The organism is Saccharibacillus sp. O23 (assembly GCF_002205895.1).
Lineage (GTDB): Bacteria > Bacillota > Bacilli > Paenibacillales > Paenibacillaceae > Saccharibacillus.
Map to the genome: position 1 here is coordinate 287,909 of NZ_NJDE01000008.1, position 42,566 is coordinate 330,474.

Genomic DNA, 42,566 nt, shown 5'->3' on the forward strand with positions numbered 1-42,566 from the left:
ACGTGCCGGGGAAAATCTTGTTTTTGTCCAAGCCTTCTTTGTGCACCGGCCAGACCATGATATAACCGGCTTCCGGGTCCGCGGCGCTGAGCTGGGAGTTGCCGATCGCTCCGTATTCGGTCGGGCTGGACGCGACGTAGACGGCGATTTTGCCCGTGACGACTTTCTGTTCGACCTGTTCGAGCGGTTGGGTAAACGCGTCTTGGCTGATCAGCTTATCGCGGTACAGTTGATTGGTATACACCAACGTTTCCCGGAAAGCTTCGTCGGTAAACGTGGAAGTCAATTTATCGCCCGACGGAACCGCCATCATGCTGCGCGAACTGTACTGATACGGCCGGTTTTCCGCAAACGCCGAAGTCAGGATATCCACGCCGTTCGCTTTCTGTCCGACTTCGAGCGGCACGACGTCCGGATACTTCTCTTTGACCTGCTTCAGATAAGCGTACAGATCGTCGGTCGTCTCCAATTTCGGCGCGCCGAGTTCGTTGTAGATCTTCTTGTTGACGAGATACCCCGCGTTGCCGTTCGGCTGCGTCGTATACCAGTTGGGGAATTGGTACAGCTTGCCGTCTTCGGAACGCAGCATGTCGATCGTCTCCTGCCCGGCCCATTTCTTGAGATTCGGATATTTGTCCAGATAATCGTCGAAAGGAACCAAAGCTCCGGCTTTGCGCAGCGATTCCACGTCGGCTCCGCGCTCCGTCCAGATCACGTCCGGCAGCTCGCCCGACACGATCATGGTGCTCAGCTTCTGCTTGGCGTTGCCGCCCGAGCTGATCGGCACGACGTTGACTTTCTTGTTGGCTTTGATCCATTCGGACGCTTTGTCTTCGCCCCAATTCGGCATCGTGTACCAATCGTAATGTCCGTAGAACGAAAACTCGAGCGGCTGCTCGCCCAATACGTACGCGGCTCCCGACGCTTCCGCCGTTTTGCCTTTTTCTTCCGAAGCGGCCGTCGAGCCTCCTCCGCCTGTGCACCCCGACAGCGCCAACGCGCCGGCTACGACCGCAGACCAGATTCCGATTGTTTTTTTGTCCATTTTCATCGTCAATCCCCCTTATCGTCTTCTCTATTCCTTAAGCGAACCGACCAGTACGCCTTTGACGAAATATTTCTGCAAGAACGGGTATACGCATAGAATCGGAATCGTCGCGACCATCATCGTGGCCATCGACAGCGACTTGGTGGTCACGGCTTTCATCTGTCCCATTCGGCCTTGAGCCGCCGAGTCCAATTGGGCCATCTGCTCGCTCATGATATTCGAATTCAGAATCTGCTGAAGCTTCGTCTGAATCGGGAGCAGATCGGTATTGCTGATGTAGATGCTCGGAGTGAACCAGTCGTTCCAGTGATACACGGCGGTAAACAGGGACAACGTGGCGATCACGGGACCGGACAGCGGAAGGATGATCCGAAACAGCACGCCCCAGTTGGAGCAGCCGTCGATCCGGGCCGATTCTTCGAGTCCCGCCGGGATGCTTTTGAAAAAAGTCCGAAAAATGATCATGTTCCATACGCTGATGATGCCCGGAATGACCATGACCCAGAACGTGTTGAACATGTCGAGCGAACGGATCAGCAGGAACGTCGGAATCAATCCGCCGCTGAAATACATGGTCACGATGCAGAGCACCATATACGTTTTGCGTCCGATCAATTCGGTCTTGCTCATGCCGTAGGCGAAGATCGCGGTCGCGCCGATCGACAGCAGCGTGCCGACCACCGTCCGCAGCACCGAGATCACGAATCCGTTGACCAGCCGGCTGTCTTCGAACACGACCTTGTAATTTTCCAGCGTAAACGAACGAGGCCAGAACGTAATGCCGCCGCGCAGCGTGTCGCTCCCGTTGTTGAACGAGATGACCGCGGCGTTCCAGAACGGATAAAACGAAACGAATGCCATCAACGCGAGCAGTACGTAGATCACGGACAGCAGCATCCGATCGCCGGACGAATCTTTCATAAGAGCGCACCTCCCCGCTTTTTCGATTCACTGCCGCCTTTTACCATAAGCTGTTGCCCGATCTGCGTGCTGCGTAGTTCGCGCCGATCAGCAGCAGGACGCCGAGCAGGGCTTTGAACAATCCGGCGGCGGTCGCGTAGGAGTACCGGTTGTTCTGGATGCCGACCCGGTATACGTATGTATCGAGCACGTCGCCCACGTCTCGCAGGACGGGGTTCGAGCCGAGCAGCAGGATGTCTTCGAATCCCGCGTTGAGCAGGTTGCCGATCGCTAAGATCAGGAACACGATGACCACGGGCATGATCGAAGGCAGCGTGACGGAGAAAATCTGTCTCAGCTTGCCCGCCCCGTCCATCGCCGCCGCTTCGTGCAGATGCGGATCGACGCCCGCGATGGCCGCGAGGTAGACGATCGAAGCGAACCCGATCTCTTTCCACACGCCCGTCGTGACCAGAATCGTCCAGAAATACTGCGGCAGCGACAAGAAGTTGATCGGTTCCTTGATCAGATTCAGGTTCTGAAGCAGCATGTTAACGCTCCCGTTCTCCGTGGACAGCATCGACATGACGAAGCCCGATACGATGACCCACGAGAGAAAATGCGGCAGATAGCTGATCGTCTGCACCGCGCGTTTGAAGATGCGCCCGCGCACTTCGTTCAGCATCAAGGCGAGGATGATCGGAGCGGGAAACCCGATCAACAGCTTCAGCAAACTGATCACGACCGTATTGCGGATGACCGTCCAGAATTCCGGCGCTTGGAAGAACATCTCGAAATGCTTGAACCCGACCCACGGACTTCCTCGGAATCCTTCGAACAAGCTGTAATCCTGAAACGCCATCAGCACGCCGTACATCGGAATGTAGCTGAACACGAAGATGAACAGCAAAGCGGGAATGACCATCAGTTGAAGATCCCACTGTTTGCCGAACCTTCTGAGCCGAGACACTTTCGCTTTCGGCTTCTCGACGGACAACTGCGTGGTATTCTGCATAGACTCTCCTTTCTCCAGCGAGTGTAAGTAGGCATCACCCTTGAAGTGACTTTTCCTGACTCAATCTTACTCAGAGCCGTGGCCTTCTACTCCGCCAAAACGCTCATAAACCGACACTATCTTACTGCCGCAGACGTTCGCTTTGCCGCGGATATGCCGAGGTTCGCTTCCGATATGGCGTTTGAACAGCCGATTGAAGTTCGATAACGTGCGGAATCCGCATTCCATGGCGATGTCCACGATCTTAAGATCCGACGTCTCCAGCAGATTGTAGGCATGTTCGAGCCGAATCTGAATCAGGTACGTCAGCGGCGACACGCCGACCGTACGACGGAAGATGTCGCTGAAACGAGAAGGGCTGAGATACGCCAGCGAAGCCAATTCTTCCAGCGTCCAAGCATGGGCATAACGTTCTTCCATCGCGCGTATGACCAGACGAATCTTGTCGAGCTGCGCCAACGAGACGGGATGGGCCGCCGGCTGCACGTTCTCCTGCCGGAAATGCCGACGGATCTGTACGAAAAATTGCAGCATATAAGCGTAAACGACAGACATATAAGAAGGCCTCGCCGCTTCTTGTTCTTCCTGCATCGCCAGCAGCAGCTCGCGCAGCGCCGGCAGATGCGGGCTGCTCCGGTCGAGGATATGCGTGAAGTACACGCCCATCTCTTTGAACGGGCTGAGGATCTCCGGATCGGATCGCTGATTGCCCATAAACCAACCCGCGTCGAACGTCATGACCTGCATCAGCAAATTTTCCCGTTCGTAGGCGCAGTGCAGCGCTCCCGAATGGATCAAGATGATGTCGCCGGCTTGGAATTCGTGGATCACGCCATCGATGATGTAATAGCCGGTTCCCGCTTTGATCATGTTGATCTCCAGCGCGTCATGCGCATGCAATCTCTGATACTGCGTCGTCACGCCGACCGTGTCCGACAGATGGATCGGATACTCTCTGGCAAACACCACTTTTTCTTTCATCTGCTCGTCGATTCCGTTCATGTTTTCCTTGCCCCCTCGGTTCCATGAAGTTGCAGTTCGTTCCAGAATATTCACGAAAATCGCTGTATCTTACTGATTTTCTCTGAAAAAACCTCTTTCGCTCGTTTACACCCCATATATTAGGTTTAGGTCAGGCTGGCGTCAATATAGATTACATAGAAGAGCATTAAGAGCTGAGAAATTGGAAAAAGGTCGAGCGAGCGCAGAAGAAATTCGGATTCGCGTTCAGCAAGCTTCGAAGACGGCCCGAAAATACAAGTCCGGATCGCCGAGGAAGATTAGATTTATGTGCTGCATAGCGGCGGCGAGGCTTTTCCTCGTACGGGAAAAGTCCGATTCGAGCAAAACGAACGGGGCGAGGGTGAATCGCGAAGATGCAGAATGCCGGCTTGCCTATAGTTCCGACGAATCTTCGCCCCGCTGCGGTATCAGCCGTTTAGCGTTGGCGAAAACTGCGGCGGCGAAGGTTAGGAGTAGGTAGGCAAACATTCGGTGGTTATGCATCCACTACATTGACGAAAAAGCAACGTAGAGCTTCTACAAGGCGCTTTTATGGCATTACGTTGCCTTTTCGTCAACGTAGGAGCCAAAATGAGGTCCGATCCGGCGGTTTGGCGCTTCTACGTTGCTGAAAAAGCAACGTAAGGCAGCCGATTGGCGGAAAAGTACTCTCTACGTTGCTTTTTCGGCAACGTAAGCTCCCTCGCTGACGAGGAAGATTACGTTGCGCATAACAAAAAGGCCTTCCGCAAACGGAAGACCTCCGATGAATCGCATTCGAAAAGCGACTAAATCAATTGGGGAGGCAGCTTTGCTTATCGAGGCAACTGGCAAACTGGCGTCGCAAGCATCCTCGAAAATTCGGCTGTTCGCCCCCTAGCTCTCAGGACGCAGCCCCGAATCGCGGGGCGTCCGTCCTCCCGCTCCCTCCGCCGCAGGCGCCCGGCCGGCGAGGCACGCGCCGGCCTGCTCTCCCCTTCTCTCCTCCCAATCAGGAGGAGAAGCCGCTTCCTCGGCGCGCAGCGGCAAGCGGAGGGCGGCGAGAGCCGGAGACCGTGGAGCGGAAGCGGAACATCGCCTTTGAAGCCCGGCTTCCTATCTAATCATAGGAAGCCGGGCTGAGACAGCTACACGCAAGACGTAGTCTTGCGACTTCGTAAGCATATGCTATACGTAGGCCTCGCCGCCCGTAAGCGGCCACTAGCAAGCGCAGCGCCCTTAAGCTTTTTCGCACTTACGCCTTAAGGCCTATCCTCCGGCCGCCCCCCGCCTAAGATTCCTGCATCTCCGACGGCAGCTCCATCTTCCGCGCCAGCATATCTTCGCGCAGCGTCGCCCACTGCTCGCGCGACGCCCGGATCATGCCGGCGTCCATGATCCGCTGATCGTGAATGACGCGCGAGAACCAGCGCACCGCTTCGTTGAATTCGCCCAGTCGGCGGCACAGCTCGCCGATCAGATACATCAATCGGGCATCGCTCGGCCCGGCCGCTTCCGTCTCGTACACGCGAATGTACGAATCGCGCGCGAATCCCACGAAGCGGCGTTCCTGCTCTTCGTTCTCCGCATAGCGGTACAGCCAAGCGATATGATGCAGCAAGCTGGCGATGATGCGCTCTTTGTCTTGAACGACCTGCGCGCAGATCAAGGCCAGCTTGTACGTTTCCATCGCTTCGTCGAGCGTGCGCTTTCCGCCGTACTCTTTTTTCTTGGACGAAGCTCCGACTTTCTCTTCGTAACGCTTGCGCTGTTCGGCGCTCAGCTTGGACGCCGAATTTTCCGTAAAAGCAAAGCCGCACTTCGGACAGACCCGAACGACGTAGAAGTCGGGATTTTCGTTCTTATAATAAGCGCAGAAATCCGTGTCGCGGCGCGTGGTTTGTTTGAAACTCGGCCGTACGCGGCTGGTCTGGAACGTATTTTCGCAGCATACGCAAACGGCATTCACCTGAAATAGCGGATCGATTTCCATAATAGCAAGCCCTCTTTCTTCTCTCTTATGCTTCAGGGGGAATAGGCCGGGTGACAAATGAACAGGCAGGCGGTTAACGCCGGCCGTTACGGGGTATTGACGAAATGATAAGCCGGGCCGCGAAGCCTTGCGATGACGAATTCGCGCAGTTCGTCTTCGACGCCGCTTTCTTGCAGCGCGGCATTCATGCAGGCCAACCAGGCGTCCGCGCGTTCGTTCGTTACGGGAAAACGCATATGACGTGCCCGCATCATCGGATGTCCGTGCAGATCCGAATACAACGTCGGACCGCCGAAGAACTGCGTCAGAAATTGATGCTGGCGCTCGATGACCGGCTGAATATCTTCGGGAAACAACGGCGCGAGCAGCGGTTCCTGCACGACCTTTCCGTAAAAAGTCTCGATGATGCTGCGCAGGCCGGCCGACTCGCCGAGCTGCTCGTAAATCGTTTGTCCGGGGTTCATGTCTACTTCCCTGCTTTCCGCATCCGCGATCTTTGGCGCAACCCGACCGCGCTCCCGACGGGAGCTTCCGGCAAGCTGCACTCTTGTATTATAGCAAAATCTCGGCATCGAAAACCGCGGCTTTCGACCGTTTATGCAAAAACAAAAAAGCGTCGGGCTATGCCCGCCGCTCGAAAAAATGCGCGTATCCGTCCCCCGGAACCCGCGCCGCCCGAAATCGGGCGATGCCTCTTAATATCCGCTCCATTCCTCTTCGCCCGGCTGATCGAGAGAAACGCGGATGACGTAGACAAAAGCGCATACCATGATCGCCGTAATAATACTCATTGTGACCACTCCGTCCGTCTCAAATTAAAGGACAACCTGCCGACATTCGGTAAATGTAATCCGCCAAAAGGCCGGAATAGAGTTTGGTTTTTTTATTCTATCACAGTTTTTCAAAAAATAAAGCCATTTTGCAACCGCTTTCCCCTAATGATTCAGGATGATTGACCCGTAAAAAAGTTTTATGCGCCGTCCGGGTGTGCGACCTGCCCCGACATGTTAAAATGGACGGGAACAGTCCCGGCAGGATCGCCGGCCGCACAGCCAAACTCCGAGCAAAGGAGCGTTCGACCATTGAAATATTACGTATTGGACCGCGGCGACCAGCTGTCGATCGACTTAAGCCAGCAATTTCATAAACTCGCCGCCGAAAAAGGCTTCGAAATGGACTCCGAAACGCCCGAGATCGTCATCTCGATCGGCGGAGACGGCACCATGCTGCATGCGTTTCACTCGTTTATCGACCGGATTCCGGATATCGCTTTCGTCGGCGTGCATACGGGCCATTTGGGCTTCTACGCCGATTGGAAAGCCGATGACCTGTCCGCGCTGATCGACTTCATGTCGGGCGCGGGCGACAGCGGCCTCGGGCCGAAGATCGTCAAATACCCGCTGCTCGAACTCGAACTCGAGCGGCGGTCCGGCACTTCGATCCATACCGTGCTGAACGAATTCGCGATCAAAGGCGCCGAAGCGACGATGGTCGTGCAGATCGATATCAACGACGAGATTTTCGAGATGTTCCGCGGCGACGGCATCTGCGTATCGACGCCGTCCGGCAGCACCGCTTATAATCGCGGTCTCGGCGGCGCGATCATGCATCCGACGCTCGAAGCGCTCCAGATCGCGGAGATCGCCTCGATCAACAACCGCGTATTCCGGACGCTCGGCTCGCCGCTCGTGCTGCCCAAGCACCATCACTGCGACATCTATTCGCGCAAAGAGCAGCGGCTGCTGCTGACGATGGACCATCGCGTGCTGAGCATCGACGATCTGGTTTCCGTACGCTGCCGCGTCTCGAGCCAGAAGATCAGTTTCGCCCGCTATCGCCCGTTCCCGTTCTGGAATCGGGTACGCGAAGCGTTTTTGGGTTAGTCGTTACGGGCCGCTGAGCGCAGCCTATTTCCTTGCAAGCACGCAAAAAAGCGGCTGCTCCGGGAAACAAGGTCATCCGTTTAACACGCGATGATCTTGCTCCGAAGCGAGCCGCTTTTTGTCGCATTCGTTTAACGATCCGATTGATCGACCTGATGGCGATTACTTCGCCGTTTCCTGATCCGGACGCTGGCCGCCCGAATTCGAAGCGTTCGGCGTCGACGCGTTCTCGCGCCGTTCGTTCCCGCCTTCGCGGCGCTGGGCCTGACGGTTCTCGCCGCCGCGATCTTCGCGTTTGCGGTTGCGATGGTGGTGATGATTGTTGGATTCGCCGCCGGACGCTTTCGCTTTGTCCTTGTCGCGTTCGCGGCCCGTATTTCCCGAGTTCGAATGTTCGCGGTTCGGTCGTTCGCCGCGATTCGCGTGCTTTTTGCCCGATTGGCCCTGCGTCTGATTCTTGTCGCGCGGTTCGCGTTCGTTATTGTCCTGCGAGCGTTCGCCGCGCGCGTTCTTCGTTTCCCGATCGCCGCGCCCGCGCTGCTCTTTGCGTTCTTTCGCCGCCGGATGTTCGCGCTGATCTTTGGCCGCTTCCTGCGGCTTGGACGACGTGCGGTATTCCCGAGGTTCGTTGACGATCCCGAGATCCGGATACGACGCCGCTTCTTCCGGGTCTTTGACGTCGCGCAGATCTTTCACCTTGCGAAGCACGAAGTACGCGCAGCCGAAGTTGCAGTGCTCCGTGATATAGTCCGTCGTAAACGAAAATTGGGATTCTTTCGCGGTCTTGGGCTGTCCGTCGCGGTACATGCCTTTGAGCCGAAGTTGATTGTAACCCCAATCCCCGACGATGTAATCGTAACGTTCCAAGATCTCGCTGTATCGGCTCCGAAACACTTCCGGATTCCAGCCGTTCTTGTGGTTGATCATGACTTCATAGACTTTGCCGCCGATTTGAAACAACTAATTCCCCTCCCCTGCCGAAACGATCGCTGTCGAAAAACTGTATATGGTCTTGTCTCTAACCTGAAAATGGCAAAACGATAATCGAATAAAACGATTTTGAAACTATCCCCATTATAACGAGACCCGTGCAAAAAACCAATGATATTAAGGATAAGTTTCCTTCGGCACCCCGCGTCACGGCCCGATTCGGCTGCGATATTCTCTCGGAGACACCCCGGTAATCCGTTTGAAGACGCGCGAAAAATAAAACATGTCTTTATACCCTAACCGTTCGCCGATCTCTTTGACGCTCATATCCGTGTTCAGCAAAATGTTGCCCGCTTCCGCCGTTCGCAGCCGATGCACGAATTCGTTGAACGGATAGCCGGTATACTCCTGCACGATCCGGCGGAGCGTCGAGACCGAGACATGATGGCGGGCCGCCATATCCCCCACGGTCGGCGGCAGATGGAGCAGGCTCTGAAGATCTTCGACGACCGCCTGCGCCAGACGTTCTCTCGGCTGCTGACCGCGTCCGTCGTTGCCGGACACCAGTTCGTAGAGAAAACTTTCCAGCTGCAGCGCTACCCGATCCAGATTGTCCGGCGTCCCGCTCTCGATCAGCCGCAGCATATTTTCCATCCGTTGAAGCAGCAGCTCGTCGGTCCGCACCCGATGGACCTGACCGTTCGGAAAAAACCAATCTCTCAGCCACTCGCCGACCCGATCTCCTTTGACCGTAAAATAATATTCGTCCCAATGCGCTTCCGGGTCCGGACCGTAAGCGAATTCGGCGCCGGGATAGAGACAGAACCACGATCCCGCGCGTACGCGCTGCACGTCGCCTCCGTCCACCCGATACGTCCCTTGTCCGCCCGTGATCACCACGATCGCCCAATGCTGAAACGTCGCTTTCTCACGCCGCGGCGTTCGCCCCGGCAGATGGCCCGCGTTGACCAACGTGAGCGAAGTAATGCGCAGCCGGGCCGGATCGACCGAAGGCGTCAGAACGCGAATCGGGCTTCGGCTGATCGTATAGTCCATATACTGAGACATTCTGCACATTCTCTCCTTCTATTCGCTGTGCTAAATTAGACGTATCCTTTGCATCCTGTTTGAACAAATATAACATATCCGTTACCAGAGAGGATGAATTTCAGTATGGAAAAAGTACGAGTCGGCCTGATCGGCTGCGGTTCCATCTCTGACGCCCACCTTCAGGCTTATGCGGCCAATCCGCAGGTCAAGTTGGTCGCGGTCTGCGATCTGAACGCGGAACGCGCGCGCGCCGCGGCGTCCAAATACGAAATCGCCGGCGTCTACGGCGACTACGACGAGCTGCTTGCCGACCCCGGCATCGACGCGGTCAGCGTATGTACTTGGAACAATTCCCACGCCGAGATCAGCATCGCGGCGCTGCGCGCGGGCAAACACGTGCTCTGCGAGAAGCCGCTGTGCAAAACGGTCGACGAAGCGCTGGCGATCGAGCAGGCCGTCCGGGAAACGGGCAAAATCCTTCAAGTCGGTTACGTTCGCCGTCATGCTTCCAATATCGACGTGCTCAAACGTTTTATCGACGCGGGCGATCTGGGCGGCATCTATTATGCCAAAGCCAGCTTGATCCGCAGACTGGGCAACCCGGGCGGCTGGTTCGCGGATCTCGAACGTTCCGGCGGCGGACCGCTGATCGATATCGGCGTTCACGTCATCGACCTGTGCTGGTATCTGATGGGCAAACCCAAAGCGGTGTCCGTCAGCGGCAATACGTATCGCAAACTCGGCAACCGTTCCCATATCGAAAATTATTCGTATTATCAGGCGGCGGATTTCGATCCGTCGGTAAATACGGTCGAAGATATGGCGAACGCGCTGATCCGGTTCGAGAACGGTGCTTCGCTCATGGTCGACGTCAGTTTCTCGCTGCATGCCCGCAAAGATTCGGCGCAGATCTCGATCTTCGGCGAAAAAGGCGGAGCCGAGATCGAACCTGCCCTCGCGATCACGGCCGAGCGGCATAATACGATCCTGAACGTCGATCCGCAGCTGACGACGCCGGGCTTCGACTTTATGGACGCGTTCGGCAGAGAAATCTCCCATTTCGCGAAGCTCTGCCGGGGCGAAGCCGAGAACTTATGTCCGGTGGAAGACGGCGTAGAGATGATTCGCCTGTTGAACGCGGTGTACCGTTCGGCGGAAGAAGGTCGCGAGATTCGTTTGGACGGCGCGGATCGCTAAGCGGAACGATCGACGTACATCCCTTATCCAAGTCCTAATTTAAGGAGGAATACTTATGGCTTCGAAACTCGGATTGACCAACAAGATCGGCGTGATCGTCGACAGTTTCGGCATCGGCGTTACGGAAGGCCTCAAGAAAGCCCGGGAAGTCGGCGCGGACGGCGTGCAGATCTATGCCGTCGACGGCGAGATGGACCCGGCGGTGCTGATCGGAAGCAAACGCGGCGAGCTGCGCAAGGTCATCGACGGTCTCGGTCTGGAGATCTCGGCGCTGTGCGGCGATCTGGCCGGCCACGGCTTCCAAGACGCCTCGGTCAACGCGGAGAAGATCGAGAAGTCCAAACGCATCTTGGATCTGGCGCTCGATCTCGGCACCAACATCGTGACCACGCATATCGGCATCGTGCCGGAAGACCGCAGCGGCCCGATCTACGACGCGATGCAGCGGGCGTGCCGGGAACTGAGCGAATACGCGAGCAGCCTGAACGCCTTTTTCGCGATCGAGACCGGTCCCGAACCGGCCGCCCATCTCAAAAGCTTCCTCGACACGCTCGGCAGCCGCGGCGTCTCCGTCAACTTCGATCCGGCCAACATGGTCATGGTCACGGGCGACGATCCGGTACAGGGCGTCTATACGCTCAAAGACTACATCGTGCATACGCACGTCAAAGACGGCCGCAGACTGCGAATCGTCGATCCTAAGCAGGTCTACGGTTATCTGGGCTACGATAAGATGGATCACGCCGCGATCGCCGATATGGCGGGCGGAGGCGCGGAAGCCGACTTTATCGAACTGCCGCCGGGCGAAGGCGACGTCGATTTCGACGCTTATTTCAAAGCGCTTCAGGATATCGGCTATGCGGGTTATCTGACGATCGAACGCGAAGTCGGCGACGATCCAGCTTCGGATATCGCGGGAGCCGTCCGGTTCATCGAGCAGTATCGCGGGGGACTGTCTCTATGAAACTCGGTATCAGTTCGTACAGCTTGTATCAGGCCATGCAGCAGGGGCGTTTGACGTTGGAAGAAGGTCTGGCGTGGGCGGCCGGAATCGGAGCCGAACATGTCGAGATCGTGCCGGGACTGGGCTTCGACTTTATCGAAGATCCCGGCTTGGAAGAACGGATCGTCGCCCGCGCCGCGGAATTGTCGCTGGAACTCTCGAATTACGCGATCGGCGCGAACTTCGTCACGGACAACGAAGAATTGTACGAAGCGGAGATCGAGCGGGTGCTCTCGGAAGTCGACCGCGCCGCGAGGCTGGGCATCAAGCTGATGCGCCACGACGTCGCTTCCCGCGAAGACACCTCCGTTCTTCGTTTCAACGAAGACTTGGACAAACTCGCCGCCGCCTGCCGCCGCATCGCCGACCACGCGGCCGGACGCGGCATCACGACCAGCGTCGAAAATCACGGCTATTACGTTCAGGCCAGCGACCGCGTGCAGACGCTCGTCCACGCCGTCGACCGTGCGAATTTCCGGACGACGCTGGACGTCGGCAACTTCGTCTGCGTCGACGAGAATCCGCTGACCGCCGTCCGCAATAATCTGCCGATCGCTTCGATGGTGCATATCAAAGACTTCTATATCCGTCCTTCCCGCCGCAACCCCGGCGAAGGCTGGTTCCGCAGCGCGGGCGGCAATTACCTGCGCGGCGCGATCGCCGGTCAAGGCGATCTCGATCTGTACGAGATCCTGTCCGCCGTGAAATCCTCCGGCTACGACGGATTCTTGTCGATCGAATACGAAGGGATGGAAGATTGCCTGCTGGGCACGAAGATCGCGTTCGATAACGTGCGGCGGATTTGGGACGAAGCGTAAACCGAGATACACAGATTGCGATCTTTCCCGAGGATACGGGAAAGATCGTTTTTTTGTTTATTGGCATGAGCATTTCACCATACACTCGCCACATCACTTCATTAAAATTTCATTTAAACAGAATTGACAAGAAATTTTAATAAAGATATCATAGACAACTGTAATCTATAATAAAAAGAAGGAGCTGACGAGAGGTTCCAGAGTTAACGAGCTCATTTTTCACGCCGGATTCCTTTACGGATCATGCTAATAAAATTTTTCGTCTAATCAAAGATAAAAAGAATCCTTAAAGTCCTTGATACAACTCGAACATGTTCAGACAGAACGGAGATGCAGAAATGTCAGACCATACAGAAAACAAGCAGACTTATCAAATGATTCCCATCATGGCGGCCCTGCTGCTGAGCGGGTTCGTCGGGATGTTTAACGAAACGGCGCTCAATATCGCGTTGGCCGACCTTATTGACCTATTTCAGATTTCCAATGCGGCCGGCCAGTGGTTGACTACAGGATACTTATTAACGCTGGGCATACTGCTTCCTATAACGGGTCTGCTGCTTCAACGGTTTACGATGCGGCAGCTTTTTACCGTTTCGCTCGCCTTTTCGATTACGGGCACGTTGATCGCCATTTTCTCTCCCGGCTTCGGCATGCTGCTGGTTGCGCGCGTTGTTCAAGCCGCAGGCGTTGCCGTCATGCTGCCTCTGATGTACAGTACGGTACTCATGATCATTCCTCCGGCAAAAAGAGGCGGCGCATACGGCTTGATCGGATTGGTTCTGGTCGTCGCCCCGGCCGTCGGACCCACGATCTCGGGACTGCTGCTCGAACGATTGGGCTGGCATTGGATTTTCATCATCACCCTTCCCGTTCTGTTGGTCTCTTTGCTGATCGGACTTCGGTATCTGCAAAATTTCTCGACGGTTACCAAACCCAAGTTGGATCTGCTCTCCCTGTGCTTCTCTACGCTCGGATTCGGCGGAATCGTGTTCGCGTTCAGCAGCGCGGGAGAACACGAAGGCGGATTGATCGCGCCTACGGTTCTCGTTCCTCTTATCGTTGGCGTTTTCGCGCTGTTCGTTTTTATTCGACGGCAGCTGCGCTTGCAGCAGCCTTTGATGGATCTAAGAGCATTTACATACAAAATGTTCGCTATAGGAGCCATCATGATTTTTTTGAATTTGATCATCATGCTCAGCGCCACGATCATGCTGCCTATGTTTTTGATCCGAAGTCTCGGACTGAATGCTTTCGAAGCGGGTCTGGTTATGCTGCCCGGAGGAATCGTGAATGCCGTCATGCTGCCGATCATGGGAAAAGTATTCGATAAATACGGTCCCAAATGGGTCGTTCCGATCGGGATGTCGATGATCGTGGCCGTATTGTGGCTTCTTTCCGGACTTACCGTAGACTCTACTCTGCTTCAAGTCGTGATTCTGCATACCTTTTTGATGATCGGAATCGCCATGGTATGGATGCCTTCGCAGGCCAACGGGCTCAACCAACTGCCTCCGCAGCTCTACTCGCACGGAAGTGCCATCATGAATACGATTCAGCAGTTGGCCGGAGCCATCGGTACGGCGGTCGCGGTCAGCATCATGACGCTGGGCATGAGCGACTATATCAACCGATTTGCCGGTCAATCGAATATCGAGGCTTCGGCTGCCGCAACCGGAATCTCGGCAGTATTTACGGTTGCAATCTTTATTGCCGCGGCAGGCCTGATCTGCTCGTTTTTTATCAAGCGGGTCCATGTATCGAACGTTTAAAGAATCAGGGCTTTCCCACTTGACCTTTACTTTAGGAGGAAAAATCAATGAACCCGACCTTTAACCCTTTATTTCAACCGTTTACGTTCCCTAGCGGACTTCAGATTCCCAATCGAATCGTCATGGCTCCCATGACGAACTGGTCTTCTGATCCCGATGGTTCCGTCTCGGAGGAAGAGCTGCGTTATTACGAGCGCCGCTCCGGCCAAGTCGGTACGGTGATCACGGCCTGCGCGTATGTCACGCCCAACGGGAAAGGATTTCACGGCGAATTCGCGGCCGATCGCGACGAGATGATTCCCAGCCTGCGGCGATTGGCGTCCGCCATACAAAGCCAAGGCTCAAAAGCGATTTTGCAGCTGTATCACGGAGGACGGGAATGTCCTGCGGAACTCGTGCCCGGAGGCGACGTGGTCAGTGCGGGAAACGTGCCGAACGCTCAAAACCCATCCGTTATCCCGAGGCCTTTGACTTCCGCCGAGATCGTTTCGATTATTCGGGACTTCGGGGAAGCGACGCGAAGAGCGATCGAAGCGGGCTATGACGGAGTCGAGATTCACGGAGCAAACGGCTATTTGTTCCAACAATTCTTTTCGCCGCATACCAACAACCGCGATGACGAGTGGGGCGGCAGCTTGACGAAGCGCATGGCCTTTCCGCTGGCCGTCGTCGACGAAGTGACGCGCACGGTCGCCGAGCATGCCCGAGAAGCTTTTGCGGTCGGTTACCGGTTCTCTCCCGAAGAAGCCGAGTCGCCGGGCATCACGATGCCGGATACCCTTGAATTGATCGAGGCTTTGGCAAAACGAAACCTCGATTATCTTCATATTTCGCTGATGGATTACTCGTCGCGGCCGCGCAGCGGAGAAGACCTGAATCGTTCCAGAATGGCGATCATCCTTGATAAGATCGACGGAAGAGTCCCTCTGATGGGCGTCGGTTCGATCCGTACGGCGGAAGACGCACTGCATGCTTACGAGATCGGGGTTCCGTTGGTCGCGTTAGGCAGACAGCTCGTCGTCGATCCCGATTGGACGCAAAAAATACAAGAAGGCAAAGAATCGGATATCGTCCTGACCTTGTCGGCGGACGACCAAGAATCACTGGTCATTCCGGACCCGATGTGGAAAACGATCATGAACAGTCCTCCGGGCTGGTTCCCTCTTGTCTGAGTAAAAAGCGAATGGTCGGTACGTGTAAGAGAACTGCCGCTCAGCGGGAGTGAATGCGCGTTTGTACAATCAACAAAAAGGATTCGCACCTGCTTACGGTCCGAATCCTTTTAGATTTTATCGTTTAGTCGCTCGCTATACGAGGCGTCGAAGTTCCGGTCGGAGCCTCAGATCAACGCGCCGATTTCTTTACCCGTATTTTCATCGGAATATACATGAGCATATAGACAGGAATAGGCAGCAAGCAGTATAAGATCTTCTCTACATAATCTTGTTTTTCTACCCCTTTGATCAAGAAAAAGATAACGAATAACGCCAAGCTGGTTATGACTCCGATCGCCGGAAAGTAACGGATATAGCGATAATAATTTTCTTTAGCTTTTTTCGCATTTTCGTCATCTAATGTGACGGGATTAAAAAAAAAATTCTGCTTTTTCTGCTTCTTTAACTTCATTATTTAATAAATCATCCAATTTAACGTTATATAACTGAGATACTTTTATTAAATTTTCGATGTCGGGATAACAAGTATTATTTTCCCATTTGTAGACAGCTTGTTTGGTCACGTCCAATCTTTCAGCAATTTCTTCTTGAGTCAAATGATTTAATTTACGCAATCTTTTTAAATTCTCTCCCAAGTTTACGATAAACAATCATCCTCCTTCAATTTTGATAAGACTCTCTTCGTAATAGACCTTTGAGACATCAAGATCTTGCTCGATTCACCACAGGTCTTAAAAAGAGTTTTAACAAAAAAATTGGTAACATCAATTAAAATTATACATTAAACAACCAAAAAAGTCCATTTTAACATTAAATATTAAGAAGTAAACCAATGGTTTATTTAAATATTCCTCTAAAACCTATATAATTCCTTTTGTAAATAAAAATCAATCTTGGAGGGATAATAATCACAATGAAGAAAAATTTTATTTTCAGTCTGATACTGGTTCTAATTTTCACCGTCTTAGGCCATACTTCCACAGTCAAAGCCGAGTCCACAATATTAGATAAGCAGCAACAATTAACAAACGAGAAAAACCAACCAATCAATATTGACGTTTTAACTTCTGAAGAGTTGATAAAAGTGGTCGGATTAGAAAACGAAAACCAAGAAATACAGAACATCAATCAACAAATACATCAACAAAAATTTGAAGAAATCCAGTTAAGCAATCACAATTCGAAACTGAAGTACAGTTTGAAAGGCGATGCCGCTATATACACATATATGGTAACAAGAGCATACAATAATATTGAAAAAAACGAAATCATAGTGACTCAAACCATTGTAAATGGAACGGATAATAAAATCGAAAAATTTGTAGCTGAAAAAACAAATGCTTCCGATCCCGATTCCAAGCATTTACTAGCAAACTATCAAAATACGGATACGCAAAATCAACAAAAAGACAGCTTATCCGCCAAAGCTGCCGGAGGAATGTTTTTATGGAACGGAAAATCTTTCACGTGTAGTGTAGTGGGACTTTACGCATGCGCCCAATATTGCGGAGTCTGGGCCCTTGTCAATCCGATAGCAGGCGGTGGCTGCTCGGTAGTATGCGGAGTGGCATTTGCTGCGGCTTGTTCCTTCTGACTGAACTAAATGATTAAACCTAAAAAGACGGGAAGAGGGATCGCTTATTTACGCGATGCCTCTTCCCGTCTTTGAGTTTTTTAAAAATCTGCTCACACCAACCGCTGCCGCACCGCTTCGAACAGCAGCACCGAAGCCGCCATCGCCACGTTCAGCGATTCGGCTTGGCCCGGCATCGGGATGATGACCTTCTCGTCCACGAAAGCCTCGACCTGCGGCGAGACGCCGCTGCCTTCGCTGCCGAAAACGAACCAAGCCGCGCCCCGATAGTCCGCTTCGTAACAGTTGTGCTTCGCCTGCAAGCTGGTGCTGACGATCTTGGCGGAAGCCTGCCGCGCCTGCGGCAGCAGCTCCGTCAGCTCTCCCTCCACGATCGGGAGATGGAACAGCGACCCCATCGTCGAGCGTACCGTCTTGGGGTTGTAGATGTCGGCCGAGCCCCGGCCGACCACGACGCCGGCCGCGCCGGCGGCATCGGCGGCACGGATGATCGTGCCGACGTTGCCCGGATCCTGTACGCCGTCGAGTACCGCGACGAGCGCGTTCTCCGTGCGCAGAATGTCCGCCAGCTTCGCGGCGGACTTGCGCACCACGGCGAACACCGGCTGCGGTGTCCGCGCTTCCGTGCACTTGGCGACGATCGCCGCCGAGACGGCGATCCATTCCGCCTGTCCGGAGCGCGCTTCCTGCGTCAGTTCCGCAGGCACCCCGAGCGCCGCGTCATACGCGACGCATTCCACGTCCGCTTCCGAGCGCAGCGCCTCCTGCACCAGATGAATCCCTTCGACGATATATTTCCCCTGCCGATCCCGATGCTTTTTCTCGAGCAGGCTCGCCCATTCCTTGACCCGCCCGTTGGCCGTTGATTCGATCTGCGTATGCGGCATCCCAGATCCCTCCGCTTCTTAATATCCGTTGCCCTCTATTAAAAAACCGAAAGGTATCGCGGCAGCGATACCTTTTATCTTTATGTTTTTTATCCTAACCCATCTCACGGTTAGAATATTCTGTCCTTGCGAGAAGCGCCAAGCGGAGGGAGAAATTCAGTGCAGGAACGAAGTGTTCGCCTTTGAAATCGGGAAGCCTCCTTGTTACATCCAATTCAGCTTCCCGATTGAGACAGCGACCGAAACGAATTTCTCCCGGAGCGTCCCCCGCTTCTCCCCCCCGAACAGAATCTTCTACCCGTGCCTCTCGAACGCGATCTCCAGCCGCACCAGATCGTCCCGCTCCCCGACGATCACCAGCACGTCCCCTTCCCAGAGACGGCCGTGCGGGTCCGGCGAGATGTTCATCTTGCTGCCGCGGCGCACCGCGATCACGTTGCAGCCGTATTTCTGACGCAGGTTCAGTTCGATCAGATTGCGTCCGACCATCTTCGCCGGGACCAGCATCTCGAATATGCTGTAATCGCCAGACAATTCGATGTAATCGAGGATGTTCGGAGAAGTCAGATTGTGCGCGACCCGCGTACCCATATCCCGCTCCGGGAAAATGACTTTATCCGCGCCGATCTTGCTGAGCACTTTGCCGTGCAGCGCGTTCTGCGCTTTGGCGATGATCAGCGGCAGATTCATCTCTTTGAGGATCAGCGTGGTCAAGATGCTCGCTTGAATATCCTGTCCGATCGCCACGACCACGACGTCGAAATTGCGAATGCCCAGCGCCTTGAGCGCTTCTTCGTCCGTCGAGTCCGCCGATACGGCGTGCGTCACCACGTTGGAGATCTCCTGAGTCCGTTCTTCGCTCGCGTCGATCGCCAGTACGTCGAAGCCCATCTCGCTGAGGGTCTTGGCAACGCTGGAACCGAAACGCCCCATGCCGATGACCGCATACTGCTTCTTGCCTTTCCCCATCCCCGATCAGGCCTCCTTGAACTTACGGCGCCATCTCCAAGAATTGGGCGTCCGGATTTTTGTCGATGGCGGTACGCATCGCGTATTCGTTCTCGAACAGCGCCACGTAGTTGCCTTTTTTGTCTTTGACCAGCGTCGAGTTGATCCGGAACTTGGACGGATCGATCTCTTTCGCCACGATCCAGCGCGCGAATTGGAACGACTGACGCTGAAGCTGCACGTCGACGCCGTATTCGTTTTTCATCCGGTATTCGAACACTTCGAATTGGAGTTGGCCGACGACGCCGAGAATCGTATCGTCGAAGCTGACCGTGCGGAAGACTTGAATGGTACCTTCTTCCGTCAACTGGTCGATGCCTTTTTGATACTGTTTGTGCTTGAGCGCGTTTTTGGCCGTGACTTTGGCGAAAATCTCCGGGGAGAACGTCGGCAGCTCTTCGAATTCGAAATTCTGACCTTCCACCAACGAATCGCCGATCCGGAAAATGCCCGGGTCGAACAGACCGATGATATCGCCCGCGTAAGCCGTTTCGACGATATCGCGGTCTTGGGCCAAGAACTGCTGCGGCTGCGCCAGTTTGATGTCTTTGCCGACGCGGACATGCTTGACGCTCATGCCGCGCTCGAACTTGCCGGACACGATGCGCAGGAACGCGATCCGGTCGCGGTGCGCCGGGTTCATGTTCGCTTGAATCTTGAACACGTAGCCGCTGAACTTCTCGCGCACCGGCTCGATTTCGCCTTCCGTGCTGCGGCGCGGCGCCGGCTTCGGCGCGAGTTCCAAAAAGTTCTCGAGGAACGTCTGAAGACCGAAGTTATTGATCGCGCTGCCGAAGAAGACCGGAGTCAGCTCGCCGCGTTTGACTTTTTCGTAGTCGAATTGATCGCCCGCCACGTCCAGCAGTTCGAGTTCTTCGGCCAGCTGGTTCGCGTGGTATTCGCCCGCCATCTGCGCGATGATCGGATCATGATAATCTTCGACCTTCTGCACTTTGATCTGCGAATGGTCGTCGCCTTGGAACAGCTCGACCTGATTCTTCATTCGGTCGTAGACGCCGCTGAGTTCCCGTCCCATGCCGATCGGCCAGTTCATCGGAACCGAACGGATCCCGAGCACCTGCTCCAATTCTTCCATCAGGTCGAACGGGCTGCGGCCTTCGCGGTCGAGTTTGTTGATGAAGGTAAAGATCGGAATGCCGCGCTTCGCGCAGACTTGGAACAGCTTGATCGTCTGGGCTTCGACGCCTTTGGCGACGTCGATCAGCATGACCGCGCTGTCGGCCGCCGTCAGCGTCCGGTACGTGTCTTCGCTGAAGTCTTGGTGACCGGGCGTATCCAGAATGTTGATGCGGTGGCCGTTATAATCGAACTGCATGACGGAAGACGTTACCGAGATCCCCCGCTGTTTCTCGATTTCCATCCAGTCGCTTGTGGCGTGTTTGCTGGCTTTGCGCGCTTTTACCGTTCCGGCCAGACGAATAGCGCCGCCGAAGAGCAGCAGCTTCTCCGTCAGCGTCGTTTTCCCGGCATCCGGGTGAGATATAATGGCAAAAGTTCTGCGTTTTTCGACTTCTTCGCGCAAAACTTTGTCTTGGGTTTGGCTCATGTTCACGTTCCCTTCTGTATCGTGCGTATTCATCCCTATATTGTACCATAATTCCCGCGCAGGCAAGGGAGAATCTGTATCGAAAAAAAGGGCTGGCGCGATTTTATTTACTTCTCCGGATCGCGGCGGAACGTTTGCAGATACCCGCGTACGTCTTCGTCGTCATATTCGTTCAACAGCCGATGCAGATGGAATTTGACTTCGGCCAGATGGGCTTCCTGCCGTTCGATATCTTGAATCTGCCGCCGCACCAGCTCTCGCAATCCTTCGACGTCCATCTCCCGGCCGTCGCTCAATTTGCGCAGCGTGTCGCCGATCCGAGACAGCGGATAGCCGAGCGCTTTGGTATCCTGTATGAACTGAATCAGCGTCAGATATTCTTCGCCGTACAGCCGGTACCCGCTCTCGCTGCGCTCGGGCTGCGGAAGCACGCCGCTGTCTTCGTAGAAACGAATGGCCGCGGGGGTCAGTCCCGTTTTTTTCGCCAACTGCCCCCGGGTCATTTTCTTCATTGCGTTTCCTCCTTGGACGTTCGGTTATTCGGCGCGTTCCAGCCATTCGTTCTGCGATCCGATGCGCGTGTAAGCTTCGTTGTAGCGAACTTCCGGGAATTCCGGCGTATCGCGTCCCAGAATCGACTGCTCGATCCCTTTGAGGTAGCGGTCGAAAAAGGCCACGGCGTAAGCTCGATTCAACTCGATATTGCGCTCAGGCGTAAACGATCTGGCGAACAGCCGCGGCGAGATCAACGCGATATCCGTGAAGCTCTGATGGAAAAACGGTTCGACGACCGCAAACAGCACATCGCTTAAGCTCGACGTCATCACCCGCTGGAGATCTTCTTCGAATTCGTCGAAAAAGATCTTTTCCTTTTTCGGATTGTCCGGGTCCAGACTGCGCGCCGTTCCGCCGGTGAACAGATACATGAAAGGCCGTTCCAGCGGTTTGCGCGACACTTCTCCCCAGAAGCCGCCTTCCAGACTGAGCGCGGCGGCAAAACGCGAATCTGTCGACAAAGCTTCCGCCGCCGTCGCGCCTCCGTAAGAGTGCCCCACGATGCCCGTACGCGACAGATCGAGACGGCCGGACAGCAGATGTCCCGAATCGGCTTGATTCCACCGTTCCAACGTATCGAGAACGAAACGGGCATCCGCCGCTCGGACGGCGATCTCTTTGACATTATAATCATACAACTCGCGCGATTTCGCAAACTTCGGCTCGTCCCGATACATCGCTTCGCTGCCGTCTGCCAAAGTCACCTGTGCCGAAGTGTACGGATGGTCCATCCCGATCACGATATAACCGCGGCTGACCAACTCTTCGATCATCGTCAAGCTTTGATGGCGGGTCGAACGGATGCCCGGCGAGAACAGCAGCACCGGATAAGACGAACGGTCCGAAACCGGCGGCAAATGCTTGAACGCGTGCGTTTTCACTTTCGACAGATGCCGGAACAGACCTTCGGGCAATCCGAATACCAGCGTCAGGCATCTGCCGAGCGAAGCCGGATAACGTTCGGGTTCGAGCGCTTTCGCCGATCCCGAACGGGCAGACGCCGTTTGAAGCGCGGCCGGATCGGCCGGATACCAGACCGTCGTCGCGATCTCGCGCGGCCCGGTTCCCTGCGGAACGCTTCCCCGTCTCGTCTCCTGCCGGCTCTCGTCGATCAGATAGGCCTCGAACGTGCCGATCGCATAGGTGCCGGTCGGCTCCGGCATCGTAAAGATCGGGAACAGACGCCGCAGCGGATTTAAGCTCCGGCCTTCTTTGCGGCTTCGATAAGCATACAGCGCGGCCGCGAGGCCCGCTGCTCCTCCGATCGCCGCCCATTTCGCCTTCTTCTTCATGTTTTCCTCGCTCCCTTCTATGCATCCAGCATAAACCTTGCAGGTTACTTCAAGGTCAAGCCCGGCTTTCGCAGGAACGCGAAAAAGCCGCCAAGCTCCCGAAATCTTCGGTCGGCTTGACGGCTTTCTTGTATAAAAGGCTATGATGCTCCGTGCGGATCTCCGGAGTCGAGCCGCGTTTAGCTGCTCGAAGCGGCTACCCAGATCACGTTGTCTTCTTCTTGTCCGTTTACCGGCCACCAATGGAAGCCGTCGCGGGCGAGCAGTTCATGCGACGCGTCCGGTCCCCAGCTTCCTGCCGGATACGAATCGACGTCGGCCGGATTTTCTTTCCAAGCCGCGTCGATCTTGTCGATGAACGACCACGCCGAAGCGACTTCGTCCCAACGCGTGAAGTACGTGGAATCTCCTTTGGCCGCGTCGTGGATCAAGCGCTCGTACGCTTCCGGCGAGTTGATGCCCACCAGGCAGCTCTGACAGAACTCCATCGCCACTTGAGCGATTTCCGATTCGGAACCCGGTTTCTTGGCATTGATCTTGAAGTAGATGCCTTCCATCGGGTTGACGCGGATGACCAGCAGGTTCGGCTGGAGATCGTGCTTTTGTCCGAGGTAGATATTGCCCGGCATCTTCTTGAATTCGATCACGACTTCGGTCGTTTTGACCGGCAGGCGTTTGCCTGTACGGATATAGAACGGAACGCCCGCCCAGCGGAAGTTGTCGACGAAGACGCGAGCCGCGAAGAACGTCTCGGTATTCGAATTCGGATCGACTTTGTCTTCCTCGCGGTAACCCGGCAGGTCTTTGCCTTTGCTTTGTCCGGCGGTGTATTGTCCGCGCACGACGTTGGCTTTGACTTCTTCCGAGCTCTCGAAGTGGTGCAGCGAACGCAGCACTTTCACTTTCTCGTCGCGGATGTCTTCGGCCAGCAGACGGCTAGGCGGTTCCATCGCGATCATGGTGAGCAGCTGAAGAATATGGTTCTGGCCCATATCGCGCAGCGCGCCCGCATGGTCGTAATAGCCGCCGCGTTCTTCGACGCCGACCGTCTCGCCGAGCGTGATCTGCACGTTGGCGATATATTTGTTGTTCCAGAGCGATTCGAAGAACATGTTCGAGAACCGGATGGTCTCGATGTTCTGCACCATCTCTTTGCCGAGATAGTGGTCGATCCGGTAGATCTCGTCTTCTTGGAAGACGTGACCCAGTTCTTCGTTCAGCTTCTCGGCCGACTTGAGATCGTAACCGAACGGCTTCTCGATCACCAGACGATGCCAGCCTTCGCTGTCGAGCATGCCGCCTTCGCGCAGGTTGAGCGAGACGCTGCCGAACAGTTCCGGCGCCAGCGCCAGATAGAACAGGCGGTTGCCCGGAATCGAGAACTTCGATTCGATCGCTTCCGTCTGGGCTTTCAGTTCTTGGAACCCTGCCACGTTGTTGATGTCGAGGGATTTATATTCGAAGTGTTCCGCGAATTGCGTCCACTTCTCCTGGTCGGAAGATTTGTACCGTCCGAACTCCTGGATCGAACGGAATACGTCATCGCGGAATTCTTCATTCGTGCGAGGGCGCCGCGCTACTCCGACTACGGCAAAGTCCTCTGCCAGTTTACCTTCCCGGTACAAGCTGAAAATGGCCGGGAACAACTTACGGCGGGCCAAATCTCCGGTAGCTCCGAAGATAAAGAAGACCGCGCCGGGTGCTTTCAATGCTTCAAGATTTTGATTGTCCGCCATAGCTCCCCATTCTTCCTGTAGTTAGTATAGTGTGTCGTGCCTGACTATCCTTCTTCGCTTCAGCGCGAAGAACAAAGATGTGATGTCATTTTAACATATCTCTCAAATTGATGCTATCGTATTGATTATCAATTCTGCTGATCTAAGATGAAGGTTTCATTAATATTAAATACACCAAAAGGACCGGCTAAATCAAGCCGATCCCGGGAAAAGAAGAAGATACCGCTTTCAATATCGAATCTTAATTGTCGAGCGTCACCTCGCCGTAGACCCTCGTATCGGCCCAATACGGCAGATTCTTGTCTACCCAGCTCAAGTAGGTATTCCGGCGTCCGTCGCCGTCGGAATCGTCGTTGGCGCTGGCGTTGAAGCCGATCGTGTCGCCGGCCTGCGGAGAGAGCGCGGTATAAGGCACGGCGAATTCGGCCGTATAGCCGCCGTCGCGAGGCACCACCGCGCGCGTTACGCGGGACAGATCGAATCCGCGCACGGCGGAAGAGAGCGCGCCGTCGTACCCGACCCGAAGCTGATAATCGCCGACCGTGCGCGTGCCGTTCTTGGCGTTCAGCTCGTCCACCCAGACTTCGACGGAATCGTTATGTTCTTCCGAAGCTTTCGCGTTCGGCGTGGCGTCTTTCATTTCGAACAAATAATACAGAGCCGTCTCGTCCCAGGCGATCCGTACCGTTCCGGTCGTCCCGTTGGCGTCGACGTTGAGCGGAAGCGGCGTCGAATTGCTCCAGACGTCGTCGATCGCGCCGTCGATGCGCGGCGTGCCGCGCGCCGCGAGCGCTCCTTCTTCTTCGCCCCCGCCCGGAAGCGCGGAATTCGGCAGATCGCTGCTCACCTGCGCCTGCGATTGATTATAGAACGGATATCCGCCTTCGCCCTGCACCCGGTTGCCCGCGAAGTTGAAGGTCCCGGTCACCGTTTTCAGCAGATGAATGCCGTGATTGGCCGGATCGAGAATCTGATTGCGCACGATCAGCGCTTGAATGCTCGCCGAACCGAGAATCAGTATGCCGCTGTCCGCGGAATCGACGATCGTGTTCTGTTCGATGATCGCGTTCGAGATGCTCGGTTCTTTGTACGTCGCTTGAAGCCGGATACCGCCTTTCTCCGGAATCGAAGCGTTGCGGCTGTCGCGCGTAATCGTATTCCGGGCGATCTTGAGATTGCGCACCTCGTACGTCTGATAACTGCCTTCCGAAGCGACGAACACGCCGGCTCCGCCGGTATCGGCGATCCGGTTGTCTTCGATCGATACGTCGCTGCCGCCGGAGACCGTGATGCCGCGCGCATGGCCGCCCGAGACGTCGTTATTCGCGATCTTGACGTTTTTTACCCAAGTGCCGTTCTTCTCGTAAGATACCACCGCGATCATATCGTCGCCGGTATTGCGGGCGGTATTCTGTTCGACCCGGATATTCATGGAGCCGCCCGTAATATGAATGCCGTCGGCCAGCGTATCGCGCACCGTATTGTTCGTAATGGCTCCGTTCATGCCGTAGACGATGATGCCCGCGGAAGAACCGCCTTCGATCACGGTCTCTTTGACGGTAAAGTTCGCCGCTTCCGGCAGCACATGCACGCGCGCGGACACGGAGCTGGACAGACGGTTCGAGACCGGAACGGTCGTCAGCTTGACTTTGCTCAGATCGCTGTTGGAACCGGCCAGTTGAACCGCCTGACGCTGCGGATTGGTGCTGCGAAGGATCGAAGATTCGCCTTCTCCGAACAGATCGACCCCGTCGAGCACGATCACGTCGTTGTACAAAAAAGTTCCCGGCGGAACATAAACGCTTTTGCCCGAAGCTTTGGCGGCCAAGACCGCTTGACGGATCGCGGCGAGATCGTCGAGACCGTCGTCGGGAATCGCGCCGTACTCTTCGATGGATACGGCGTTCGCGGCTGCTGCGGACGAAGCGGAAACGAACGGACCGACTGCAGGCAGGGCAAGGACGGAAGCGGTCAGCAGACAAGCGGCTTTTTTCAAGATGGACATGAGAGCGACCTCCTTTTTAGTTAAGCGCTTTCAAAGTATAATCGACGATGTTTGCCGACCTGTCGAAATCGCATAATGTGTTAGGCGCTCAAAATTCGAGAGGTTTTCTCTGCGGTCCGTTCGGTAAAAAAGCGCAAAAAAAGACCGGCCGACATTTCATGAGGCATCGGCATCCTCCGTAAACCGGAAGCCCGATCCCGCACGACCGTCATTCGGCCAGTCCGTTTTTGTAAGCGTAAATGGCGGCCTGCGTCCGATCCTCCACGTCCAGCTTGGAGAGCAGGTTGGTCACATGGAACTTGACCGTCTTGATCCCGATGATCAGTTCGTCGGCGATCTCCTGATTGGACTTGCCCTGCGCGAGCAGCCGAAGCACTTCCATCTCGCGATCGGTCAGATCTTCATGCAGCGCCCGGGCGGCGGCCGGAGTGCGGAAACGGTTCATCATCTTCGCCGCGACCTGGGATTCCAGCACGGACTGTCCGCGCACCGCCGCGCGGATCGCGTCCGCGACTTCGTTCGCTCTCGACGTCTTGAGCAGATAACTGAACGCGCCCGCTTCGATCACCGGATACATCTTCTCGTCGTCCAGATAGCTGGTCAGCACGATGACTTTGGACTCCGGGCAGATCTTCAGCACCTCGCGCGTCGCTTCGATCCCGTCCATCCCGTCCATGACCAGATCCATCAGCACCACGTCGGGTTTGTACTGCTGCGCGAGACGCACGCCTTCTTGCCCGCTGCTGGCTTCGCCGATCACTTCGATATCGTCTTCGGTATCGAGCACGGCGGCAAGCCCGATCCGGACCATCTCGTGGTCGTCGACGAGCAGCACGGTAATGAGTTCTTCCGTTTCCATCGCTATTCCTCGCTTCCTTTCTGTTCCCCGTTTACCAGCGGCACGGTCAGCTCGATCCGCGTTCCTTTGCCCGGCGCGGTGATATAGCGGATCGAACCGCCGACTTCGCTGACCCGCTCCTGCATCAGCGACAAACCGTAAGAAGCCTGCTTTTTCTCGTCCAGCTCGAACCCGACGCCGTTATCTTTGAGCGACATCCTCAGCGCGTCGCTGCGGCGGACGATGATAATCTCCATCTTGTCGGCTTTGGCATGGCGCAAGGTGTTCGACAGCGCTTCCTGCACGATGCGGAACAGATGGTTTTCGATCCCTTTGACCAGTTCCAAGCCCGCATCCATGTCGAGCGTGATCTCGATCGGCGCTTTGGCCTGAATCTCGCGGATCAGTTCGCTCAGCCCTTGATACAGCGGCTTGCCTTCCAGATACACCGGCCGCAAATGAAGCAGCAGCGCCCGCATCTCCGACTGGGCCACCGACGCCATCTCCTCGATCAGTTCCACTTGGCGTCTTGCCCGCGACAGGTCTTTCTCGAACGTCCGGCCGACCGCGGTCGCCGTCATCGAGATCGCGAACAACTGCTGCGAGACCGCGTCGTGCAGTTCGCGCGCGAGCCGCTGGCGCTCTTCGACGATCGCCGATACCCGGGCCTGCTCCGCCAGCTGCGCGTTATGCGTCGAGAGGCGCTGGAGCGAACTGACTTGTTCTTCCCATTTCTTGCCGACGCGCTCGAGCTGGTCCGCCAATCCTTCCATATCGCCGCCGATCGGTCCGATCGGACGCGCCGGACTGCCTTTTTCCCAGAGCAACAGCGTATCTTGCAGACGATCGAACTGAATCTTCGTCTGCATCGACCGGTACAATCCGTACAGCGCGCCGACGGTGATCGATACCGTCAGCACCGTAAGGCCCGCCCGCAGCTTCAGCGGCCACGTGTCGGGCACGGCCAGCAGACCGTAGGAATACAGCACGTACATGGCCGACAGCAGCACGATCAGCGCCAGCAGCATGCCCGAGCCGATTCCCCGAACGATCGTATTCGTTTTTTTGCTTTTCCCCGCTTCGTTCACCGTTTCTGTTCACCGCCCCGGTTCTTGAATGACCGCCGCGCCGGCCGTCAATTCATTCGGATATTCACGTTGCCTGCCGCATGCGCCATCACGACTCTGACTTTCTGCTCGCTGCGCTCGTAGCCCGGCGACCTCCAGACGAATTTGTTCAGCATGCCCGGACGCCCTTGACCGTCGAAGCTGACTTTGCCGTAGCCGACGAAGACGTCAAGCTCGAGACCGTATTCTTCCGGAAAAGTCAGGTCCACGTCGCTGATCAAGCCTTGCAGATGAATCACCGTATCGGGTTCGGCGGGCAGCGCCAACGAGAAGTCGCAATCGACGTCGCCGAACAGATGCCATAAGCTGATATTTTCGGGCGTCCATGCTTCCCGGTCGCGTTTGAGCTGCGATACCCATTCGACCCGCTCCGTATAACGCCGTCCGGCATGAAGTTCCCGCGAACGCGCGTAGAAGACGGCGATCGACAGCAGAATCCCGCCGATCAGCAGCACGATATGATTGAGCAGCAGCAGCCCGGCGCCGACGGCCAGACATTTGTAGCCGAACGGGACGCGTCCGGCGCGCATCGCGTAGATGCCGTAACACAGCACGAGGAGAGCGATCAGAGAGAGCGGATTCAACCATTTGCCGAACAGGATGATTACGCCCGCGGCGATCAACACCAGAGCCAATATTCGCTTTCTTCGGTTCATGATCGTCCCTCCTTCTGCCGTGTTTGCGTTTCGTGTCGCTTGGCTTTCGCCGTTCGTCCCAAGCGTAGCAAAAGCCATAACGGTCAAGAACCGTATGGCTTCGCTGCGTCTTATGAAACTTTTTCTACTATAACATAACGGAAGCCCGCTGTGTTGCTCTTCGGGCGCGGCGCGCCTTCGAACGTAAGGATTATTCTTCGCCTTTTGTCAAAGAAGGCGAGCTGCTCGTGCCGTTCAGCTTGTTCTTGAGCGCGTTCAGCTGCTCGTCGACTTGAAGCTGCTTCTGCGTGTCGACCGGGCTGACGTAAGCGGACGGACGGTTCGAACCGCCGTAAGGCGAGATGCGCAGGACGTCGGCTTCGGCTTCCATCTGCATGATCTTTTCTTCCATCCGGCGGAAGCCCGACGAAGAGCTGCCTTTGTCGATCGCGTAGACCGGGTTCACTTGCGCCATTTGCTTTTTGGCTTTCGCCATTTGGGCGCGGGCTACCAGCTCGTTGCGTTTGTTGCGCATTTGATAGAACTCGTCTTTCATTTCGTGCAGTTGGCGCATCAGATCTTCGACTTGAATTTCGGCTTGACCGTGCAGGTCTTGATATTCCGCGATCCGTTGATCGAAATAGATCTTCTCTTCCAGCAGTTTGCGCGCCGCTTCTTCGTGGCCGTTCTTCAGAGCGGCTTCGGCTTGCGATTCGCGCTGCGAGGACAGACGATACGCTTCTTCCAGACGCTGTTTCATGCGGCGCTCGTTCGCCATTTGTTTCGCGACCGTCACTTCGGCTTGACGAATCTCCTCTTCCATGTCGCGCAGGTATTGGTTCAGCATCACGATCGGATCTTCTACCTTATCCAGCAGTTCGTTTACCGATGCCTTCGTCATGTCTCTCAGTCTTTTGAATACTCCCATTTTATAAATCCCCTTTCTCGTTCTCGTATTTGGAAAGCTTTTGCTTGAGTTCTTCGACTTCTTTCTTCAGAGCCTTTTTCTCGATATCTTCCATCATGGCGTCAAGGCCGGAATCCGGCACGTCGCGTTTCTTCAAGTCGGCATGCGGCGCGTTCGGCCGACGCTGCGGCGGAAACGGACGGGCGAATTCGCGTTCCGGACCCAGCGGTCTCGGCGACCGGGGGTCATGCGGACCCGGGAAGCGCGAATCGCGCGTCTCGCGGTCGTACGCGTTTTCCGGACGATACGGATCGCGATAAGGATCGCGGCCGTACATGTCGGGATCGTACGGATAGTACGGAGGCGTCGGGTCTTTCGGAATGACGAGCGAGGCGATAAAGTAGATCGGAAGCATCGCTCCGCTCGTCAGCGGGATCGCTACAAGGAACAGAATGCGGAGCAGCGTCGGGTTCACACCGAATTCTTGTGCAATTCCGCCGCAGAGTCCGGTAAGCATTCGGTCCTGGGTCGAGCGGTACAATCTGTGCATCCTCGCCTACTCCTTTCCTTCGTCGCGTTTCAATTTGTCTTTCAGACGGGCCATTTCCTGTTCGAGCAGGCTGCCCGCTTCCCCGATCTGGCGGGAAGCTTCGTGTCCCAGCTTGCGGATGTCTCGAAGGCTGTACGTTTCGTATTCCATCGAAGTCATCTGATCGTCGAGACGATCGAACATCTTCGGCACGTCCGAACCGTATCCGCTGCCGCGGCGGTTCATGCGCTGCTGCAAACGAAGCGTCTCCATGCGAGCGTAGTAGTATTGACGTTTGTTATATACGGTCTGATATTCGTTTCTAAGTACGTTGAGCTGCTCGCCCAGCTCTTTGAACGTCTCTTGGCTCTGTTCCCACAGTTCCGTATACTGACGTTCTTTTTCCTCGTACAGCATTTTCTCCTGCAAAGCCAGCTTCGCGATCGATTCCTCTTCCGCCTTAAGCGCCAACAGCGCCTGCTCTTCGCGTTTCTCGCGCATCGAAGCCGCGTGATCGACCTGTTGGCGAAGCTGCTTGCTGTGGTGGGCCGACTGATCGTACAACCGCTGCACCTCGGCGATCTCCTGACGGGTCTCGACCAAGAACTGATCGATGATCCGCACCGGATCTTGGCTTTCTTCAAGCTTATCGTTAAGGGTAGCCAGCGTAATATCTCTCATTCGTTTAAACATGCTCATTCGGCGTTTCTCCCTCCCTTGCGTGATTTGCGTTCGTGCTTACGACTGACGGACTTGCGCGGCTTATCCGACGTTTAACCTCCGAACCCGCTGCGTCTGCTCGACCCGTGTCCGCTTCTGCCCGCGATCCAGACGATGCCCGCGACGATCAGGATAATCCCGAACAGCGGACCGATCAGCCAGGACAGCTTCGCCAGCAGCATGCATCCGCCGACGATCATCAGCAGACCGCCCAGAAAAGTCTTGCCGGTCTTCATTCCGTAGTACCCGAGCGCGAAGATCGCGGCCGCGAACAGGAATCCGACAACGCTTCCGAACTTGCCGAACAGAATCAGCAGGCCCAGGATCACCAGCGCGATCGCCGGGACATTCAGTTTCATGCTTCTCATTAACTTTTCACCGCCTTTCGTGAATCAATTTCCTTATGTCCTTATTCTAGACTTTGCCGACGTTTCGCAACACGGGCCGAGGGCGGTTTTTGAACCTAGACCTAAGGCGGGGAGCGACCCGGACCTTGCGCGCCGGCGGAATTCGCGCAGACTGCCGGGAAGCTGATACAATTAATGAAGACTTCCGATTATCGGGTAAATAGCAGTGGAAGAGCGCGCGAGTTTCGTCTATGATTCGCTCATACGGGTAACGCGGTAGCGTTCTCTTCCGATCTTGGCCTGCTTCTCGTTCTCGACGGGATCGCAAGCAAAAGGTTACAAAGATGTTCGGTTCGTAACGGGCGGGTTTATGCTACTATTTATGAATGTTATTCATTGACTCGGGTTGATTTTCTATGGAAATCACAAATGTAATTCATTCCTTCTAAAATGTAGGTGACTTCATGAATCGTATGAAAGCTGTATTGGAACGTCTGCAAATCCTGCGATTGTTCGCTTTCCTCTACCGGATGAAGATCGTACGGCTGCTTATTCCGATCGCCGTGATCGCTTTCGTCTATTTTCAGAGCGAAGGCGAACTTCGCAGACTCAACTTCTCCCGAATCCTGTTCGACATCCGTTCGATGCCCACTTCGGATATCGCTCAGATTCTGGCGGTGTCGCTGGTCTCCGTCTCGGTGATGTGCGCGTACGACTTTCTGATCTGCCGGCACTTTCGTTTGAACGTGACCAAGTGGGATGCTTTCCGTTACGGATGGATCTCCAATACGTTCAACAATTTCCTCGGCTTCGCCGGATTCACGGGAGCGGGCGTGCGGGCGCTTCTGTATCGCAACAGCGGCATCACGCTGGCGCAGATCACGCCGGCGATCGTCTTCTTGTCGCCGACGATGGTGACCGGACTGTCCGTGCTGGCTTGGATCGGGATCGTCGGCTTGATGCCGATCGGGTTCATGCTCAGCGAACATCGCTGGCTGATCTACGCCGTATGGGGGATGGCGCTTTATCTGCCGATCTTCCTGCTGATGCAGCGTTCCAAACTGTTCGCCAAATGGTTCCACAAAGAAGGCGACGGAACCCGGCTGCCTTGGAGCATCATCAGCAGTTCGGTCGCGGCTTCGCTGTTGGAATGGTTTTTCGCCGGACTTACTTTCTGGCTGATCTGCTCGAAATTCCTGCACGGCGTCTCTCTGGCCGAAGGACTGGCGATCTACAGCGTATCCGCCATCGCCGGCATCGTCAGCTTCGCGCCGGGCGGTTTGGGCGCGTTCGACATCACGGCGCTGCTCGGCTTGCAGATGATCGGCGTACGGCCGGAAGCCGCTTTGGCGGCCATCGTGCTGTTCCGCGTCTTCTACTTCTTGATCCCGTGGCTGATCGCGCTCGCCATGACCGCGTTCGAACTGCTGCCGGGCCGCCGCAAAGCGATCCGGCAGGAGACGGCGTCGGGTGAACCGCCGATCGGCGCGCACCCGGAAACGGCGGGCAAGATCGTACCGGGAGACGCCGAGGACGATCACAAGACCATTGCCGCGTACTGGCAGCGCTTCTGGAATTGGCCCGGCCAATTCGGTTTCCTGAGCGATATGGGGATCTGGGCGCTGGGCAAACTGGTTCTGGCCTGCGGCCTGGTGCTGCTGCTCTCCGCCGCGACGCCGGGGCTGCTGGATCGCGTTCATTTCATGGCGCGCTTCTTGTCTACGCCGCTGATGAAGCTCTCGCAGCAGATCTCCGTCGTGATCGGCTTCATGCTGATCATCTTGTCGGGCGGCATCTCGCTCCGCTTGCGCCGGGCGCACCGGCTGACTTCGCTGCTGCTCGTCGCGGGCGCGATCTTTACGTTTATCAAAGCTTTCGATTACGAAGAAGCGATCTTCCTGCTGGTGGTCGCCATGCTGCTCTGGATCTCGCGCGCGCGTTTCTACCGCTCGGGCGCGACGCTTTCTCGCAAACGGATCGGGCTGTGGTTCGGCTTCACGCTCGTATTGGCCGGCTTGTATTACCTGATCGGCACGTCGTCGAGACCGCGCTTCCTGCATCATCTTCCGTCGGGATTCCGTCCGGAATGGATCATGCACTCGAACGAATATGCCGTGATGGCCGTCAACGGTATCGTGGCGGCTTGGATCTTGTTCTCGCTGCTCGTGCTTCTTCGTCCGAAACGCCGCGAAGTCGCTTCGGATCTGCAGAACGAAAGCGAGAACACGGATCGTCTGGACGAATTTTTGAAACGGGAAAAAGGCAACCTGCTCACGCATATGCTGTATCTGGGCGACAAACAGTTCTACTGGGCTCAGGACGGCAAAGTGTTGATCCCTTACGCCCGCTCCCGCGACAAACTCGCGGTGCTCGGCGATCCGCTCGGTCCGAAGAACAAGCTCGCGGACGCGATCGAAGAATTCCAATCGTTCGCCGATCGTTACGCGCTATCCGTCGTCTTCTATCAAGCTTCGCCCGAATATCTGTCGATCTATCACGAGAAAGGGTACCGCTTCTTCAAGCTCGGCGAAGAGGCGCTGATCAATCTCGAGACGTTCACGTTCTCGGGCAAAAAGATGACGGCTTTCCGTACGGCGAAAAACCGCTTCGAACGGGACGGCTATACGTTCTCCGTCGAGTCCGCGCCTTACGATTCGGCCCTGATCGAAGAACTGCGTCGAATCTCCGACGTCTGGCTCGGCAGCCGCAAAGAAAAAGGCTTCTCGCTGGGCTGGTTCGACGAAGCCTATCTTCAACGCTCGCCGCTCGCTCTGCTGAGAGACCCGGAAGGACGCACCGTGGCTTTTGCCACGCTGGCTCCGGCTTACGACGACGGCAGGACCATCTCCGTCGATCTGATGCGCCATCTGCCCGACACGCCGAACGGCACGATGGACCTGCTGTTCGCGCGGCTGATCGAATGGTCGAAGGAACAAGGCTATCAAACGTTCAATCTCGGCATGGCTCCGCTGTCCAGCGTCGGCAGCAGCCGCAGCTCGCTGCGCGAAGAGAAGCTGGCGAATCTGGTCTTCCGCTACGGCGGCCATTTCTACGGCTTCGAAGGACTCCGCCGTTACAAGGAGAAGTTTTTCCCGGAATGGCAGCCGCGTTATCTGGCTTATCCGGCGTCGGTATCTCTGCCGGTGCTGCTAGTGGATCTCGTCATTCTGGTCTCCCGACGGCCGAAAAGCCGGGATCTCGGCATCGGCGCCGTCGAGATCGGCGAGTCGCTGCCTTCGAATCCGCAAGGAAGAACGGGAGCGCCGGCAGCCGCGCCGCCGACTGCTCCGAGCGGCGGAGAATCCGAATAATCCACGTTTTGTCGGCCTGAACGATCCGTTCAAACTCAAAAGCGTTCGATCCTTTATAGAGGATCGAACGCTTTTTTTGGCTTGCGAGCGGCTTTTTTCAAAAAGAACTCGGGTTGCGGCCGGATCTATCCGACGCTGCGAACGTTGGAACAAAAAGAACTCGTCACCAAAAGAAGCGAGAAGCGCTCCGGCGAACCTTCCCGGAAAACCTGAAGACGAGTCGGAAACGAACCAAACGTCAAGACATTTAAATTTCATAACGGATAAAGATCGGATCTCTATCAAGGTTCGCCGTCCGAAGTTGAAGCCGGAGACGACCGCGTTATCGGCCGGTTCCGATCGGTCCGGCAGGCACGACTTTCGCCGCCGCGCGCGAAGCCGCGTAGATGCCGTAGACCAGATTCAAAGCCCGACCGCCTTCCTCGGCGTCCAGCCAGAACTTCCGACCTTCCCGTACATGGCGATAGAAATCGCGAATCAGCAGGCCGTGGCTGACGCCCCAATACGATTTCGCGCCGGTAGCCGTCCGCGACGGACGGCTCAGCTCCGTCTCTTCGCCGTCCTGCAGCAGATACACGCGGTCGCGCCGCTGAAGCACCGCGCCTTGTTCGAATACCAATTCCAGTTCGACGGGGCTGTTGGTCAGATAAGCGTTGGTTCCGTAGAACAGCGCGCGCACTCCGTTATCGAAATCGATGCAGGCATGAGCCGTGTCTTCGACTTCGATGACTTCGTTCAGCGTATCGGTCGTCACGCTGCCCGCGATCCGCGACACTTCGCCGCCCGCGAACCATTGCAGCAGATCCAACGTATGGATCGTCTGGTTGATGAGCAGTCCGCCGCCTTCGGTCGCCCATTGTCCGCGCCACGGACTTCCGGCGTAATATTCCGGCGTCCGCGACCAAGACACGGATCCTTTGAGGCAGAGCAGCCGGCCCAACCGGCCGGACTGCACGATCTCGCGGATCACCTGCGAGCTCTCGTTGTACCGATTCTGGAACGTCACGCCGAGCTGCGTGCCGCTGCGCTTCCACGCCGACTCCGCCGCCGCGCGCAGCGCTTCGGCCGCTTCCGGCGTATGGGCGAGCGGCTTCTCGGTCAAGACATGCTTGCCCGCCGCCAGCAGTTCCGCCGCGATATCCGCATGCCGATGGTGCGGCGTGCAGAGATGCACGACGCGAATATCCGGCCGCTCCAGAATGACGCGGTAATCGTCGGCCGCTTCGCAGCCGAGCCGCTGCGCTTCCCTCTCCGCCCGGGGCAAGTCGCTGTCGACGACAAGCAGCAGACGCGCTTCGTCCATCTCGCTTAACGGTCCCGCATGCTGCGGGAAGATCGTCCCGCAGCCGACGATCGCCGCTCCGAGCAGCCCTTTCTCGCCTTGCTCGCCTTTATTGCTCATGTTGTCCATGTTCCGGCACCTTCCGTCTCCGGCCGCTGGGGCATGTTTTCAAATCCGCCTCCATGGAGGTTTGAAAACACGCCCTAGGCCGGTTTTTCGATTCGTCTTTCCGCTATTCGGCGGAGATTCAGCGCCCGCTCCGAACTTCCGCCGCCGGCTTGCGAAGCGTATCCGGCGTCAGATTGACCGCCATCTCCTGCGCTTCCAGACAAAGCCGCGCGGCCAAGAAAGCATGTTCCTGCGTCATCGCGTTCTCCGTGCGATGCAGGCAATCCAGAATCAACTGCCCGAAGAACGGGCAGCCGACCTTGCCGGATACCTGCTCGTAATGCTCGCCTTCCGCGTCGACCCAGAAGACGTGATCTCCCGAATCGGACTTGGCCACGTCCGTATATTTGCGCAGCTCGATGTACCCTTCCGTACCGAGGATCACGGTCCGGCCGTCGCCCCAAGTACCGAGACCTTTCGGTGTCAGCCAGTCGACGCGGAAATACTGCGTCGCCCCGTTATCGCCGACGAGCGTCGCGTCGCCGAAGTCTTCCAATTCGGGATATTCCGGGCTGTGATAATTGCCTACCTTGCTGTGCAGCACCGTAGCGCTCTTGCAGCCTGCATAATGCAGGAACTGCTCGATCTGGTGGCTGCCGATATCGCACAGAATGCCGCCGTAATCTTCGCGGCGGAAAAACCAATCCGGCCGCCCGGCGGCGTTCAGCCGGTGCGGGCCCGTGCCCATGACCTGCACGACCCGCCCGATCTTGCCCGCGCGGATCAATTCGTCCGCGTACACCGCGCTCTCGACATGCAGCCGCTCGCTGTAATACACCATGTACTTGCGGCCCGTCTCGGCCGCGCAAGCTTCCGCCGCCTCCAGCTGCGCCAGCGAAGTAAACGGCGCTTTGTCCGTAAAATAGTCCTTGCCGCTGTTCATCACCTGCAAGCCCAGCGGCCCCCGCTTGGCCGGAATCGCCGCCGACGCCACAAGCCGAACTTCAGGATCGGCCAGAATCTCGTCCAACGATCCGGCCGTATTTACGCCGGGAAACGTCCCAACAAACGCTTCTACCTTTGCCGGATCGGGATCGTAGACCCATTTGAGCGTCCCGCCCGCTTCGACCAGCCCGTTGCACATCCCGTAAATATGCCCGTGATCCAACGCCGCCGCCGCGAATACGAATTCGCCCGGCTGCACCACCACCTTCGCTTCATGCTTCGGCGCGTAATTCATTCCGTCTTTTCGACTCATCGTCTGTTCCTTCCTCCCGCTGCTTCTTTTTGATCCGTCTCCGACTTGATCCGTCCGTTCCGGCCTGCTTACAACGTCTTCTCCCGCTGAAGCATTCCATGCAGATAGTCCAGACTCATCTTCACGCTCTCGAACGGATCGCGGCGGCAGACGTCCTGCTCGACCACGTACCATTCCACGCCCGTCGCCCGGCAGGCTTCGATGATCGACGCATAGTTCATATTGCCGTGGCCGACTTCCGCGAATACGGCTTGGCCGCCGACGATCTCCATGTCTTTCAGATGCACGACCTGCATCCGGCCTTCGACTTTATGCGCCCACTGCGCCGGATCGCCGCCGCCCGCCTGCACCCAATACATGTCGAGTTCGAAACCGAACGCGTCCGGATCGCTTTCTTCGAGCAGGATATCCATCGCCGTCTTGCCGTCGAATTTCTCGAACTCGAAATGATGGTTATGGTACACGAATTGCAGACCGTGATCCTGCTTCAATCTGCGGGCGATCTCCGAAGCCTCTCGGGCAAATGTCCGCCAGCCTTCGGCGCTCGTCCGGTATTGATCCGGCGCGATGCCCAACCCGACGTACCGGCAATCCCACAGCTTATGCTGCTCGGCTACCGCGTTCAGTTCGTTTTTCAGCCGGTCGTACGGAATATGCGTCGCGCAGATCGTCAGGTCGCTTCGGATCGCCAACTCTTTGACTTTGCGCGGATCGATCGGTCCGATGCCCGACACCTGCACCGCGTCGTAACCTATTCGTTTCAAGTTTTCGAACGTCGAAGCCAGTCCTTCTTCCGTCTGCGCTTGTTCGCGGAACGTGTACATTTGCGCCGCGATCGTCGATTTTTTCATGCTTTCTCCGCCTTTCCGTTCTCTAATGCGTGCCCGATACGTTCAACGTCGCTTCCGTTCCGACCTGCTTGACGAAAGTGGATTGTTCGATGCGTTCGTTCAGCTTCTCCAAATACGCGTCCTCGTCGATCGGCAGCTCCACCCAATCGTCCGTCCAGCTCGACAGATGCATCGCGTTGGACAGCGTCAAGCCGCGAATGCCTTCTTCGCCCGGCGCGATCAACGGCTCCCGGTGCAGGATCGCGTTGGTGAAGTTCCTCAGGATGCCTTCATGCTGCGCGCCTCCTCCGCCTTCGACGGGAATTTCGCATTTCCAGCATTCCGGCTGCCCGAATCCGCCTTTGTACGTCGCGTTGAACTCCGGCTCCGGCGTACGCAGTCTCCAGAACGTGAGTTTGTCGTCTTCGATCACGATCTTGCCGTTGTCGCCGGAGATCTCGAAGCGGTTGGTGCCCGGCGCTTCGCCGACCGTGGTCACGAAGAGTCCCGTCGCTCCGTTCTCGTACTCGACATAAGCGGTCACGTCGTCTTCGACCTCGATATTCCGCGTTTTTCCGAAGCTGCAAAACGCTCTCACCCGTTTCGGCATCATCCCCGTCGTCCACTGCCAGAGGTCGAGCTGATGCGGGTCTTGATTCAGCAGCACGCCGCCGCCTTCGCCTTTCCACGTTGCCCGCCAGCCGCCGGAATCGTAGTAACTCTGCGAGCGGTACCAGTTGGTAATGATCCAATTGGTCCGACGGATTTCGCCCAGCTCGCCCGATCGAATCAGATCGCGCAGCTTGATGTACAGCGGATTGGTCCGTTGATTGTACATGATGCCGAATACGAGACCCGATTCCGCCGCCCGCTCGGCCGCTTCGTTCATCTGCCGGACCGCTTTGGTGTAGACGCCGGCCGGCTTCTCGATCAGTACGTGCAGTCCGTGTTGAAACGCTTCCATAGCCAAAGTCGGATGATCGTAATGCGGCGTCGCGATCAGCACCGCGTCGACCTCGCCCGAAGCCATCAATTCTGCCGGTTCGAGATATCCTTTCACGTCCTGAGGCAGATACTGCTTCGCCCAGTCCAAACGTTCCTGCCTAAGATCGCTGACAGCCGTCAGCGTCGCGCCTTCGATGCGGTCGATCAAGCTTTTCGCATGCGCGCTGCCCATATTGCCGATCCCGATAATGCCGAATCGTACCTTTTTGCCGATTTTCTTGTCCATGCCCTCTCCTCCATCGCTTTCGAATCGAATCGTGGTGAACCGAATCTTGAATCCGAGTGGCGTACACGTTGAGGATACCTCAGCTTCGCGGCGAAGAACATGAATACGATTAAGAACTTTTTGACTAAAACTAAGGTGTTTTGGACAAATGGTGTATACTGCGGGTAACGTCACTTTTACGAGAAAAGAGGTGTCCCGATGCGAAGAAACGCCCCGCAGAAAGAAGACGCACAACCTTTTCCCGCCGCTTCGACCGTTCGAGCTTCTCAGGAAGAAACGCAGTTTCGCGCCGAAACGGCCGATCGTTTATTGGAGAATCTGACCGTTCATGTCTCGCATGCTTTTTACCGCGCGGGTTACTTCGGCTGGAACGCTCCGGAAGAGAAACCGGCGTTCAACCGCCTGTATTATCTCACCGAAGGCGAAGGCGCGGTGACGTTGGACGGAGTGCGTTACGAACCTCAGGCAGGACAGTTGTTCATCATGCCGGCAGGAACCGTTCAGACGCGCTTTACGCCGCCCGAACATCCGTATTCCCGTTACTTCTGCCACTTCGATGCGCGCATCGGCGAATGGCCGCTGTTTCAAGCGGGTTCCGCGTTTCAGATCGCCGACGTGACCGAGCCCGAGCGGATCGAAAGCCTTTTTCGCGAGATGATCCAGCAGTCCGAATCTCCCGGTCCTTTCTCCTCGCTGCGGGTCAAATCCTGCCTGCTGCAGCTGCTCGCCTACTGTCTGGAACGCGGCGGCCATCACGGATTCATGGATCGCTTCATGCAGGGCAGCGAACGCGGCAAGCTTGCCCGGGTACTGGAGTATATCGACGATAAGCTTCAAGAGCCGCTCGAAGTCGAGACGCTCGCCGAACTGGTCCACTTGCATCCCAATTATTTCATTCCTTATTTCAAAAAACAGATGGGCGTCCCTCCGATGAGCTACGTGCAGCGCAAACGCATCGAAGCCGCCCGGCGTCTGCTGACTTCTACCGATACCGGCATTACCGACATCGCCGAGCAGATCGGCATGGACCCGGCCCATTTCTCGCGTACTTTCAAAAAAGCGACCGGCGTCTCGCCTCGTTCTTACCGCAACAGTACGCGCTGAAAGCCGCTTGCTCCGATTATAAAAAAAGCCCTTCGCCTATAAAAGGCGAAGGGCTTTCGTTGCATATTCGATTCGCATAAAACAAAAGACATACTAGATTTCTCTAGTATGCCTTCGCTTATACCGGTGAAAGGACTCGAACCTTCACGGGTCTCCCCACTCGATTTTGAGTCGAGCGCGTCTGCCATTCCGCCACACCGGCACATCCAAAAAAAGATGGCGCGCCCTAAGAGATTCGAACTCCTGACCTTTTGATTCGTAGTCAAACGCTCTATCCAGCTGAGCTAAGGGCGCAAATATTTCATTAGATGAAGAAAATAAACTGGAGGCGCCACCCAGATTCGAACTGGGGGTAGAGCTTTTGCAGAGCTGTGCCTTACCACTTGGCTATGGCGCCGAAATAAAAAAATGGAGCGGACGACGGGAATCGAACCCGCGACCCTCGCCTTGGCAAGGCGATGCTCTACCGCTGAGCCACGTCCGCTTAAAACAATGAAATTAAAATGGCTGGGGGTATAGGATTTGAACCTATGCGTGACGGAGTCAAAGTCCGTTGCCTTACCGCTTGGCTAACCCCCAAAATAAAGGGCGATCGACGGGAATTGAACCCGCGAATGTCGGAGTCACAGTCCGATGCGTTAACCCCTTCGCCACGACCGCCAAAATGCAAGATGAATCTTTGGGTTAAATATGAATTTCTATGGCAGGGGCAGCAGGAATTGAACCCACACTAACGGTTTTGGAGACCGCTGTTCTACCTTTAAACTATGCCCCTATAACTGGTGGAGGCTGATGGATTCGAACCACCGAACTCAGAGAGAACAGATTTACAGTCTGCTGCGTTTGGCCACTTCGCTAAGCCTCCACATTCAAGAAATGGTGCCGGCGAGAGGACTTGAACCCCCAACCTACTGATTACAAGTCAGTTGCTCTACCAATTGAGCTACACCGGCTTATTCATTGAGTGTGAAACATATCAAGTTGTAAATGGTGGCTCGGGACGGAATCGAACCGCCGACACAAGGATTTTCAGTCCTTTGCTCTACCAACTGAGCTACCGAGCCGAGCAGTTGTTCCTGCTAGCCCGATCTCGAGCGATTGCAGAAGAATGAAAATGGCGGAACTGACGGGATTCGAACCCGCGGTCTCCTGCGTGACAGGCAGGCATGTTAGGCCTCTACACCACAGTTCCAGGCCAAAAGATGAAGCAATTGCGGGGGCAGGATTTGAACCTGCGACCTTCGGGTTATGAGCCCGACGAGCTACCGAGCTGCTCCACCCCGCGTCAGAGTGTAAATCAATATGGTGGAGGCTGAGGGGATCGAACCCCCGACCCTCTGCTTGTAAGGCAGATGCTCTCCCAGCTGAGCTAAGCCTCCATTTCACATACGCTTACCATTATATCAGGTTAGCAGCCTTATGTCAAATGTTTTTTCGTGACTCTTCTTTTTGAAGAAGAGAATGACCCGTAGGGGATTCGAACCCCTGTTACCTCCGTGAAAGGGAGGTGTCTTAACCCCTTGACCAACGGGCCTTGCTGCAAAATTACTATGGCGGAGAGAGAGGGATTCGAACCCTCGAGACGCTTTAGACGCCTACACGATTTCCAATCGTGCTCCTTCGGCCACTCGGACACCTCTCCATATGGCTCCCCGAACAGGACTCGAACCTGTGACAACTCGATTAACAGTCGAGTGCTCTACCAACTGAGCTATCAGGGAACAATGCGGCTTGAATTCAAGCCAAATCAAGGTTTGCACCTTGAAAACTGGATCCGAAACGATCTCTTCGCGTCATCGAAGTGACTTTCGAGGAAGTCCATCCAAAGCATATGCTTCCGATGTGACTTTTCTACGAAAAGTCTGTAGGATAAGCCCTCGACCGATTAGTACTGATCAGCTCCACACATTGCTGTGCTTCCACCCTCAGCCTA

The 42,566-nt window shown here is 55.9% G+C and carries 36 protein-coding genes and 16 tRNA genes (1 of these 52 cut by a window edge); 9 read left to right on the forward strand and 43 right to left on the reverse strand.

Annotation, left to right across the window (positions count from 1 at the left end):
- The 6 genes from CDO73_RS11640 to CDO73_RS11665 all read right to left on the reverse strand — a co-directional run.
- Positions 1-1,051 carry the 5' portion of an extracellular solute-binding protein gene (locus CDO73_RS11640; RefSeq protein ID WP_256972662.1) on the reverse strand. It extends 599 nt beyond the left edge of the window, so only the first 1,051 of its 1,650 coding nucleotides appear in the window; the start codon lies at positions 1,049-1,051; the stop codon falls past the left edge of the window.
- Between the two features lie 24 nt (positions 1,052-1,075).
- The gene (locus tag CDO73_RS11645; protein WP_088488700.1) at positions 1,076-1,969 is read right to left on the reverse strand and encodes a carbohydrate ABC transporter permease; all 894 of its coding nucleotides are present in this window, start codon (positions 1,967-1,969) and stop codon (positions 1,076-1,078) included.
- A 40-nt stretch (positions 1,970-2,009) separates the two neighbouring features.
- Positions 2,010-2,963, reverse strand: a complete 954-nt coding sequence (locus CDO73_RS11650; RefSeq protein ID WP_088488701.1) for an ABC transporter permease — start codon at positions 2,961-2,963, stop codon at positions 2,010-2,012.
- Between the two features lie 66 nt (positions 2,964-3,029).
- Positions 3,030-3,965 carry an AraC family transcriptional regulator gene (locus CDO73_RS11655; protein WP_088488702.1) on the reverse strand — a complete coding sequence of 312 codons (936 nt, stop codon included), beginning with the start codon at positions 3,963-3,965 and terminating at the stop codon, positions 3,030-3,032.
- A 1,270-nt stretch (positions 3,966-5,235) separates the two neighbouring features.
- A complete protein-coding gene (locus CDO73_RS11660; RefSeq protein WP_088488703.1) occupies positions 5,236-5,937 on the reverse strand; it encodes a DUF2225 domain-containing protein in 702 nt (233 codons plus the stop codon).
- 86 nt (positions 5,938-6,023) lie between these two features.
- Positions 6,024-6,401 carry a globin domain-containing protein gene (locus CDO73_RS11665; protein ID WP_088488704.1) on the reverse strand — a complete coding sequence of 126 codons (378 nt, stop codon included), beginning with the start codon at positions 6,399-6,401 and terminating at the stop codon, positions 6,024-6,026.
- A 618-nt stretch (positions 6,402-7,019) separates the two neighbouring features.
- On the opposite strand from CDO73_RS11665, the gene CDO73_RS11670 reads away from it, so the two are divergent.
- Complete coding sequence (locus tag CDO73_RS11670; protein ID WP_088488705.1) at positions 7,020-7,820, forward strand: NAD kinase; 801 nt, start codon at positions 7,020-7,022, stop codon at positions 7,818-7,820.
- A gap of 162 nt (positions 7,821-7,982) precedes the next feature.
- Here CDO73_RS11670 and CDO73_RS11675 read toward each other — a convergent pair whose 3' ends face one another.
- Positions 7,983-8,780, reverse strand: a complete 798-nt coding sequence (locus CDO73_RS11675) for a YutD family protein (RefSeq protein WP_088488706.1) — start codon at positions 8,778-8,780, stop codon at positions 7,983-7,985.
- A gap of 177 nt (positions 8,781-8,957) precedes the next feature.
- Positions 8,958-9,818, reverse strand: coding sequence for a helix-turn-helix transcriptional regulator (locus CDO73_RS11680; RefSeq protein ID WP_088488707.1), 861 nt, complete (start codon positions 9,816-9,818; stop codon positions 8,958-8,960).
- A 105-nt stretch (positions 9,819-9,923) separates the two neighbouring features.
- Between CDO73_RS11680 and CDO73_RS11685 the strand changes: the two genes are divergently transcribed.
- From CDO73_RS11685 to CDO73_RS11705, 5 genes are all read left to right on the forward strand, one after another.
- Positions 9,924-10,997: a Gfo/Idh/MocA family protein gene (locus CDO73_RS11685; RefSeq protein ID WP_088488708.1), complete on the forward strand. Its 1,074-nt coding sequence runs from the start codon at positions 9,924-9,926 to the stop codon at positions 10,995-10,997.
- A gap of 55 nt (positions 10,998-11,052) precedes the next feature.
- The gene (locus CDO73_RS11690) at positions 11,053-11,961 is read left to right on the forward strand and encodes a sugar phosphate isomerase/epimerase family protein (protein ID WP_088488709.1); all 909 of its coding nucleotides are present in this window, start codon (positions 11,053-11,055) and stop codon (positions 11,959-11,961) included.
- Positions 11,958-12,818: a sugar phosphate isomerase/epimerase family protein gene (locus CDO73_RS11695; RefSeq protein ID WP_088488710.1), complete on the forward strand. Its 861-nt coding sequence runs from the start codon at positions 11,958-11,960 to the stop codon at positions 12,816-12,818. Before CDO73_RS11690 ends, CDO73_RS11695 begins: the two co-directional genes overlap by 4 nt.
- A 338-nt stretch (positions 12,819-13,156) precedes the next feature.
- Positions 13,157-14,587 (forward strand): MDR family MFS transporter, encoded by a 1,431-nt coding sequence (locus CDO73_RS11700; protein ID WP_088488711.1) that lies wholly within the window; start codon positions 13,157-13,159, stop codon positions 14,585-14,587.
- Between the two features lie 47 nt (positions 14,588-14,634).
- Complete coding sequence (locus CDO73_RS11705) at positions 14,635-15,759, forward strand: NADH-dependent flavin oxidoreductase (protein ID WP_088488712.1); 1,125 nt, start codon at positions 14,635-14,637, stop codon at positions 15,757-15,759.
- Between the two features lie 413 nt (positions 15,760-16,172).
- Here CDO73_RS11705 and CDO73_RS11710 read toward each other — a convergent pair whose 3' ends face one another.
- A complete protein-coding gene (locus tag CDO73_RS11710) occupies positions 16,173-16,412 on the reverse strand; it encodes a helix-turn-helix domain-containing protein (RefSeq protein ID WP_088488713.1) in 240 nt (79 codons plus the stop codon).
- A gap of 263 nt (positions 16,413-16,675) precedes the next feature.
- Between CDO73_RS11710 and CDO73_RS11715 the strand changes: the two genes are divergently transcribed.
- The gene (locus CDO73_RS11715) at positions 16,676-17,356 is read left to right on the forward strand and encodes a putative immunity/bacteriocin fusion bifunctional protein (RefSeq protein WP_088488714.1); all 681 of its coding nucleotides are present in this window, start codon (positions 16,676-16,678) and stop codon (positions 17,354-17,356) included.
- Positions 17,357-17,448: 92 nt separating this feature from the next.
- On the opposite strand, the gene CDO73_RS11720 is transcribed toward CDO73_RS11715, so the two are convergent.
- The 14 genes from CDO73_RS11720 to CDO73_RS11785 form a co-directional block, all read right to left on the reverse strand.
- Positions 17,449-18,243 carry a TrmH family RNA methyltransferase gene (locus CDO73_RS11720; RefSeq protein WP_088488715.1) on the reverse strand — a complete coding sequence of 265 codons (795 nt, stop codon included), beginning with the start codon at positions 18,241-18,243 and terminating at the stop codon, positions 17,449-17,451.
- A gap of 294 nt (positions 18,244-18,537) precedes the next feature.
- Positions 18,538-19,212: a potassium channel family protein gene (locus CDO73_RS11725; protein ID WP_088488716.1), complete on the reverse strand. Its 675-nt coding sequence runs from the start codon at positions 19,210-19,212 to the stop codon at positions 18,538-18,540.
- 22 nt (positions 19,213-19,234) lie between these two features.
- On the reverse strand, positions 19,235-20,818 hold the full coding sequence (locus CDO73_RS11730) for a peptide chain release factor 3 (protein WP_088488717.1): 1,584 nt from the start codon (positions 20,816-20,818) through the stop codon (positions 19,235-19,237).
- A gap of 107 nt (positions 20,819-20,925) precedes the next feature.
- The gene (locus CDO73_RS11735; RefSeq protein WP_088488718.1) at positions 20,926-21,330 is read right to left on the reverse strand and encodes a MerR family transcriptional regulator; all 405 of its coding nucleotides are present in this window, start codon (positions 21,328-21,330) and stop codon (positions 20,926-20,928) included.
- A 24-nt stretch (positions 21,331-21,354) separates the two neighbouring features.
- Positions 21,355-22,665: an alpha/beta hydrolase family protein gene (locus CDO73_RS11740; protein ID WP_088488719.1), complete on the reverse strand. Its 1,311-nt coding sequence runs from the start codon at positions 22,663-22,665 to the stop codon at positions 21,355-21,357.
- A 179-nt stretch (positions 22,666-22,844) separates the two neighbouring features.
- The gene (zwf, locus tag CDO73_RS11745) at positions 22,845-24,401 is read right to left on the reverse strand and encodes a glucose-6-phosphate dehydrogenase (protein ID WP_088488720.1); all 1,557 of its coding nucleotides are present in this window, start codon (positions 24,399-24,401) and stop codon (positions 22,845-22,847) included.
- Positions 24,402-24,642: 241 nt separating this feature from the next.
- Complete coding sequence (locus tag CDO73_RS11750; RefSeq protein WP_088488721.1) at positions 24,643-26,406, reverse strand: sugar-binding protein; 1,764 nt, start codon at positions 26,404-26,406, stop codon at positions 24,643-24,645.
- Between the two features lie 208 nt (positions 26,407-26,614).
- Positions 26,615-27,265, reverse strand: coding sequence for a response regulator (locus CDO73_RS11755; RefSeq protein WP_088488722.1), 651 nt, complete (start codon positions 27,263-27,265; stop codon positions 26,615-26,617).
- Positions 27,266-27,267: 2 nt separating this feature from the next.
- On the reverse strand, positions 27,268-28,272 hold the full coding sequence (locus tag CDO73_RS11760; protein ID WP_088488752.1) for a sensor histidine kinase: 1,005 nt from the start codon (positions 28,270-28,272) through the stop codon (positions 27,268-27,270).
- Between the two features lie 107 nt (positions 28,273-28,379).
- Positions 28,380-29,027, reverse strand: coding sequence for a cell wall-active antibiotics response protein LiaF (gene liaF, locus CDO73_RS11765; RefSeq protein WP_179218675.1), 648 nt, complete (start codon positions 29,025-29,027; stop codon positions 28,380-28,382).
- A 190-nt stretch (positions 29,028-29,217) separates the two neighbouring features.
- Positions 29,218-29,934 carry a PspA/IM30 family protein gene (locus CDO73_RS11770; RefSeq protein ID WP_088488724.1) on the reverse strand — a complete coding sequence of 239 codons (717 nt, stop codon included), beginning with the start codon at positions 29,932-29,934 and terminating at the stop codon, positions 29,218-29,220.
- Position 29,935: 1 nt separating this feature from the next.
- Complete coding sequence (locus CDO73_RS11775; protein ID WP_088488725.1) at positions 29,936-30,463, reverse strand: PspC domain-containing protein; 528 nt, start codon at positions 30,461-30,463, stop codon at positions 29,936-29,938.
- A 6-nt stretch (positions 30,464-30,469) separates the two neighbouring features.
- Positions 30,470-31,141 carry a PspA/IM30 family protein gene (locus CDO73_RS11780; protein WP_088488726.1) on the reverse strand — a complete coding sequence of 224 codons (672 nt, stop codon included), beginning with the start codon at positions 31,139-31,141 and terminating at the stop codon, positions 30,470-30,472.
- Positions 31,142-31,215: 74 nt separating this feature from the next.
- Positions 31,216-31,530, reverse strand: a complete 315-nt coding sequence (locus CDO73_RS11785) for a hypothetical protein (protein ID WP_088488727.1) — start codon at positions 31,528-31,530, stop codon at positions 31,216-31,218.
- Positions 31,531-31,973: 443 nt separating this feature from the next.
- On the opposite strand from CDO73_RS11785, the gene mprF reads away from it, so the two are divergent.
- A complete protein-coding gene (gene mprF, locus CDO73_RS11790; RefSeq protein ID WP_088488728.1) occupies positions 31,974-34,820 on the forward strand; it encodes a bifunctional lysylphosphatidylglycerol flippase/synthetase MprF in 2,847 nt (948 codons plus the stop codon).
- A 322-nt stretch (positions 34,821-35,142) separates the two neighbouring features.
- Here mprF and CDO73_RS11800 read toward each other — a convergent pair whose 3' ends face one another.
- From CDO73_RS11800 to CDO73_RS11815, 4 genes are all read right to left on the reverse strand, one after another.
- The gene (locus CDO73_RS11800) at positions 35,143-36,231 is read right to left on the reverse strand and encodes a Gfo/Idh/MocA family protein (protein WP_256972663.1); all 1,089 of its coding nucleotides are present in this window, start codon (positions 36,229-36,231) and stop codon (positions 35,143-35,145) included.
- Positions 36,232-36,349: 118 nt separating this feature from the next.
- Positions 36,350-37,468 carry a Gfo/Idh/MocA family protein gene (locus CDO73_RS11805; RefSeq protein WP_088488730.1) on the reverse strand — a complete coding sequence of 373 codons (1,119 nt, stop codon included), beginning with the start codon at positions 37,466-37,468 and terminating at the stop codon, positions 36,350-36,352.
- Between the two features lie 68 nt (positions 37,469-37,536).
- Positions 37,537-38,319 carry a sugar phosphate isomerase/epimerase family protein gene (locus CDO73_RS11810; protein WP_088488731.1) on the reverse strand — a complete coding sequence of 261 codons (783 nt, stop codon included), beginning with the start codon at positions 38,317-38,319 and terminating at the stop codon, positions 37,537-37,539.
- A 22-nt stretch (positions 38,320-38,341) separates the two neighbouring features.
- The gene (locus tag CDO73_RS11815; protein ID WP_088488732.1) at positions 38,342-39,529 is read right to left on the reverse strand and encodes a Gfo/Idh/MocA family protein; all 1,188 of its coding nucleotides are present in this window, start codon (positions 39,527-39,529) and stop codon (positions 38,342-38,344) included.
- A 198-nt stretch (positions 39,530-39,727) separates the two neighbouring features.
- Here CDO73_RS11815 and CDO73_RS11820 point away from each other — a divergent pair, with 198 nt between their 5' ends.
- On the forward strand, positions 39,728-40,633 hold the full coding sequence (locus CDO73_RS11820; RefSeq protein ID WP_088488733.1) for an AraC family transcriptional regulator: 906 nt from the start codon (positions 39,728-39,730) through the stop codon (positions 40,631-40,633).
- A gap of 121 nt (positions 40,634-40,754) precedes the next feature.
- Here the strand turns inward: CDO73_RS11820 and CDO73_RS11825 are convergent.
- The 16 genes from CDO73_RS11825 to CDO73_RS11900 form a co-directional block, all read right to left on the reverse strand.
- Positions 40,755-40,835: transfer RNA gene (locus CDO73_RS11825), tRNA-Leu, on the reverse strand.
- 15 nt (positions 40,836-40,850) lie between these two features.
- Positions 40,851-40,927: transfer RNA gene (locus tag CDO73_RS11830), tRNA-Arg, on the reverse strand.
- 29 nt (positions 40,928-40,956) lie between these two features.
- Positions 40,957-41,030: transfer RNA gene (locus CDO73_RS11835), tRNA-Cys, on the reverse strand.
- Between the two features lie 12 nt (positions 41,031-41,042).
- A tRNA-Gly gene (locus CDO73_RS11840) sits at positions 41,043-41,117 on the reverse strand.
- Between the two features lie 20 nt (positions 41,118-41,137).
- Positions 41,138-41,212: transfer RNA gene (locus CDO73_RS11845), tRNA-Gln, on the reverse strand.
- Positions 41,213-41,220: 8 nt separating this feature from the next.
- Positions 41,221-41,293: transfer RNA gene (locus tag CDO73_RS11850), tRNA-His, on the reverse strand.
- 41 nt (positions 41,294-41,334) lie between these two features.
- Positions 41,335-41,408: transfer RNA gene (locus CDO73_RS11855), tRNA-Trp, on the reverse strand.
- A 5-nt stretch (positions 41,409-41,413) separates the two neighbouring features.
- Positions 41,414-41,498, reverse strand: a tRNA-Tyr gene (locus CDO73_RS11860).
- A gap of 12 nt (positions 41,499-41,510) precedes the next feature.
- Positions 41,511-41,586 (reverse strand) — tRNA-Thr (locus tag CDO73_RS11865).
- 35 nt (positions 41,587-41,621) lie between these two features.
- Positions 41,622-41,697: transfer RNA gene (locus CDO73_RS11870), tRNA-Phe, on the reverse strand.
- 51 nt (positions 41,698-41,748) lie between these two features.
- A tRNA-Asp gene (locus CDO73_RS11875) sits at positions 41,749-41,825 on the reverse strand.
- 19 nt (positions 41,826-41,844) lie between these two features.
- Positions 41,845-41,918 (reverse strand) — tRNA-Met (locus CDO73_RS11880).
- Positions 41,919-41,936: 18 nt separating this feature from the next.
- A tRNA-Val gene (locus CDO73_RS11885) sits at positions 41,937-42,012 on the reverse strand.
- A gap of 83 nt (positions 42,013-42,095) precedes the next feature.
- Positions 42,096-42,167, reverse strand: a tRNA-Glu gene (locus CDO73_RS11890).
- A gap of 17 nt (positions 42,168-42,184) precedes the next feature.
- Positions 42,185-42,275, reverse strand: a tRNA-Ser gene (locus CDO73_RS11895).
- 3 nt (positions 42,276-42,278) lie between these two features.
- A tRNA-Asn gene (locus tag CDO73_RS11900) sits at positions 42,279-42,354 on the reverse strand.
- Between the last annotated feature and the right edge of the window lie 212 nt (positions 42,355-42,566).

What these genes read in the sequence shown, in the direction of transcription:
- CDO73_RS11645 (WP_088488700.1), bottom strand. Translation starts at nt 1,969, where the DNA reads ATGAAAGATTCGTCCGGCGATCGGATGCTGCTGTCCGTGATCTACGTA.
- CDO73_RS11650 (WP_088488701.1), bottom strand. Translation starts at nt 2,963, where the DNA reads ATGCAGAATACCACGCAGTTGTCCGTCGAGAAGCCGAAAGCGAAAGTG.
- CDO73_RS11655 (WP_088488702.1), bottom strand. Translation starts at nt 3,965, where the DNA reads ATGAACGGAATCGACGAGCAGATGAAAGAAAAAGTGGTGTTTGCCAGA.
- CDO73_RS11660 (WP_088488703.1), bottom strand. Translation starts at nt 5,937, where the DNA reads ATGGAAATCGATCCGCTATTTCAGGTGAATGCCGTTTGCGTATGCTGC.
- CDO73_RS11665 (WP_088488704.1), bottom strand. Translation starts at nt 6,401, where the DNA reads ATGAACCCCGGACAAACGATTTACGAGCAGCTCGGCGAGTCGGCCGGC.
- CDO73_RS11680 (WP_088488707.1), bottom strand. Translation starts at nt 9,818, where the DNA reads ATGTCTCAGTATATGGACTATACGATCAGCCGAAGCCCGATTCGCGTT.
- CDO73_RS11685 (WP_088488708.1), top strand. Translation starts at nt 9,924, where the DNA reads ATGGAAAAAGTACGAGTCGGCCTGATCGGCTGCGGTTCCATCTCTGAC.
- CDO73_RS11690 (WP_088488709.1), top strand. Translation starts at nt 11,053, where the DNA reads ATGGCTTCGAAACTCGGATTGACCAACAAGATCGGCGTGATCGTCGAC.
- CDO73_RS11695 (WP_088488710.1), top strand. Translation starts at nt 11,958, where the DNA reads ATGAAACTCGGTATCAGTTCGTACAGCTTGTATCAGGCCATGCAGCAG.
- CDO73_RS11700 (WP_088488711.1), top strand. Translation starts at nt 13,157, where the DNA reads ATGTCAGACCATACAGAAAACAAGCAGACTTATCAAATGATTCCCATC.
- CDO73_RS11705 (WP_088488712.1), top strand. Translation starts at nt 14,635, where the DNA reads ATGAACCCGACCTTTAACCCTTTATTTCAACCGTTTACGTTCCCTAGC.
- CDO73_RS11715 (WP_088488714.1), top strand. Translation starts at nt 16,676, where the DNA reads ATGAAGAAAAATTTTATTTTCAGTCTGATACTGGTTCTAATTTTCACC.
- CDO73_RS11720 (WP_088488715.1), bottom strand. Translation starts at nt 18,243, where the DNA reads ATGCCGCATACGCAGATCGAATCAACGGCCAACGGGCGGGTCAAGGAA.
- CDO73_RS11725 (WP_088488716.1), bottom strand. Translation starts at nt 19,212, where the DNA reads ATGGGGAAAGGCAAGAAGCAGTATGCGGTCATCGGCATGGGGCGTTTC.
- CDO73_RS11730 (WP_088488717.1), bottom strand. Translation starts at nt 20,818, where the DNA reads ATGAGCCAAACCCAAGACAAAGTTTTGCGCGAAGAAGTCGAAAAACGC.
- CDO73_RS11735 (WP_088488718.1), bottom strand. Translation starts at nt 21,330, where the DNA reads ATGAAGAAAATGACCCGGGGGCAGTTGGCGAAAAAAACGGGACTGACC.
- CDO73_RS11740 (WP_088488719.1), bottom strand. Translation starts at nt 22,665, where the DNA reads ATGAAGAAGAAGGCGAAATGGGCGGCGATCGGAGGAGCAGCGGGCCTC.
- zwf (WP_088488720.1), bottom strand. Translation starts at nt 24,401, where the DNA reads ATGGCGGACAATCAAAATCTTGAAGCATTGAAAGCACCCGGCGCGGTC.
- CDO73_RS11750 (WP_088488721.1), bottom strand. Translation starts at nt 26,406, where the DNA reads ATGTCCATCTTGAAAAAAGCCGCTTGTCTGCTGACCGCTTCCGTCCTT.
- CDO73_RS11755 (WP_088488722.1), bottom strand. Translation starts at nt 27,265, where the DNA reads ATGGAAACGGAAGAACTCATTACCGTGCTGCTCGTCGACGACCACGAG.
- CDO73_RS11760 (WP_088488752.1), bottom strand. Translation starts at nt 28,272, where the DNA reads ATGCTGCTGGCGCTGATCGTGCTGCTGTCGGCCATGTACGTGCTGTAT.
- liaF (WP_179218675.1), bottom strand. Translation starts at nt 29,027, where the DNA reads ATGAACCGAAGAAAGCGAATATTGGCTCTGGTGTTGATCGCCGCGGGC.
- CDO73_RS11770 (WP_088488724.1), bottom strand. Translation starts at nt 29,934, where the DNA reads ATGGGAGTATTCAAAAGACTGAGAGACATGACGAAGGCATCGGTAAAC.
- CDO73_RS11775 (WP_088488725.1), bottom strand. Translation starts at nt 30,463, where the DNA reads ATGCACAGATTGTACCGCTCGACCCAGGACCGAATGCTTACCGGACTC.
- CDO73_RS11780 (WP_088488726.1), bottom strand. Translation starts at nt 31,141, where the DNA reads ATGAGCATGTTTAAACGAATGAGAGATATTACGCTGGCTACCCTTAAC.
- CDO73_RS11785 (WP_088488727.1), bottom strand. Translation starts at nt 31,530, where the DNA reads ATGAGAAGCATGAAACTGAATGTCCCGGCGATCGCGCTGGTGATCCTG.
- mprF (WP_088488728.1), top strand. Translation starts at nt 31,974, where the DNA reads ATGAATCGTATGAAAGCTGTATTGGAACGTCTGCAAATCCTGCGATTG.
- CDO73_RS11800 (WP_256972663.1), bottom strand. Translation starts at nt 36,231, where the DNA reads ATGGACAACATGAGCAATAAAGGCGAGCAAGGCGAGAAAGGGCTGCTC.
- CDO73_RS11805 (WP_088488730.1), bottom strand. Translation starts at nt 37,468, where the DNA reads ATGAGTCGAAAAGACGGAATGAATTACGCGCCGAAGCATGAAGCGAAG.
- CDO73_RS11810 (WP_088488731.1), bottom strand. Translation starts at nt 38,319, where the DNA reads ATGAAAAAATCGACGATCGCGGCGCAAATGTACACGTTCCGCGAACAA.
- CDO73_RS11815 (WP_088488732.1), bottom strand. Translation starts at nt 39,529, where the DNA reads ATGGACAAGAAAATCGGCAAAAAGGTACGATTCGGCATTATCGGGATC.
- CDO73_RS11820 (WP_088488733.1), top strand. Translation starts at nt 39,728, where the DNA reads ATGCGAAGAAACGCCCCGCAGAAAGAAGACGCACAACCTTTTCCCGCC.